Source organism: Lacisediminimonas sp. (assembly GCF_030645335.1).
GTDB lineage: Bacteria > Pseudomonadota > Gammaproteobacteria > Burkholderiales > Burkholderiaceae_D > Lacisediminimonas.
Genome location: NZ_JAUSNH010000044.1, coordinates 1 through 44072, shown reverse-complemented (window position 1 = coordinate 44072; position 44072 = coordinate 1). Strand labels below are relative to the sequence as shown.

At 61.3% G+C, this 44072-nt stretch carries 41 protein-coding genes; 26 read left to right on the top strand and 15 right to left on the bottom strand.

Going from position 1 to position 44072, the window contains the following annotated elements; translation table 11 throughout:
• From Q7T64_RS03570 to Q7T64_RS03560, 3 genes are all read left to right on the top strand, one after another.
• Positions 1-913 (top strand): ShlB/FhaC/HecB family hemolysin secretion/activation protein (locus tag Q7T64_RS03570; RefSeq protein ID WP_304791275.1); only part of this gene is annotated, 913 nt, incomplete at its 5' end.
• Between the two features lie 74 nt (positions 914-987).
• Complete coding sequence (locus Q7T64_RS03565; RefSeq protein ID WP_304791272.1) at positions 988-3885, top strand: filamentous hemagglutinin N-terminal domain-containing protein; 2898 nt, start codon at positions 988-990, stop codon at positions 3883-3885.
• A 101-nt stretch (positions 3886-3986) separates the two neighbouring features.
• Complete coding sequence (locus Q7T64_RS03560) at positions 3987-4745, top strand: hypothetical protein (RefSeq protein ID WP_304791269.1); 759 nt, start codon at positions 3987-3989, stop codon at positions 4743-4745.
• Positions 4746-4804: 59 nt separating this feature from the next.
• Here Q7T64_RS03560 and Q7T64_RS03555 read toward each other — a convergent pair whose 3' ends face one another.
• Positions 4805-5488: an RraA family protein gene (locus Q7T64_RS03555; protein WP_304791267.1), complete on the bottom strand. Its 684-nt coding sequence runs from the start codon at positions 5486-5488 to the stop codon at positions 4805-4807.
• A gap of 331 nt (positions 5489-5819) precedes the next feature.
• Between Q7T64_RS03555 and Q7T64_RS03550 the strand changes: the two genes are divergently transcribed.
• Positions 5820-6776 carry a LysR substrate-binding domain-containing protein gene (locus tag Q7T64_RS03550; RefSeq protein WP_304791263.1) on the top strand — a complete coding sequence of 319 codons (957 nt, stop codon included), beginning with the start codon at positions 5820-5822 and terminating at the stop codon, positions 6774-6776.
• Here the strand turns inward: Q7T64_RS03550 and Q7T64_RS03545 are convergent.
• From Q7T64_RS03545 to panB, 9 genes are all read right to left on the bottom strand, one after another.
• Positions 6724-8004, bottom strand: coding sequence for an MFS transporter (locus Q7T64_RS03545; protein ID WP_304791260.1), 1281 nt, complete (start codon positions 8002-8004; stop codon positions 6724-6726). The two genes, Q7T64_RS03550 and Q7T64_RS03545, sit on opposite strands and share 53 nt — an antisense overlap.
• A 123-nt stretch (positions 8005-8127) precedes the next feature.
• On the bottom strand, positions 8128-8535 hold the full coding sequence (locus Q7T64_RS03540; protein ID WP_304791257.1) for a dihydroneopterin aldolase: 408 nt from the start codon (positions 8533-8535) through the stop codon (positions 8128-8130).
• A 17-nt stretch (positions 8536-8552) separates the two neighbouring features.
• Complete coding sequence (locus tag Q7T64_RS03535; RefSeq protein ID WP_304791255.1) at positions 8553-9032, bottom strand: hypothetical protein; 480 nt, start codon at positions 9030-9032, stop codon at positions 8553-8555.
• A gap of 11 nt (positions 9033-9043) precedes the next feature.
• Complete coding sequence (locus Q7T64_RS03530; protein WP_304791253.1) at positions 9044-9520, bottom strand: hypothetical protein; 477 nt, start codon at positions 9518-9520, stop codon at positions 9044-9046.
• A gap of 15 nt (positions 9521-9535) precedes the next feature.
• Entirely contained in the window at positions 9536-11017 is a 1482-nt protein-coding gene (locus tag Q7T64_RS03525) for an aldehyde dehydrogenase family protein (protein ID WP_304791250.1), read from the bottom strand.
• 75 nt (positions 11018-11092) lie between these two features.
• Positions 11093-11386: a EutN/CcmL family microcompartment protein gene (locus Q7T64_RS03520; RefSeq protein ID WP_304791246.1), complete on the bottom strand. Its 294-nt coding sequence runs from the start codon at positions 11384-11386 to the stop codon at positions 11093-11095.
• Positions 11387-11455: 69 nt separating this feature from the next.
• On the bottom strand, positions 11456-12094 hold the full coding sequence (locus Q7T64_RS03515; RefSeq protein WP_304791242.1) for a hypothetical protein: 639 nt from the start codon (positions 12092-12094) through the stop codon (positions 11456-11458).
• Between the two features lie 7 nt (positions 12095-12101).
• Positions 12102-12413, bottom strand: coding sequence for an ethanolamine utilization microcompartment protein EutM (gene eutM / locus Q7T64_RS03510; RefSeq protein ID WP_304791239.1), 312 nt, complete (start codon positions 12411-12413; stop codon positions 12102-12104).
• A 132-nt stretch (positions 12414-12545) separates the two neighbouring features.
• Positions 12546-13436 (bottom strand): 3-methyl-2-oxobutanoate hydroxymethyltransferase, encoded by an 891-nt coding sequence (gene panB, locus Q7T64_RS03505; RefSeq protein WP_304791236.1) that lies wholly within the window; start codon positions 13434-13436, stop codon positions 12546-12548.
• A 298-nt stretch (positions 13437-13734) separates the two neighbouring features.
• Between panB and Q7T64_RS03500 the strand changes: the two genes are divergently transcribed.
• The 3 genes from Q7T64_RS03500 to Q7T64_RS03490 are packed head-to-tail and all read left to right on the top strand — an operon-like array spanning position 13735 to position 17208.
• Entirely contained in the window at positions 13735-14592 is an 858-nt protein-coding gene (locus Q7T64_RS03500) for a 3-methyl-2-oxobutanoate hydroxymethyltransferase (RefSeq protein WP_304791233.1), read from the top strand.
• A gap of 41 nt (positions 14593-14633) precedes the next feature.
• Positions 14634-15500 carry a 3-methyl-2-oxobutanoate hydroxymethyltransferase gene (locus Q7T64_RS03495; RefSeq protein ID WP_304791230.1) on the top strand — a complete coding sequence of 289 codons (867 nt, stop codon included), beginning with the start codon at positions 14634-14636 and terminating at the stop codon, positions 15498-15500.
• 22 nt (positions 15501-15522) lie between these two features.
• Positions 15523-17208, top strand: coding sequence for a methylenetetrahydrofolate reductase C-terminal domain-containing protein (locus tag Q7T64_RS03490; protein ID WP_304791228.1), 1686 nt, complete (start codon positions 15523-15525; stop codon positions 17206-17208).
• Positions 17209-17225: 17 nt separating this feature from the next.
• Here the strand turns inward: Q7T64_RS03490 and Q7T64_RS03485 are convergent, their stop codons facing one another.
• Entirely contained in the window at positions 17226-18167 is a 942-nt protein-coding gene (locus tag Q7T64_RS03485; RefSeq protein ID WP_304791225.1) for a LysR family transcriptional regulator, read from the bottom strand.
• A 121-nt stretch (positions 18168-18288) separates the two neighbouring features.
• Here Q7T64_RS03485 and Q7T64_RS03480 point away from each other — a divergent pair, with 121 nt between their 5' ends.
• The 4 genes from Q7T64_RS03480 (at position 18289) to Q7T64_RS03465 (ending at position 22149) form a co-directional block, all read left to right on the top strand.
• A complete protein-coding gene (locus Q7T64_RS03480; protein ID WP_304791221.1) occupies positions 18289-19176 on the top strand; it encodes an ABC transporter ATP-binding protein in 888 nt (295 codons plus the stop codon).
• On the top strand, positions 19176-19988 hold the full coding sequence (locus Q7T64_RS03475; RefSeq protein ID WP_304791218.1) for a thymidylate synthase: 813 nt from the start codon (positions 19176-19178) through the stop codon (positions 19986-19988). Before Q7T64_RS03480 ends, Q7T64_RS03475 begins: the two co-directional genes overlap by 1 nt.
• Before the next feature lie 239 nt (positions 19989-20227).
• Complete coding sequence (locus Q7T64_RS03470; protein ID WP_304791215.1) at positions 20228-21274, top strand: ABC transporter substrate-binding protein; 1047 nt, start codon at positions 20228-20230, stop codon at positions 21272-21274.
• A gap of 89 nt (positions 21275-21363) precedes the next feature.
• Positions 21364-22149, top strand: a complete 786-nt coding sequence (locus Q7T64_RS03465) for an ABC transporter permease (protein WP_304791212.1) — start codon at positions 21364-21366, stop codon at positions 22147-22149.
• Between the two features lie 134 nt (positions 22150-22283).
• Here Q7T64_RS03465 and Q7T64_RS03460 read toward each other — a convergent pair whose 3' ends face one another.
• Positions 22284-23255, bottom strand: coding sequence for a tripartite tricarboxylate transporter substrate binding protein (locus Q7T64_RS03460; protein WP_304791209.1), 972 nt, complete (start codon positions 23253-23255; stop codon positions 22284-22286).
• A 236-nt stretch (positions 23256-23491) separates the two neighbouring features.
• On the bottom strand, positions 23492-24643 hold the full coding sequence (locus Q7T64_RS03455) for a glyceraldehyde 3-phosphate dehydrogenase NAD-binding domain-containing protein (RefSeq protein WP_304791206.1): 1152 nt from the start codon (positions 24641-24643) through the stop codon (positions 23492-23494).
• Between the two features lie 348 nt (positions 24644-24991).
• Between Q7T64_RS03455 and Q7T64_RS03450 the strand changes: the two genes are divergently transcribed.
• Positions 24992-26665, top strand: a complete 1674-nt coding sequence (locus tag Q7T64_RS03450; RefSeq protein WP_304791203.1) for a GMC family oxidoreductase — start codon at positions 24992-24994, stop codon at positions 26663-26665.
• 49 nt (positions 26666-26714) lie between these two features.
• Here the strand turns inward: Q7T64_RS03450 and Q7T64_RS03445 are convergent, their stop codons facing one another.
• A complete protein-coding gene (locus Q7T64_RS03445) occupies positions 26715-27620 on the bottom strand; it encodes a LysR family transcriptional regulator (protein WP_304791200.1) in 906 nt (301 codons plus the stop codon).
• A 58-nt stretch (positions 27621-27678) separates the two neighbouring features.
• The gene (locus Q7T64_RS03440; RefSeq protein WP_304791196.1) at positions 27679-28725 is read right to left on the bottom strand and encodes a LacI family DNA-binding transcriptional regulator; all 1047 of its coding nucleotides are present in this window, start codon (positions 28723-28725) and stop codon (positions 27679-27681) included.
• 437 nt (positions 28726-29162) lie between these two features.
• Between Q7T64_RS03440 and Q7T64_RS03435 the strand changes: the two genes are divergently transcribed.
• The 14 genes from Q7T64_RS03435 to hisD form a co-directional block, all read left to right on the top strand.
• Complete coding sequence (locus Q7T64_RS03435; protein ID WP_304791193.1) at positions 29163-29930, top strand: ABC transporter permease; 768 nt, start codon at positions 29163-29165, stop codon at positions 29928-29930.
• Entirely contained in the window at positions 29927-30733 is an 807-nt protein-coding gene (locus Q7T64_RS03430) for an ABC transporter ATP-binding protein (RefSeq protein WP_304791190.1), read from the top strand. Before Q7T64_RS03435 ends, Q7T64_RS03430 begins: the two co-directional genes overlap by 4 nt.
• 28 nt (positions 30734-30761) lie before the next feature.
• Positions 30762-31784: an ABC transporter substrate-binding protein gene (locus Q7T64_RS03425; RefSeq protein WP_304791187.1), complete on the top strand. Its 1023-nt coding sequence runs from the start codon at positions 30762-30764 to the stop codon at positions 31782-31784.
• A 61-nt stretch (positions 31785-31845) separates the two neighbouring features.
• On the top strand, positions 31846-32613 hold the full coding sequence (locus tag Q7T64_RS03420; RefSeq protein ID WP_304791184.1) for an SDR family NAD(P)-dependent oxidoreductase: 768 nt from the start codon (positions 31846-31848) through the stop codon (positions 32611-32613).
• Positions 32614-32722: 109 nt separating this feature from the next.
• Entirely contained in the window at positions 32723-33520 is a 798-nt protein-coding gene (locus Q7T64_RS03415) for an SDR family NAD(P)-dependent oxidoreductase (protein ID WP_304791181.1), read from the top strand.
• 135 nt (positions 33521-33655) lie between these two features.
• A complete protein-coding gene (accB, locus tag Q7T64_RS03410) occupies positions 33656-34156 on the top strand; it encodes an acetyl-CoA carboxylase biotin carboxyl carrier protein (protein WP_304791178.1) in 501 nt (166 codons plus the stop codon).
• A gap of 3 nt (positions 34157-34159) precedes the next feature.
• Complete coding sequence (gene accC / locus Q7T64_RS03405; RefSeq protein WP_370653247.1) at positions 34160-35542, top strand: acetyl-CoA carboxylase biotin carboxylase subunit; 1383 nt, start codon at positions 34160-34162, stop codon at positions 35540-35542.
• A 58-nt stretch (positions 35543-35600) separates the two neighbouring features.
• A complete protein-coding gene (locus Q7T64_RS03400; RefSeq protein ID WP_304791175.1) occupies positions 35601-37082 on the top strand; it encodes a pyruvate carboxylase subunit B in 1482 nt (493 codons plus the stop codon).
• A gap of 38 nt (positions 37083-37120) precedes the next feature.
• Positions 37121-39373 (top strand): arylsulfatase, encoded by a 2253-nt coding sequence (locus tag Q7T64_RS03395; RefSeq protein WP_304791172.1) that lies wholly within the window; start codon positions 37121-37123, stop codon positions 39371-39373.
• Positions 39373-40101: an SDR family NAD(P)-dependent oxidoreductase gene (locus tag Q7T64_RS03390; RefSeq protein WP_304791169.1), complete on the top strand. Its 729-nt coding sequence runs from the start codon at positions 39373-39375 to the stop codon at positions 40099-40101. The genes Q7T64_RS03395 and Q7T64_RS03390 overlap by 1 nt, the downstream gene beginning before the upstream one ends.
• 84 nt (positions 40102-40185) lie before the next feature.
• Entirely contained in the window at positions 40186-41034 is an 849-nt protein-coding gene (locus tag Q7T64_RS03385) for an ABC transporter permease (RefSeq protein ID WP_304791166.1), read from the top strand.
• Positions 41035-41096: 62 nt separating this feature from the next.
• Positions 41097-41867, top strand: a complete 771-nt coding sequence (locus Q7T64_RS03380; RefSeq protein WP_304791164.1) for an ABC transporter ATP-binding protein — start codon at positions 41097-41099, stop codon at positions 41865-41867.
• A gap of 95 nt (positions 41868-41962) precedes the next feature.
• Complete coding sequence (locus Q7T64_RS03375) at positions 41963-42982, top strand: ABC transporter substrate-binding protein (RefSeq protein ID WP_304791161.1); 1020 nt, start codon at positions 41963-41965, stop codon at positions 42980-42982.
• 148 nt (positions 42983-43130) lie between these two features.
• On the top strand, positions 43131-44072 hold a 942-nt coding region (hisD, locus tag Q7T64_RS03370), incomplete at its 3' end, for a histidinol dehydrogenase (protein ID WP_304791157.1).

Below are 44072 nucleotides of genomic sequence, written 5' to 3'. Positions count from 1 at the left end.
GCGCGTGCTGACTTCCGGCGAAGGGCTGCAGTATGCGCGCGCCTCCTATCAGCTACAGGTGGGCAAAGGCCGGGCCGGCGTGGCCTACAGCCATCTCGGCTACAAGCTCGGCGAAGAATTCGCCGGCCTGCAAGCGCATGGCACGGCAAAAATTGCCAGCGTGTTCGGCACTTATCCGCTGATTCGCTCACGCAATACCAATCTGTATGCGCAGCTCGCGTTTGACGACCGCACCTATCAGGACAAGGTCGATTCAACTTTCTCGGTGACCGACAAGAAAGCCCGTGTACTGATGGCCAGCCTGTATGGCGACCACCGCGACCGCTTCTTCGGTGGCGGCCAAACCGGTTACTCGGTCACGCTGGCGGCCGGCAACCTCGACATCATCACACCGGGCGTGGCGGCAATGGATGCGGCCAGCGCGCAGAGCAATGGCCATTACAACAAGCTGAGCTTTGGCGTCACGCGCGCCCAGGCGCTGGTGCCGACGGTGTCGCTGCATGTCGCCCTGAGCGGCCAGCTGGCCTCGAAAAACCTGGACTCGTCCGAAAAAATGGGTCTGGGCGGCATGTACGGCGTGCGCGCCTATCCGACCGGCGAAGCCTATGCCGACGAGGGTTACCTGTTGAACCTGGAGTTGCGCAAGCGCGTGACGACGGCAGCGCAAAAGCTGCCCGGTCAACTGGACCTGATCGCCTTCGTCGATGCCGGCATGGTCTCCACCAACAAGAGCCCATGGACCACGGGCGACAACACCAGGACGCTCTCCGGCGCGGGCGTTGGCGTCAACTGGGCTGGCAACAACAACCTGATCGTGAAGGCTTTTTACGCCCGCAAGCTGGGCAACGAGACCGCGATCTCCGCACCGGACAAGTCGGGTCGGTTCTGGATCCAGGCGATCAAGTTCTTCTGATCCCGGCACCAGCGCACACCCCGGGCTTCTCCAAGCCCGCCTAAAAAATTCAGGCATTCCCTCAGGAGCAACACATGAACCACATTTACCGTTCGATCTGGAACGCAAAATCCGGCAACTTCATCGCCGTGTCGGAAAACGCCAGGAGCGCCGGCAAGAAAACATCGCCCGCTTCTGCCGCACCGGCCAATCACCTCGCCTTCGCGCTGAAAGCGCTGGCAGGCTCGGTGTTGCTGGCGTTCGGTGCGCAAGTCTATGCATTGCCGGTTGGCGGCGTTGTTGCCGCAGGCAGCGCAACGATTGCCAGCACCACTGGCAGCACCACCATTACCCAGACCAGCGCCAACACGGTCATCAACTGGCAGACTTTCAATATCAGCCAGGGCCAGTCGGTGCAGTTCGTGCAGCCCTCAGCCAGTTCGGTCGCGCTTAACCGCGTGCTCGACGCCAATCCGTCCAGCATCCTGGGCAACCTGTCGGCCAACGGCCGCGTTTTCCTGGTCAATCCGAACGGCATCCTGTTCGGCCAGGGCGCATCGGTCAACGTCGGCGGGCTGGTCGCTTCCACGCTGGACATCACGGACAGCAACCTGATGGCCGGCAAACATATATTTTCCGGCGCCAGCACGGCGTCGATCCTGAACCAGGGCAGCATCACCGCCGCCGATGGCGGCCATGTCGCGCTGCTGGGCGCCAATGTCAGCAACACCGGCCTGATCCAGGCCAACCTCGGCACTGTGGTGCTGGCGGCCGGCAATGCCATGACGCTGGACCTGGCCGGCGACGGACTGTTGAATGTCACCGTCAACGAAGGCGCAGTCAATGCGCTGGTCAGTAACGGCGGCATGTTGCGCGCCAATGGCGGCGAAGTGGTGATGACGGCGCGCGCAGCGGCCGGTTTGCTCACCAGCGCTGTCAACAATACGGGCGTTGTCGAAGCGACGACGCTGTCCAATCGCAATGGCCACATCCGGCTTGAGGGCGACCAGCAAGGCGGCACGGTGCTGGTTAGCGGAACGCTGGATGCGTCCGGCGCCGGCGCTGGCCAGACCGGCGGCAAGATCGAGATCCTCGGTCAGTCGATCACGCTGGCAGGCGCTACCGTAGATGCTTCTGGCGATGCCGGCGGCGGCACGATCCTCATCGGCGGTAACTTCCTCGGCGCCGGTCCGCAGCAGAATTCGCAGAGCACCACGCTCGACAGCGCTACGCTGGTGACTGCCGACGCCACCGGCGCCGGTAACGGCGGACGCATCGCCGTCTGGTCCGACGGCACCACCGCCACGGCAGCGCGCCTGTCTGTTCGCGGCGGCGCAATTTCGGGTGATGGCGGCTTCGTTGAAACCTCGGCGCCACACGTCGTGATCGGCGCGGGTTCCACCGTGGACGCGCGCGCGCCCAACGGCAAAACCGGCCAGTGGTTGCTCGATCCGGTCAACTGGACTGTCGCCACCCTGGGCGGCGATGAAACGCCGGCCAACGTCACGCTCAGCCTGGCATTGGCAAATCGCCTGATCGACGCCACCAATGACATTACCATTGCAAACGACATCACCTGGACCTCGGCGCAAAGACTGACGCTGGACGCCGGACACGACGTTTTGCTCAACGCCACCCTGACCGGCAGCACCGCCGGTTCCAGCATCGTGATCAACGCCGGCAATGATGTGAAGCTGGCAGCCTTGCAGGCGATCACGGCCAGCGGTAACGGCTCGATCGTCCGGATCAATGCGGTCCAGGATATCTTGTTGCTGGGCACCGTCACCGCCAGTGAATTGAATACCCTGGTCGACATGACGGCGGGACGCACCCTCAACGTTGCGACCGTGACCGCCAACGCCGGCGGCAGCATCAATCTGCGCGCCGGCACTGACGTCGTGATCAATAACGCCATTACGGCCGACACCGGCGTAGTGACCTTGCGGGCAGACAATGACGGCACCGGCCCCGGCGCTGCCGCCGGCACGGTGAGCTTTCTCGGCGCCGGCTCTGTCAGCGCACCGACCACCGTGATCCGCTTCAACCCGGCCACCTATGCAGGGACTGCCGTCGAGATCGCCGGCTACACAGCAAAAGTGGTCGGCGCGCTCGACGCCAAGGCATGGGTCTTTGCGCAAGGCAATAACAAGGTCTACGACGGACTGACCGCCGCAACGCTCGCCTTCCGCGGCAATCCGACTTCGGGCGGCGACGTCACGCTCAACGGCGGCACGGCGACTTTCAACACCAAGGACGTGGGCAATGGCAAGCCGATCAACTACACCGGCTATACGCTGGCCGGCGCTGATATGGCCCGGTTTGCATTGTTCGCGCCTGTGGGCGGCGTGGTCGGGGACGGCACCACCACCGGCAATATCACCCAGGCGCCGCTGACCATTACCGCCAACAACGCCACCAAGGTATTCGGCACAGTGGCGACGTTTGCCGCAACGGCATTCACCTCCACTGGCCTGGTCAATGGCGAGACAGTGGGCGGCGTGACCGAGACCAGTCCTGGCACGGTGGCTACTGCACCGCCCGGACCGACCTACCCGATCACGCCGAGCAACGCCACCGGCGGCACCTTCGCGTCGTCCAATTACGCCATCAACTATGTCAACGGCACGCTGTCGGTGACGCCGGTGGTGGGCGGAACGCCGCCGGGATCAACGCCACCGGGCTCGACACCGCCGGATGCAACGCCGCCGGACCTGCCGACCGAGACCCTGCCGGGCACCACCAGCCCGAGCACGACCAGCCCGGGCGACTCCGACACGGGATCCGGACGTTCGGCCTTGTTTGACACGTCGGATGGCGGGCTCAACGTACCGAGGTCACAACTGGCACAGCTGACGCCACCGGCGCCGGTGCGCCTGGCAGAGCCGGCTCCGGTTCCGACACCGATCCCGGCCCCGATTTTTGTTCCGGCGCCAGCAGCACAACCTGAAGTCGTCGCGCCTTTACGCCGTGTGCCGAAACAGGATCGCAATTAAGCGAACGTTTGCAAGGGCCGCGCTGGGAACTCCCGGCGGCCCGTTGCAGCAAACAGATCCGGCCTTGAAAGCCTAAAGCATGATCCAACCCATTCCATTTGATGAGCAGAGCCGAATTATTTGACGTGTCGATGATGGTGGCGCTGACATCGCTGGCAAACCGCGTTGGTCGCGGCTTGCTGCTGTGCGCGGCGCTGCTGGCGGCCGGGATCGGCCTGCCGGCCATGGCCGCCGAATTACCACCCACGTCCGGGCTGCAGGTCGTCAATGCCGAGGTCTGGTCGGACGCCGCCGGCGCATCAACCGAAGTCCGGAATATGGCTGATTGGGTGCTTGACTCCAACGACCACCAGGGCTTGCCGTTCATTGTCATCGACAAGGCGCATGCAAAGGTTTTCGTGTTTGCCGGCGATGGCCGCTTGCGTGGCACTGCCGCTGCCTTGCTGGGCATGGCCAAGGGCGACGATGCCACGCCCGGCATTGGCAATCGCCCGCTCTCCACCATACGTCCTGAAGAACGCACCACGCAGGCGGGCCGCTTCGTGGCGGCGCTCGACCGCAACCTGCACGGGGTCGAAATCCTGTGGATCGACTATGACACAGCGCTGTCGCTGCATCGCGTCGTCAAGGGCACCGCGCGCGAGCAACGCGCGCAGCGACTGGCCACACCGTCACCGCAAGACAACCGCATATCCTATGGTTGCATCAATGTGCCGGTGAATTTTTATACGGATGTCGTCAATCCGGCATTCAAGGGCACCAACGGGATCGTCTATATCCTGCCTGAGACCCGTTCGCTGGCGGCGACTTTTGCCAAGTATTATCCGCCGAGCGCCGGCGCTCGCTCATTTGCGCGCTGAGCGCAGGCCGGCCCGGAATCCGGCGAACCCGTCAGCACGCGTTCCGGCAAGGCCTTGCTTCAGACGTGACCGAATTTTTCGAGCGCCTGCGCCAGCGTCAAGCCGTTCTGCAATTCAACGCGGATCTGACGTTCGATCACGGTCAGGCGTTCTGCCTCTACCAGAACCTGTTCAGCCAGCGCTTGCGGGATCACGATCACGCCGTCCTCGTCACCGAGGATGAAATCGCCCGGATTGACCAGCACATAAGTCGTGGTCGCGCCGCGCATGAAAACCGGTATCTGGCTGCCCGTCACTTTCCAGCGGCCGATTGACTGTACCGGGGTGCGGTAGCGTGCATAGACCGGGAAATCCTGTTCACCGATCCAGCGGATGTCGCGGATGCCGCCGTCGATCAGGGATCCGGTACAGCCGCGCTCTTTCATGCCGATGGCGATCAGCTCGCCGAAATAGCAGATGCCTTCGCCGTCGCCGCTCCAGACACTGACCTCGCCGGGCGACAGGCCCTGGCAGGCTTTCATCTTGTCGGCATCGCCACCCATCGGATAGGGCGACATCTGGCCGCGTATGGTGTACGCCCAACCGGCCAGGCGGCCAGCGGTTTGCGGATACGGCACGAATTCACTGGCCAGCCCCTGGTTCAGGTAGCCCAGGGTATCGAGCACGTCGGCAACGTTGGCCGTATCGACGGCGAGATAGCGCTCGCGGATTTCATCGCGGGAGGGGGGAGTAGCGGTAGTCATGTCGGGTGATGTCCTGGTTGGTGCTCAAATGGCAATGGTCATTGACTGCGGTGGTCGCCCGGCGTGGCTTGCATCGGGCGGGGCAATGGTGTGTTTCCGGTCGTCATGGGCGAGGATGCGGCGCCCGCACCAGTCCTGGCAAGCGGGCATCGTCAATGGCCTGCGGAGCGCCGACTATAGGTTTTGGGCCTGCGCGCGACAAGCGATTTATTCGACCGCCATACATGAAATATAGTAAAGTGTTCTGGCTCCCGCCGCTGCGCCACGCCCTCCAGTTGATCGCCTGATTTACACGTCCAGTCCCTTCCTTTAACGCATCCAATCAACCCGCATGAGTCGTTCACTGCCGTCACTCACCGCATTGCGCGTCTTTGACGTCGCCGGAAGACTGCAAAGCTTCTCCGGCGCCGCGGTTGAACTCAATATCACGCAGGGCGCAGTCAGCCGCCAGATCCGGGCGCTGGAGGACGAACTGCAAGTGCCGCTGTTCACGCGCCTCACCCGACAAGTCCAGCTGACCGACGAGGGAAAAGCCTACCTCGCCGAGGTGCGCTCCGCGCTGAACCAGATCGAGCAGGCGACGTTGCGCATCCGCAGCGGCCAGAACCGGGCCGTACTTACCATCAGCGTGCTGCCATCGGTGGGGTCGTTCTGGCTGATGCCGCGCCTGGCGCGCTTCAGCCAGCGCCATCCTGATATCGAAACCCGCATCATCAGCACGATCGGGCCAGTCAACCTGCATGCGCGCGACGCCGACGTCGCCATCCGCGTGGGCGCCCTGCCCGGCCGGCGCTACGACCCGCTGGTGCCGCGCGTGGACTTGTCGATGGTGGTGGACTGGCGCGGCGTGCTGGCCGACGAGCTGGCGCCCGATACGCTGGTGCCGGTAATGCTGCCTTCGCTGGTGACCGACGAACGCGTGTGGACCGAACCGGCGCTGCTGCGCGAGCTGCCGCTGATCCACACCGCAAGCCGGCCCAATGCCTGGCCCGACTGGATGCGCGCCTACAAGCTGCCGCCGCTCAAATCGGCGCGCAAGCTGGAGTACGGTCATTTCTTCATGTCGCTGGAAGCCTGCCGCGAAGGCGAGGGCGTGGCGATCGTGCCCGACCTGCTGCTGGCGAGTTCAGCCGTTGCCGGCTTGCGGGCGGCGTCGGCCTGCAAGGTGCGCAGCGCCGGCGAATATTACCTGCTCTCGCTCAACGAGCGCACGCATGAACCTGCGATCCAGGCATTCAGGGAATGGGTGCAGGACGAGATGCGCACGACGGCGGTGCTGACCGGGTAAGTTGCCAACACAACAATAGCAGTAGCAATCCTGCGGCCGACGCAGCGCCGGCAAAGGCAAAACTCATCGCATAGTTGCCGGTGACGTCATGCAGCCAGCCACCGAGCATGCTGCCGCTGCCGGCCGACAGGAAGCTGAAAAAATATATCTGCCCGATGCGCCGACCGGATTGGTTGGCCGGGTATGATTCCCGCACTAGCAGCGCATACCCGGGAACATAGCCGCCAAAACCCAGGCCGAGCAATACGGCCGCAATCACCGCATGGTGATAACTGGTCGAAAACGCCAGCCAGAGCGAGCCCGCAACGTGAATGGCGGACATGGCCACCAGCACCCGCCAGACGCCGAAACGCGCCGCCAGGAAGCCGAACGACAGCCGCGACACCAACACAACGCCAAGCATGGCTGGCAACAGCGAAGCGACGATCAGGATGTCAAAGCCCTGCTCCTCGCCAAACGCGGTGAGGTGCGCAATGGCAATGAACGAGGCGGCGTTGGAAAGGGTGAAGCAGCCGGCCAGCATCAAGAACCGCCGCAGTGGCATGCCAGCGGCGAGCGTCGATGGCGCTACGGTTGCCGCAGCCGGCATTGCTGCGCTGCCGATTTGGATCGGCACCGGTGGTTTGCGGCGGAACACGAGGGCACCAGCCAACAAGCTTGCGCCGCCCAACAGCGCATACCAGGCAAACACCGTGCGCCAGCCAAACTGTTCCGCGCTCAGTCGCAATAACGGCGACAGCAGCAAGCCCCCCACCGCCTGGCCGCTGGTCCCCAATGCAATAGCCAGGGCGCGATGACGATCAAACCAATGGGCGAGGTTGGCCGTCAGCGGACTGAAAAACGTGCCCTGGCCAATGCCGCCAACCAGTATCCCGAACGACAGGCACAGCAGTGGCAAGCTGGTGGTGACCGAGGCGAACAACAGCCCGGCCGCTGTGGCGCACGAACCGATCAGCGCGATGCCAAAAAAACCATATCGATCCAGCAGCCGCCCCAACACCAGGCTACCAATGCCGGCCCCGGCCATGGCGCTGGCATGCACCAGCGACAAGCTACCAACGCCCACTTCCAGGCTACGCGCAATGGGCAGCAGCAGAATTGATGAGGACGTCACCGCACCAAAACTGATCGAAGAAATCAACACCGTGACGGCAGCGACCCACCAGCTATAGGCGGTCTCGATTGTCGGTGAGGGTGGCGCGGACGATGCCAAAGTGGCGCGGCTCATGTTGCGCGCTCCCTGCGTATCCATGGCGCAGGGAGCGGTGGCGTGGGCGCTGCCTCGATGCGCAGCAGCCCCGCCAGCGCAGCCGGTCCTCGGCTTGCTAGTACGGGCTGCTGCGCCATGCGATCAGGAATCCATAGCGGCCGGCATCGGTTTCAGATGCCGTTCCGCCTCTTGCCGATTGGCTGGAAAGCGTTCGATGGAAACGCCGACAAAGCGCGCGTTCGGTATCACGTCGACCTTGCCAACGCGAATGCGCACCCACGGTGCACGGAACCGGCCGGTGATCAGAGCCGCCACCCAATCGGCAAAATGCTCGACCAGGTTGTAGTGGCGTTCGATGCCCATTGCAGTCACTGCCAGCACGACGTCGGCATAGTCGATCGTGTCGTCAATGTCATCTGACTGGAACATTTGATTGTCCCGCAAGCCGATTTCGAGATCCAGCGATACGGTCTGGGTCCGGCCCTGTTCAGATGCGTAAATGCCGATATACACCGGTATCCGCAAATCTTGTATCAGGATGCATTCCATGTTCTCTCCTTGCTGTTTCAGTGCGAGCGACTGCCCTTGCCATGCAGCGCCGCCAGGACTTGCGCGGCAACCCGCCTGACGACCTCTTCGGTCGGCGTCGCCTTCATGCTTGCCAGAACAGCAACGATCGCATCGATCAATTCCGGGCTGACCGAACTACGGTTTGGCGCAGTATAAGTGGTGCTGCCCGAACCTACCGAGACCGGGGCGCTCACCGCCGCCGCGGCATTGACAGGCGGTGCTGTCGATTCAGGTGGACCAGACGATGCAGGCAAAGCGGCCGCCCTGACCACGACGGCAGCGGCGTTTCTTTGCGCAGCAGTTGACACATTGATGTGCAGTTGCTGGGCGCGTTCGCGCGCTTCATCTGTAATGGTGCTGCGCTCGGCCAGGCACAAGACCGTGTCGCCGCGCGCATGCAATTCGTCGATGTCGGAGCGGGTAATCACCTTGCGCGCAGGCAAGCTGCGTGCCGGGCGTTGAAAATGAATGGTCATGGCTTTCCTGGTCAAGTCAGCAACTGGCGCTGACGGGGTTTGCTCGGCTGCCAGGTTGCCTGCACCGCGCGCACCAGTTCCTGTACCAGCGGCTGGGTGTTGCTGCTGGCAGCAGGCGCACTTTTTAACGGCATGGGCACGACCGATGAAGCACCCTGCATGGCCGGGCGGGCCGGTGCCGGAGCTGGCGCAGACGCCAACACCGAAGTCGATGCTGCGCTGGTCTGTCCCGCCACGCGGTGCACCGGCAGGTTTGCCGGTGCGGGCGTAGTGGCTAGCGCTGCGGCACTGGCGCGCTTCTGGTCGCGCTCGTGGATGATCGTGATATTCAGGCTGCTTGCTGCTTCGCGCGCCGCATCGGTAATCACCAGGTCGGGCGTGTGGATGACCTGCAGCACGCCGGACGCGGCCATGTCTTCCAGGTTACGCACGGTGAGGAAGCGCTTGCCGGTGCGAGCCTTGTCGGCCGAGGGTCGAAAATACGCCATGGTGTGTTGTTTCCTTTATCGCGCAAAGGCCTTGTCGCCGCTTTGCCGCAGCCGCGCCAGCACCTGGCTGACGACGTCGTCGATGTCCGGCGCGGACTCGGCATCGGCATTCGGTGTGGTTTGCACGGCCGGCAACCAAGGCGAAATTTCCCAACCCACGCGCTTGCGGTTGATCAGGTGTGTCGCGGTAATGTTGTCGCCGCTGATGGCCCCGCCAATGCCGCCGGTGCCAAGAGTAAATGATGGCGAAAATCCGCAGGTGCGCCCGACACTGCCCAAGGTGGACATGGAGTTGACGACGATACGAAACGCCGGCAACAGCGCCGCCATGTTCTCGACCTGTTCTTCATTGCGGCTGTGCAGCACTGCAGTGTGGCCGTCACCGCCGAATTTCAGGATGGCCTGGCACAATGCCAGCCCCTCGGCCGGTGTCGATGCAGTAATAAATCCAAGCACCGTGGTGAGCTTTTCGCGCGACAGCGCATGGACACGGCCAATGCCGGCCAATGGCGCAACCAAAACTTTGGTCGTGTCTGCGACTCGCATATCGATGGCCTGCGCAAGCACGCGTGCGCTCTTGCCAACCCAAGCTGTATTCATGGCGCCATCGGGATGGAACAACAGCGCGCCCATGCGGGCCACTTCCTGTTCGTTGAGCCAATGCGCACCTTCTGCTTCCATCAAGCGGCGCAACTCAGGCGCGATCTGGGCGTCAGCGACGACGGACTGTTCCGTTGCACAGATCAGGCTGCAGTCGAACGATTTACTGGCCACCAAATCTTGCGCCGCCTTGCGCAGGTCTGCCGAGCGATCGACCCATGCCGGCACATTGCCCGGCCCCACGCCGTAGGCCGGCTTGCCCACGCTGTGCGCAGCGCGCACCATCGGTCCGCCACCGGTGGCCAAAATCAGGTTGACGCCGTAATGACGGATCAATTCCTGTGTGCCGGCCAGCGACACTTCTTCCATGCATGACACCAGCCCGGCCGGCGCACCGGCGCATTCCGCCGCGGCGCTGATGATGCGCACGGCTTCAGCGGTGCATTTGGCCGCCGACGGATGCGGCGATATCACGATGCTGTTGCGCCCCTTGACTGCAATCATTGCCTTGTAAATGGCGGTCGAGGTCGGATTGGTGGTCGGAGTCAATGCGGCAATCACGCCAACCGGCTCGGCCATAGTGACCATCTTGCGTGTCGCGTCGCGTTCGATGATGCCCACCGTAGGCATCTCGCGGATCGATTCCCAGACCCCGCGCGAGGCGTGCTGGTTCTTGATCGTCTTGTGTTCGGCATTGCCGTAGCCGGTTTCTTCATGCGCCATCACGGCCAGGCTGGCAGCAGCCTGGTAGGCTGCCTCTGCCATCGCCTCGCAGACGGCATCCACCTTCGCCGCGCTTGCGCTGGCGAACTCCCGCTGAGCAATGCGCGAGCGCTCCACCAGGCGGCGGGCATCCTGCATGGACCTCAAGTCTTTATCGAACTGGTCTTGTGACACGACACGTCCCTCTCATTGGCAAACAAGGTTTTGTAACGGTGGATTCAAGGCAACAGTTACCGGCCTCCATGCGCACTAGCCGGTCTTCCTGAAAATAGCGCCACCGGATTGCGCGACGGAATCGATGATGCCGATGATGGCCGCGTCCACCGGCGCCTCGCGCGTCTTGGCGACCTGGCGGGCGGCGCTGCCCGTCGCCACCATCACAAGCTCCCCTTCTCCCGCGCCCACGGTGTCGGCTGCGATGAACGGCTCGCCCGACTGCGCGCCGCTGGCGTCAGCGCGTTGCACCAGCAGCAGCGTGCTGCCGCGCAGGCTGTCTTGCTTGACGGTGGAAACTACCGTCCCGACGATTCGGCATATCAGCATTGGAAAATCCTTTCGCCTGCGCTATTGGCCAGGCCTTGCCTGGTGCACTGCTCGCTTGGTTGTTGCACGCTATTTGTCGACACCGTTAAGGCTTTCAATCGCATCGATGGAGGCCAGTTGCGCTGCCCGTACATCCGACTCGGTTCCGGCCATGAAAAGCCTGCCGAAACGGCCCACGTCCTGCAGGCGGATCAGCCGCACATCGGCCGATTTTTCTGCTTCGTTGGCTGCCAGGTCGATATAGGCCGCGGGCGTGACTTCCAGCACGTACAGCGCCTCACCCGGCACCAGCATGTGGCCGCGCCGCGAGCGGTTGATCAGTTGCGCCTGGTAGGGCGAGACATTGGTGATCAACTGCACCGATGCGACTTTCGGCCGGATCCGGTCCTCCTCCTTCATGCCGAGTCGCTCAAGGATGACGCGACCGGCTTCCCGCACCGACTCCTGCGATTCGGAGTGGACTTCGAGCATGCCGAATTCACGCTCCACGATTTGCACGCCAGGACGCACATCGGTTGCCTTCAACGCCATGTCGACAATACGGAACACTTCATTGCCGGGGGCAAGCTCGACATACAACTGCGCCATGCCGGCCACCGGAATGTCACCGCTGGTGGTGGTGCCGAAATAGGCAGCGTACTGGGGCTGCATCCGGTCGATATAGAAGAAGGCCCGAAGCTGGATATTCGATGCGCCAGGGTTACTCATGGCACACTCACTTGCCGCGGCCGGTGGTTTCTGCCGGACGCGATGGCAGGATGAAATCGAGGTCGCCATGCGGACGCGGGATTACGTGCACGGAGACCAGTTCGCCGACGCGCTGGGCTGCTGCTGCACCGGCATCGGTTGCGGCCTTTACTGCACCAACGTCGCCGCGCACCATGATCGTGACGTAGCCGCCGCCGATCTGCTCTTTACCGATCAATACGACGTTGGCCGCCTTGACCATGGCGTCTGCAGCTTCGATCGATCCGACCAGGCCCCTGGTTTCTACCAGGCCCAATGCAATGTGTCCGTCATTTGCCATTTTCTACTCCATCTTGGTTTGAGTGCTTTGATTAAGAGCGCGGATCTCCCGTGCTGCGTTACTGCGGTGTTGCGGCGTTGCTGGTGCTGCTGGTGTTGCCTGACACTTTTAGTTGGCGCTTGCTGCCTTCGCCTATCCGTTTGAAACGTTGACGTCCCGGTGCCGCAGTCTCTGCAACATTTCCAACAGCACCTCATCTGCCACCGCCGTGGTGTGCGCCGTGCCGGGAAATTGTCGTTGCGCTACGTGGTCCTTGAAAGCCATGAAGGCATCCGTCGCTGCAAGGCCGAGCTGGGCGAATTGCTGCACGAAGCGCGGCAAGAATTTGTCAAACAGGCCAAGCATGTCTTGCGAAACCAGGCCCTGGCCATCACACCATGGGCCCGCGCCAATGCCGATCGTCGGCTGCGGCACCAACTGCGTGACCACGGCCGCAATCCGGTCGGGAACACATTCGAGCAGCAATGCGAACGGGCCGGCTTCTGACAGCGCCAGCGCATCTTCAATCACGGTCAGCGCCGAATCGGCGTCCAGCCCCTGAGTGCGATAGCTGCCTGTACGACCCGCAATCTTCTTGGTCAGCCCGACGTGCGCCATTACGGCAATACCGGCGTCGGTGAGCGCATGTACGGTCGGCGCCAGGTCCGCGCAACCTTCTATTTCCACCGCACAGGCGCCACCCTCCTTAATCAACCGACTGGCGTTGGCAATCGCCTCGCGTGGCGTGGTGTAAGACAGGTGGGGCAGTGACGCCAGCACCATACTGTTGCCTGCGCCGGCACGCACGGCCTTGGTGTGATAGACCATTTCGTCCACCGTCACGGACTGCGTGCCGGAGCGGCCCAGGCCGACACTGGCCAGCGCGTCACTGACAAAAATTATGTCGATGCCCGCTTCGTCTGCAAAGCGCGCGAACGGATAGTCATAGGCAGACACCATCGTCACCGGCGCCGATCCGTTCTTGCGGCTGCGGATCGCATTCGGTGTAACGGGCTTCCTGCTGTTCACGCTGTTGTCGGCCATTCGAAATACTTCCTGTTCGTTTGATATCGGTGTCTTCTGCTGCCGGATCGCTTACTTGCATCAGAGTCTGCCTGTGTGCACTTTTCGAAGGCCAGAGTAGCAGCGGCATTGCGCCACGGCCAATGCAATCTGCTGGGCAAGTCAATGCAAGAAGCGCATTGCAAGCCACATCGCCGCGCTCTTTGCGCGCACTGCATGGAAACACTCAATACATTGCATTGGAGCTTGCGAAAGCCCGGTGCTAGTCTGCACTTCGGGTTGTAAGTCCGAATACGCACTCACTGTTGGAGAAAACAAAATGAGCGAAACCAAACGCAAGAAAGTCACGATCAAGCAGTTACTGCAAAAGAAGCAAAACAAGGAAATGATTGTCGCCATTGGCGTCTATGATTCACCGATGGCAGCGATCGCCGACGAAATCGGATTCGACCTGCTGATCAACGGCAATGCCGGACCCATGTCGCTATTGGGACACCCGACGCCGCTGACGGTGCGTTATGAAGAGCAGCTCATCCTGACCCAGGCCGTAAGCCGGGTTGCCAAGTACGGCATGGTGATCGGCCATATGCCTTACATGACCTATAACGGCACGGCAGAAGAAGCGATTCGCAATGCGGCGCGGTTCATCAGCGAAGGCGGCGCCGATGCTGTTAAGTGCGAAGGCAACAAACACACTGCAGTCAACGTTGCTGAAATCGTGCGCGCAGGTGTGCCTGTGATGGGACATATGGGCATGCAGGCGTCGCGCAAGCTGGAACAAAGCGGCTTTGGCTTCAAAGGTCGCAGCGCAGACGAGGCCGCGAAAATCGTGGAAGATGCACGCGCCTTCGTCGACGCCGGCATCTTTGCCATGATTTTGGAATATGTACCGGTCGAGATCACCGAATACCTGGCGCGCACGCTGCCGGTGCCGGTCATCAGCGTCGGTGCAGGGCCGTCACCGGACGGCATCTACCTGATCAGCGGTGACGCCGTCGGCTACAGCGCCTTCCCGCGCCCGAAAAATGAAGCCTCGTTCGTGGATGTTCGTCCGCTGATCCAGCAAGGTCTGTCCGATTACAAGAAGCAGGTGCTCGACCGCAGCTACCCGAACGAGCACTTCACCCAACACATGACGGAAGTGGAGCACGAAAAGTTCTTGACCCTAGTCCGCTAGACCCGGCTGCAATGTCAACGACCAGACATGGAGGGGATGACATGACACCAATACCCAAGCGCCGCAAGACGACGGTCCGTGACATCCTCGCCAAGAAGCAGCGCGGCGAGCCGGTGGTCTGCATCGCCGCCTATGACTCGCCGCTGGCTGCCATTGCCGACGAAATCGGATTCGACTTCCTGATCAACGGCAACGCCGGGCCGATGTCGCTGCTCGGTCATGCCACGCCGATGACGGTGTGTTTTGACGAACAGTTGATCCTCACCCAGGCGGTTAGCCGCGTAGCGAAGTACGGCATGATCATTGCTCACATGCCGTACATGACTTACCACTACAGCACCGCGGATGCGGTGCGCAACGCAGGGCGACTGATCAGCGAAGGCGGCGCCGACGCCGTCAAGTGCGAAGGCAACCGGCATACGGCAAAACATGTCGCTGCCATTGTTGCGGCCGGCATTCCCGTGGTCGGACACATGGGTATGCAGGCCTCGCGCAAACTGGAGCAAAGCGGTTACGGCACCAAGGGAAGGACCGCCGTGGAAGCAGCGAGGATCGTGGACGACACGCGCGCATTCGTTGACGCTGGCGCATTTGCCATCATCCTCGAATACGTGCCAGTGGAGATCACACACTTCCTCGCCAGCACGCTGCCGGTCCCGATCATCAGCGTGAGCGCCGGACCGTCGCCGGATGGCATCTATATCGGCACCGGGGATGCGATTGGCTACAGCGCGTTTCCGCGTCCACCGCATGCCAAGGTCTTCGTCGATATCCGGCCCGTGATTGCCGACGGTTTGCGCACCTATAAAGAACAGGTGCTGTCGCGCCAATACCCGGGACCTGAGTTCACGCAACACATGGCCGAGGCGGAGCACACACGCTTCCTGCAACTGGTCGAAGCCCATTAACAGCAACCTGGCGGACAAGTCTATGTCTCATCAAAACGGAATCCGGCAAGCGCTGGAGATCGGAGAGTTCCTCTATACGCTGGAGCACGTTCCTGCCCTGCAGAGCGAAGGCCCGAGCGCGCTGCTGGCGCTGGTGCGCAATGCGGAACTTGTTGGTCGCGACCCGCGCATTCGCGGCATCAATATCGGCGACCGGGTAAAGGGCCGCGATTGCGTGGACACCGTGGAATGCGGCCGCATCGTGCTTGAAGCCAGCGGGAAGATTCCCTTGCTGCACCTGGCCGGCAAAGGCCGCGACCCGGCCCAGGCCAATGCGGTGTACCGCCGCGCGCTGGATGCGGGTTTGACCAACATGCTGTTGGTGAGCGGCGACCGCTTGCCGGATGAGGCCCGACCCGACCGCATCCGGTATCACGATTCAGTGGTGGCGGTGTCAGATGTGCGACATATGGAACCCGGCGCGCTGATTGCGGCTGCAGTGTCGCCATTCAAATATCGGGAAGAGGAGTTGGCCAACCAGTACCTGAAAATGGCCAAGAAAATCAACGCCGGCGCCAGTTACCTGATCACCAACTGCGGCTGGGACATGCGTAAGTTCGAGGAACTGGCCTGGTATTGCAATGCGCGGGGATTCACCATACCCTTGGTCGCGAACCTGTTGCTGCCTTCCATGGGTTGGGCGCGCGGCATACATGGGCGTCGCCTGCCTGGCGTGCACATGAGCGATGATTTGTTTAATAAGATCAGCGAGGAACATGCGCTGGGCAAGCCACTGGCGCAACAGCATTATTTCCACCGCCTGGCACTGCAGGTAATCGGCGTGAAACTGATGGGATACGCCGGCGTGCAACTAAGTGGCGTGGACGAATATGAGACGCTTTGCCAAGTAATCGAACTGGTCGACGACCTCGAAAAAACCGTCCGCAGCCGGCTCGACTGGAACGACGCATGGCGCGACGCACACCGTTTGCAGGACGGCCGCGAAGTGATTTTTTCACCCCCGGGCGGAATCTATCTGTTCGGCACGACGCGCCCTTCGCCCGGCAGCCTGGATGCGCTCCCCCGGATCGGCGATGCACAGCCGGGTGAAGAGGAGATGCGGCAGTACAGGAAGATGTCTACCGTGCACGACCTGGCATTCAAGAAGGGTTCGACCGGCGCTGCAGTCATGAAGCCCCTGATGCGCGTCATGGGCACCAGCAAGCTCGGGCATGCCATCACGCTCAAGCTGGAGCACAGCATCAAGGCGCCGCTGCTGGGATGCGAGAGTTGTGGCTTTTGCCGGATTGAATACCTGATGTACAAGTGCCCCGAAACCTGCCCGAAAGGCCTGGCCAACGGACCGTGCAGTGGCACCGATGACAACGTCTGCGAGTTCAAGGATCGCGAATGCATCCACAACGGCAAGTACCGCATCGCCAAAGCACTCGGCAAGCTGGCTGAGCTGGAAGAAGTACTGGTGCCGGCGGTCCAAGGCACGCGCAACACGTCATCATGGATCAACGAATTCAGTGGTGCCGTGCCGCTGGTGCGGCGGGTAAAGACGACGGCCGCAAAGAAAAGCGCAAGTACCAGCGCAACGACACCGGTAACGACGGGCGCGACAAGCACGCCCCCGTTGGCGAAGGCAATTGAAGACGTTGGCGTGGCCCACGCAAATGTCGACCCATCGATTCGCGCGGTGCAGCGCATGCGCAATTCCGGGTAACGCAGGATGCCGCCCGCTCAAGCCTTGCGCGCACTGCCCTTATTCAGCGGGCTCATGCCGGATTCCAGTTGTTCGACGGCATATTGCAGGAACAATTCGGCCGCTGGAGACTGCATGCGGTCGCGCAATGTGACGATGCCAAAGTGGGTGCGCACGCCAAGTGGCTGGTCCAGCGTCAACTCGACCAGGCTCTTGTCTTTTTTCTGCGCACGCAAAGCTTGCTCGGGACCGAGGGTGATGACATCACTGGTGGAGGCGATATGCGCCAGCACCAGCAAGTTGTCGCATTCCACAGTCCACAGCAAACGCGGATCGCCGGTATATCCCAGCGATGTGATGAGCTCGACGATCGATTGGTCAGGGAAGCGGAACGACGCCAGCGGAAATTTCAGCAAGTCATGGGCCGTTACCACCGGTTGCGACAACAGGGGATGGTCGACCCGGCAGAAACAGCTCAGGCCCAGTTTGGGCAAGGGCACAATATCGAGGCGGTCGCCGGCATTAAGTTCACGGATGTCGGCGATGAAGAAATCGAGTGCTTCGGCATTGAGTAGTTTGAGCAGGTTGCGCGAGTGCGTGATCTCGACCTTGGTATGGATTTGCGGATGTTGTTTTGCCAGGCGCGAGATGACCGGGATCAGCAATACGGCTGCCGGGATCGGCCCCATGCCAACCAATACTTCGCCGAATTCGTGCGCTTTCATCAAGTCGACGTCGCGCTTCAAGCCATTGACTTCCTGCAGGATCTTCTCAGCGCGCGCGATGACAATTTTTCCATACGGCGTTGGCTGGACCTTGCGGCTGCCGCGCACGAAGAGCGGCACGCCGTATTCGTCTTCAATCGACTGGATGCTGCGACTGAATGCCGGTTGGCTGAGATGTACGGAGTCCGCGGCGAGCGCGAAAGAACCGAATTTGCCAAGTGCAACGACGTGGCGAAGCCTTCTGATATTTGCCATTTTTTCTGTAGTTTTTTTGTCCCCTTCGGACATAATGAATCAAATTCTGCTCGCGTAGTTCAATAAATCGGGAGACACCGATTGAGCAAGCAAAAACCTATAAAGAATTGGAGGAGCGCAGATGAGTGCAATTAGTAGCCATAGCGGCGTGGTACCGATGCGTGCAGTGCCGTTGTCGGGCCAGAGCGCAGATAAAGTCGTATTTTCGGGCGTTTCAAAGACCTATGGCAGCAAGGCTGCGAGCATGGTGGCGGTGGAGTCGTTCGATGTCACCATCAAGGCCGCAGAAATCGTCAGCATCCTTGGCCCCACCGGCTGCGGCAAATCCACTGCGATGAACATGATCGCCGGGTTTGAATTCCCCAGTACCGGGGCGGTGCTGCTGGACGGCAAGCCGGTCACCGGTCCCGGCCCGGAGCGGGCGGTCGTGTTCCAGCAGGCTGCATTGTTTCCATGGTTGAGCTGTCTGGAAAATATCGTACTTGGCGTAAAAAGCCGCGGCATGCCACGAGATGAATACCTGCGCCGCGCTGAACAATTAATTGCAGCAGTGCGGCTGACCGGCTTCGAGAATCACTACCCTTACCAGTTGTCAGGTGGCATGCAACAGCGCGTGCAGATCGCGCGCGCGCTGATTTCCGGACCCGAGGTGCTGCTGATGGACGAGCCTTTCGGTGCACTCGATTCGCAGACCCGGCTGATGATGCAGGAGCTGGTGCTGCAGCTATGGCAAGAATACAAACCCACCATCATTTTCATTACGCATGATGTCGCTGAGGCTGTGTTCGTTTCTGACCGCGTGCTGCTGATGAGCCGTCGCCCCGGCCGGGTCAAGTTGTCAGTCGAGATTGACGAGAAAAAGCCGCGCACGCAGGACTTTATCAGTAGTCCGCGCTTCGTCGAACTGCAAAAGCAGCTGCTCACCGCGCTGCGCGCCGAGGTCGGGGAGCTGGGCGGCCCCGGACAAGTCAGCCTGAACAAGGCCACTGCCAAAACTGCGGATCACTGATGAGCCCTAATCCTGCCGAGCAACAATACCTGGATCAATTGGCACACGTACTGCATAACGGCGCACGCAAAATGGATCGCACCGGCACCGGCACCTTGTCCACGTTCGGCATGCAGATGCGCTTTCCTCTGACGTCGGCCTTTCCGCTGCTGACCACCAAGAAGCTGCACCTGAAGTCGATCATCGTTGAACTGCTCTGGTTTTTGCGCGGCGATACCAACGTCAAGTGGCTGCAAGAGCGGGGCGTGAGCATTTGGGACGAATGGGCTGCCCCCGACGGCGAGCTTGGTCCGGTCTATGGCAAGCAATGGCGCCGATGGGTTGGCCCGGACGGACGGGAAATCGACCAGATTGCCGGCCTGGTGGAGTCGTTGCGCAAGGATCCGGATTCACGGCGCCATATCGTGGTTGCTTGGAACCCAGCGGAAATCGCTGGCATGGCGCTGCCGCCCTGCCATGCATTGTTCCAGTTCTATGTCGCGCATGGCCGCTTGTCGTGCCAGCTCTACCAGCGTAGCGGCGACATGTTCCTAGGGGTGCCATTCAATATCGCTTGCTATGCCTTGTTCACGCTGATGCTGGCGCAAGTCAGCGGATTGATGCCGGGCGAGTTCATCCATGCCTTGGGCGACGCGCATATCTATTTAAATCATGTCGATCAAGTCAAGGAGCAGTTACAGCGACAGCCGCGCCCGTTCCCGACCATGATGCTCAATCGGGACGTCGACGACCTGTTCGCTTTCCAGTATGAAGATTTCACCCTGGTCGATTACGACCCGCACCCCGGCATCAAGGCCCCTGTCGCAGTCTGAGGCGATCCGGAAGCTGGTGTGACGATTGCAGCCACTGCATGGATGCGCCGCGAATTATGCATTGGCATGTCGGCTGTGATGCCACTAGTCTTTGGAGTACTGGTGAAGGCTCGGACATGCATCGATCTCAAGAAGAAATCAGGCGCAAACGGGTGCAAGCAACACCGAAGGATGGCGGGCGACAGATCCGGAAAATGGACACCGCCCGGCGTGAGTGAATACGCAAATTGGAGGATGACATGGGTTTTCAAAAAGTACTGGCCGTTGCAATGAGCGCGCTGTTGATCAGCGCTGGCGCAGCACAAACGGCGACGGCACAGTCCGCCGCCAAAAAAGACCTGATCAAGATAAATATTGGCGGTCCCAGTGCCGGCTACTGGAACACCTACCTGGCAAATGACCTGGGCATTTACCAGAAGCATGGGCTGGATCCATCCTTTCACTGGTTCACCAGTGGCGCGCCGTTGCTGGCGGCATTGAAGAGCGGCAGCATCGACCAGGTCGTCACCGGCCTGGCGATCGTGTTTGCCATTGGCCAGAACATTCCGCTGAAGGTCGTGTCGTGGGAGCTTGACAATGCCCAGGGCGAAGGCTTGATGGTCACGTCCAAGAGCGGCATACGCGACTACAAGGACATCATCAAGGCGAAGGCCATTGCTGCTGCCAACGGTACCTGCTCGCAAGTGTCGCTGCGCCTGATCGCCAAAGCAGCCGGCGTGGATTATGCCAAGCTTAACGTCATCAACCTGGCGCCACCATTGTTTGCTAACGCCTTTACTGGCGGTTCGATCGACGCCGCCGTTGGCTGGGCGCCCTGGACCATGGTGCAGCCAGCCGGCGTGAAAGTCGTCAGCTGGGATGCTGACTACGGCAGTGTATGCCCGAGCTTGAACGCGTTTCGTCCGGCCTATCTGGAAAAAAATCCGGATGCAGCGATCCGATTGCTGCAGGTACAGGCCGAGACCATGGAGATGGTCCGGAAAAACCCGAAGCTGGCCATCGATGCGCTACAAAAGTACATGAAGCTCAGCGAGCCCGTGGCCAAGCAGTTCTATGAGCGTCACTGCTGCGACAAGCTGCCGACCTTCGAGCAACAGCTCGATCCGAACAGCCGGTTCTCGCTAACCTCCAAAGAAGGCGGCCTAGCCCAGCAACTGCATACTGCTTCACAGATGTTGCACGAAGGCGGCACCATTCCCGCACCGCTGTCGTTCGCCGATATCCATAAAGCGATCGATTCCAGTTACCTGCGCAAGTACGTCGACGCCAAGAGCGCGACGAAGTAGTAGCGGCAACGACAGGCAACGGCAACAAAGCATGGCGTCTGCGCAAGCAGGCGCCATTTGGTTGATTCAACAGCAAAGAGAAACTCGCGATGACGAACAACAAGGGTCTGTCCGACGTGCCCAAGATCTGGATTTCAATCTCCGCAGTGGTGATGCTGCTGGTGATCTGGACGCTGGTAACCAACATGGGCATGGTCAGTCCGACTTACCTGCCCTCACCCCAATCGCTGTTCAACGTGGCGGGGGACCTGATCGTTAATGGCTACCAAAGGTCGTCGATCCAGGCCCATATCGGCATCAGCCTGTTCCGCGCACTCACCGGCTTCCTGCTCGGTGTGCTGCTGGGTATACCGACAGGCCTAATCAGCGGCTATAACCGCGTCGTCGATGCCTCGGTATCGCCGATCATGGCATTTGTCCGGCCAATCCCGCCGATTGCCTTCATTCCAATGGCAGTGCTGTATTTCGGCCTGGGCGAAGTCGGCAAAGTCGTCCTGATTTTCTTCACGGCGTTCAACTACGCGCATGTCAATGCGCATGCCGGCGCCAGCCATGTGCCGATCGCTTATATCAGGGCGGCAAAGTCGCTGGGACTATCGTCGTGGCAGCAGTTCTACAAGATCGTCATGCCCGCCGCACTGCCGCAAATCTTCACCGGACTGAAGGTGGCGATGGCGCTTAGCTGGGCCGTGGTGGTAGCAGCCGAACTGGTCGGCGCACAAAAAGGCCTGGGCTTCATGATTTCCGACGCGGCACAGTTATTCCAGATCCCGGTCGTTTTCATCGGCATCGGCTTGATTGGTTTGATTGGACTGATATTGAACTGGAGCTTGTCTGCAATGGAGACGGCGGTGGTGCACTGGAAGGGACGCTAGGCGTGCTCGCCACCCCGGATCAGACCCGGGGCGGCCCCAGTAGTACGATCACATGGTAATCCGTACACATGGTGAACCCGTTAATGACGTCGTAGTCCCGACCAGAGAACGACGACACCATCGCGCCCCGACCATCAATCCTGGGCCAGCTTGTTGCGCTCGATCACCGCCGCCCACCTTGGCAGTTCCGTATTGATCCGGTCAGTCAGGTCCTGCGGCGTGCCGCCAACGAGCTCGCCGCCACCGGCTGCCACGCGCGCCCTGATCTCGGGATTCTTGATGGAGTCATTGAGGATCTGGTTCATGCGCTGGATGATCGGCTGCGGCGTTCCCTTGGGTGCCAGCAGCGCCATCCAGGAACCCATGTCAACGCCGTCATACCCTTCTTCGGCAACGGTCGGCACGTCCGGCAACTGGCTCGACCGGTTCTTGGTGGTGATGGCAAGCGCGCGCAACTGGCCGGACTTGACCAGCGCCGCCGTGGTCGGCACGACGTCGAGCATGACGTCGACCCGACCGCCCAGCATGTCCTGCAATGCCGGCGGGCTTCCCTTGTACGGAATGTGGGTCCATTTCACGCCCACCCGCTCCTGGAAAAACTCCCCCATCAGGTGCAGTACGCTGCCGCTGCCCGCCGACGCCATGTTGAGCGTGGTGGTCTTGGACAGTGCGACCAGCTCCTTGATGTTGTTCGCCTTCAGGTCCTTTCGCACCACCAGGATGCCGGGCGTATTGACGAACCAGATGATCGGATCGAGCGACACGCGCGGATCGAATCCGCGCGATTTGAAGATGCTGGGGCTCACAGTAAGCGGGCCGGCCGAGCCGACCAGCAGGGTGTAGCCATCCGGTGCGCCGCGCGCGGCTTCCTGGGCGGCGAGCATGCCGCCGACACCGGGACGGTTGTCGACGACGAAGGACTGTCCATAGGCCTTTTGCAGTTCTGCGGCCATGATGCGGGCAGCGCCATCGACAGCACCACCGGCCGGGAAGCCGACCAGCACCCGGACCGGCCGGTTGGGATAATCAGTTTGGGCCTGGGCGACAGGAGCACTTGCCAGGGTGCCCAGAATTGCGTAACGCAGCAGCTTGAAGAACGAAATCAAGGGAATCTCCTTAAATGAATCAGAAATGAATCAAAAGGGAAAACCATGCACCCGGCAAAAGGACTTGCCGGGGGATTCGACTACACGAACAAGCTCGTATTCTTCAGATTCTGTGCTGCGGCGCATCGGCCAGCAGGTCCGCAAATTGTTGCGGATGCGGCCCGGACGGTGGTGAACAAATTACAGAACAAGCTGCATGGTGTCCAGTGCATTATCAGCTCGCACGATGCAGCGACTCAGATGCCGACGCCGCGCATATGAGTGGCCAGGTCCACCAGGCGACAGGCGTAGCCCATTTCATTGCCGTGCCAGGCGAAGACCTTGAGCAGCGTGCCATCCGTCACCAGGGTCGCAGGCCCGTCGATGATGCAACTGCGGGTATCGCGCGCGTATTCGCCACCGGGCCGCGAACCCGGTTGGTAGTCGAGTATGCCTGGCAGCGCGCTGCGTGCCGCTTGCGCAAACAGTACGTTGACCTCCTCGGCCGAGCTGACACGCCGCAATTCGAATGTGCAATCGGTCAGCGCCGCATGCAGCACGGGCACCTGCACCGCACGGCCGCTGATCTTGCCCCTGAGTTCGGGGTAGACCAGCGCGATGGACGTTTCATTGTCGTTCGCGACCTGCGCCTGTCCCCGGGCCGCTGCCGGGGACAGGCGCAGGTCGGCATCCGGCACGGCCACTGTGTTGCCACTGGCAGCCAGGTGGCCCGCCCCGCTGTCGTTGGTCGCCCCGCGCAGGCTCGATAAAACAGAGCGGGCCGGAGCGTGTTCGCCATCCTGCGTCGCCATACCAAGGCTGGCATGGGTCGGATCATGAATGGTGATGATCTGGCCATGGCGTATGCCGATGGCCTCATGTACGACCTTGATGATCGGCGCCAGACAATTGGTGACGCTGCACCCTGCCGCCACCACGGCATGCCGCGCCGGGTCGTAACATTGCTCGTTAATTCCCATCATCAGGTTGACCACGCCGCAGGCGTCGATGCCCGCAGCGACAATCACCCGCTTGACGCCGCGGTACAGGTGCCCCTGGACGGCGCCAGCGGCCAGGAACTTGCCGGAGCATTCAATCACCAGCTCCACGCCAAGCTCATGCCAGGGAATGTCAGCCGGCGCCGCATTGGATGTGAAGCGCAGCAGGCGATCGCCAATGCGGAGTTGGCTGTTGTCGATCGCCTCGACATCCGCTGACCAGGCGCCGTGGATGCTGTCGGACTTCAATCGCTGCGCCAGCGTCGCCGTATTGCCCCTGAAGTCGTTCAAATGCACGATATCCAGGCGATTGTCACGTCGCGGGTCATCTGCAGCTCGCTGCACAGCACCCATTGCGGCGCGTAGTACCGTTTGGCCAAGGCGCCCCATGCCATTGATACCTACTTTCATGATCATGCTCCCGAATAAGTTAGTATTTTAACAATTTTGGTAGCATTTTAGACAAGTGTGACGAGGCGATTCTTGGGTGCGTTACAAATTCAAGCGGCGACGGGCAGGAGGCCCCGGTGACCCGGTACAGGACCGAACCACCGGCTCCTGCGCGCAAGACCAGGCCCCCTGAGCGGCTGGCTTGTTTGCTGACTTCCCGGTATCTTGAAATCGCAATTCTGCTTTATCAGGATTGCCTGTTCCTTATCCCCGACGGTTTGCAGATAATCGGTGCGACAAATGACACACCGGGGCGCCGTCGCATGGCAAGCCTGGCGGAAAATAACTAATACAACAGAGGAGCATGCCGTGAGTGCAAGCTATGATTACGTTATCGTGGGCGCGGGTTCGGCCGGTTGCGTACTGGCCAACCGGCTGAGCGAAGACGGCAAATTCTCGGTGTTGTTGCTGGAAGCCGGCCCGCCCGACAGCTACTTCTGGATCCACATACCGATCGGTTATGCCAAGACCATGTTCCATCCGGTCTACAACTGGCAATTCCATACCGAGCCGGAAGCCCAGATGCAGGGCCGGAAAATGTACTGGCCACGCGGCCGCGTGCTAGGCGGTTCGAGTTCGATCAATGGCTTGGTCTTCATCCGCGGCCAAGCCGAGGATTATGACGCCTGGGCCAGGCTGGGTAACACTGGCTGGAGCAACAAGGATGTGCTGCCCTATTTCATCAAATCGGAAAACAACCAGCGCGGCGCTGATCCATGGCATGGCGACAAGGGCCCCCTGCGCATCTCCAGCATTACCACCAAAAATCCGTTGGTCGAGGCGTTCATCGATGCCGGTCTCACGCTGGGTATTCCGCGCAATCAGGACTTCAACGGCGCGACGCAAGAAGGCAGCGGCTATTTCCAGGTCACCACGCACCGCGGATTGCGCACCTCGACGGCCAGTACCTACCTGAGACAGGCACGGGGCCGCAAAAATTTGAAGATCGAAACCGAGGCGCAGGCAAGTCGGATCCTGTTCGAAGGCACGCGCGCCGTCGGCGTCGAGTATGGCCAGCGTGGACAGGTGGTGACGGTCAGGGCCAGGCGCGAAGTCTTGCTGTGCGCCGGCGCCGTGCAATCGCCGCAATTGCTGCAACTATCGGGCGTCGGTGAACGCAGCCTGTTGGCCAAACATGGAATTGCGCAGGTGGTACAGTCGCCTGGCGTTGGCGAAAATCTGCAGGACCATCTGCAAATCCGACTGATCTACAAATGCACCCAGCCGGTGACGACCAATGACGCCCTGCGCACGCTTTGGGGGCGCATGAAGATGGGCCTGGATTGGCTGTTGTTCCAGCGCGGCCCGGTTGCCGCCGGCATTCAGTTGTGCGGCATGTTCACGCGCGCATTACCGAGTTCGGCGACACCTGACATACAGTTCCACTTCGGCACCGTCAGTGCGGATGTCGCCGCCGGCAAGCCTCACGATTTTTCCGGCTTTACCGTGTCGATGTGCCAGCTCAGGCCAAAGAGCCGCGGACATGTGCGCATCAAGTCCGGCGATCCGGCGCAAGCGCCGGCGATTACAGCAAACTACCTGAGCGAGCAGCATGACCGCGACGTCATGCTCGCCGGGGCCAAGCTGACGCGACAGCTGATGAGAGCCGCGCCGATGGCCAAATGGGTCGCGGAGGAATACCGGCCCGGTTCTGGGGTGCAGTCCGATGAACAGTTGCTCGACTTCGTGCGCGCCAACGGGCAGACCATCTTCCACCCGGTCGGAACTTGTTCGATGGGGCCCGGTGAAAACGATGTCGTCGATGTGCGTCTGCGCGTATACGGCACCACCGGCCTGCGGGTGGTGGATGCGTCGATCATGCCTTTGCTAATCTCGGGCAATACCAATGCCACCACCATCATGATCGCCGAGAAAGCCGCCGACATGATCCGCGAGGATGCAAAATTGGCGGCGCCGGCTCTGGCGCAGCGGCAGCCGGCAGGGTGCGACCAGGCACCGTCGGCGCAGCCAATCCCTGCCTGACACTGCGCAGCAGCGCCGAACGCACGGGTGGCGCAAACCTCCCCGCGTGCTATGCCAGGTGTGCCTTCAGCGCGTCCTTGACCACCGTTGGCAACATGCGCAGGATCGCCCGCGCCGCGACCGACAGTGCATGACTCTTGTTGGTCGAAAGGAACAGGGTCTGCGGTAACGTCGGATTGGTAATGGGGACCGCCACCACGATGCCGCGCTTTACTTCCTGGATGATCAGGTGCAAAGGCATCACGCTGTAGAGTCCGCTGTGGATGATGGCCGATTTCAGCGCCACGGATGAACTGACTTCCAGGTGTGGCTTTATCGACATGCCGATCTGTTTTGCGGCATCGTCGAGCGCGCCGCGCAATGCGTTGGGCCGGATCGGCAAGACTAGCGGCAACCGGACCACGCTTTCAAACTTCAGCGAGCTCCAGGTGGCCAGCGGATCGCCGGCCGGAGCCACCAGCAGCAGCTTGCTTTCGAACAGGGGATTGTCGAGCCGGCCGCCGGTTCGGTAGATATTCGAGATGCCAATATCAATCTTGCCGGATGCCAGCCATTCATTGATATCGCCGCTGTAAGCGTCATGTATGCGCAACTGGATCGCCGGAAACTGCTGCTGCACCTGGTTGAACAAGCGCCCCACCAATGCCTCGGATACGGACGGAACCAGTCCGATGTTGACGATGCCGCGCGGCGCGCTCATCAACGCCTGTGCGTCGTCGACCAGTCCCCGCGCCCCGCCCAGCACAAGGCGCGCCTTGGGCAGTAATTCTTCGCCCAGCTCCGTCAGGCTCATGCCACGCCCGGTGCGGTAAAAAAGCCGCCCGCTCAATTCACTCTCCAGTGCGGACACATTCCTGCTCATTGCAGATTGCGCGATGCCCAGCGCCGCCGCTGCACGCGAAAGGCTGCCCAGTTCCGCGGCCAGTACAAAGAACGCCAACTGTTTCAGATCCATGATGATGCGGGACGTCTGGGGGCGGGTCGGACCATGGGCGGCGGTAGTGGTGGCCTGCTTATCGCAGTGGCGCTTTCCCAGTCGTCCCGCGCTGGATCAGCTGGATCGGTAGGACGTCCATTGACGCCGGCGTGAAATTCCTGTCGCGGATCAGTTCGAGCAGCCGTCGCGCCGCCGTGCGCGCCATCACAGCGACCGGCTGCCGGATGGTGGTGAGCGACACCAACGGCGACCCGGCCAGCGGAATGTCGTCGAAACTGATCACGGACAAGCGCTCCGGCACCGCAATCCCGCTGCGCTTTGCTGCGCTCAAAACGCCCAGCGCGATCGTGTCATTGCCGGCAATGATGGCAGTTAGCCGCTTTGACTGCGACAGCAGCGAAAGCGTATTGGAATAGCCGCTTTCAGTCGTGTAGTCGCCAAAAATAATCGGCACGTCGCTGCGCGGGATACCATTTTCTTCCAGCCAGGCCAGTGCGCCGGCACTGCGGTCGCGCGTGGTCGATGTATTGCGCGGCCCCATCACCATGCCGATGTCGCGGTGGCCCAATTCATAAAGGTGGCGCGCCGCCTCGACGGCGGCGTGCTTGTTGTCGACCACGACGGTATCGACCCCCGATTCATCGACCGAACGAACCACCAGCACCAATGGAATGCCGCGCTTTTTGATCTCGGCGACCACCGGCGAATCCAGGTTGGCAGTGGCAAAGATGAGTCCGTCCAGGAAACCGTCGATCAGCGGGCGCAGCGTTTGCAGGCTGCTCGACTCGCTCATCGAGTCGATGATCAGCGTGATGTGGTAACCCGATTCGCGAAAGGCATTGTGCAAGTGCTCAAGCAGCGTGGGCATGAACCAGTTATCGAGCCCGCCAACCACCACCCCGACAATCTTGGTGGCCGACTTGCGCGCCCGGGCGCCTTGTATGCGCAGCCGGTATCCCACCTGGCGGGCGGCCGCCTCGACGGCTTCGCGCGTTTCCAGGCTGATGGCCGTATTGCCGGACAGTGCGCGCGACGCGGTCGACGCCGAGACGCCTGCGGCAATGGCCACATCGCCGAGCGTCGCGGCGCGGGCGCCGGTTTTCTTGCGGTGAGCAGAAGGCATGCGCTACCTCGTGAGCTTTGGAATTTTATTGCATAGATATTGCATGAATATGCACGGCAACCTGCATGCAATGTACGCTATTGCACCCTCGCAAGATAGTAAAAAATAGGAAGCGGGAAGAAAAAAACGGGCAGCCTGACTGTCATTTGAACGGCGTCACGCCCATTCTGGAACCGGGATCAAGCGGAGCAGTCGCCAGACCAGGCTTGCGAATGCGTCGCTTGCATAAACTTTTCATGAAATATTCTGCAACAAGCAGGAAATCTGCTTTATTGTTCGTTCACAACAGAGCCCGCTTTCAGAACAAGCACAGCAAAAACAAAGCGGGGACATAGAAAGAGGGAGACATCTCTTCGCCCAAATTTTCTTGACAGTACCTTTCGACGGCGCCGGCAATTGGCGCATCCGTTCAACACACTGTGTCAGGCCGTGAGGATATGAAGAGATTCGGATTAAAAGTGCTCTACCTGCTGTTCCCCTGGACATTGATCCTGACGGTCTGGTACCTGATACCGCTGACCGGCCTGGTCAATGAAGCCCTGGTCCCCTTGCCCCATGTCGTGGCAAAGAAATTCGTGGTGCTGATGACGGTCAATGACCTCTGGATCGACATGCTGGTGTCTTGCCGCAGGGTGCTTTCCGGCCTGGCGCTTGGCATCACGGCGGCAGTCCCGGCGGCGTTCCTGCTCGGCTGGTACAAACCGGCGCGCCGCCTGGTCGATCCGATGATCAACTTCTTCCGCTCGCTGCCGCCCATTGCCCTGATCCCGCTGATCATCGTGTACTTCGGCATCGATGAACTGGCCAAGACCGTGATGTTGTTCTACGCGGCGTTTTTCGCCAGCGTGATCGTGATGTATGAAGGGATCGTGCAGACCAACCCGGTATTCATCCGGGTTGCCCGCACCCTTGGCGCCAGCGACTTCGAAATTTTCTGGCGCGTGATCGTGCCGCTTTCGGTGCCGCACATCCTGACCGCGTTGCGGGTGGCGCTCGGCGTTTCCTGGGCGACGCTGGTGGCGTCGGAACTGGTTGCAGCCCAACGGGGCCTGGGTGCGGTAATCCAGAACGCCTCCAATTATTTTCAGATCGACACCGTCTATGTCGGGATCATCAGCATTGGCGCGATTGCCGTCTTCATGGACGCGATTTTGAGAATGGTGACGGCCCGTGCCGTCCGCTGGCAAGACAGGATGACATCATGAACGGCAAGCCACGCATCGTCATCGAGCACCTGAACAAGACCTTCAAGACCGATCACGGACCCCTGACGGTACTGAGCGATGTGTCGCTGACAGTCCATGACGGCGAATTCATTTCCATCATCGGACCCTCGGGTTGCGGCAAGACGACACTGCTCAATATCGTCGCCGGCTTCCAGCACCAGGATCAGGGCACGGTGACGCTGGATGGACGTTCCATCACCGGCCCGGATGCGGAACGCGGCGTGATCTTCCAGGACTACGGTGTTTTCCCGTGGCTGACGGTGGAAGAAAACATTGCGTTCGGCCTGACGCTCAAGAGAAAGCGCCTGCCGTCGGACGAGCGCGCAAAACTGGTCGCGCACTACATCAATATGATGGGACTCAAGGGCTTTGAGAAGGCTTATCCGAAGACCCTCTCCGGCGGCATGAAGCAGCGCGTTGCCTTAGCGCGCAGCTATGCGGTCAAGCCGGAATTCCTGTTGATGGATGAGCCCTTCGGCGCGCTCGATGCGCAGACCCGCAGCGCGATGCATGACCTGCTGTTGCATGCGCTGGAAACAGAAGGCAAGACCGTGATGCTGATTACGCACTCGGTCGAGGAAGCCCTGTACCTGTCGTCGCGCATCGTGGTGGCCACGGCCAGGCCCACGCGTATCCAGCGCATCATCGAAGTCCCCTTCCCGTATCCTCGGCGCCCGGAATTGCTCAGGACTCCCGAGTTCGTGAACCTGCAGCAGGAAATCCATGAACTGGTAATGCAGCAGTACGCAGCACAGCAGAAGTTGCAATCCGTAGGCGTGTAGGGCCAAAAAACCATATGAGGAGACCGTCATGAACAAGATCAATATCAATCGCCGCAAATTCAACGCCGCACTAGGTTCCGCCGTCGCATTCGGCGGCCTGGCGCCTGGCCTGGTGATCGCCCAGCCAAAGACCAAGATCCGCATCGGCTACCTGCACGTACTGAGCGTGGACGGCCATATGTGGATCGCCAAGCATCTGGGCGCCTTCGAGAAAGAAGGGCTTGAGGTCGAGCTGCGTGAATTCAATTCGGGCGTGGAGATTTTCCAGGCAATGATCGGCGGCAGCCTCGACGTGCTGACGACCGGTGGCGTACTGTCGAACTTCCCTGCACGCAACCAGGGCAAGGTCTTCCTGCTCAATAATATTGAGCAGTCTGTCGGCCAGGTCTGGGTCAACGGCGGCGCCGGCATCAACACCATCGCCGACCTCAAGGGCAAGAAGGTCGTCACCACCCGCGGCACCACCGCGCACCTGTGCCTGCATGAAGGCCTGAAGACGGTAGGACTGGATTCCGCCAAGGACGTGGAGATCATCAACCAACGCATGGGCGACGCCGTCACGTCCTTCATCGCCGGGGCAGCGCCGGCCGTCGCCACATGGGTACCGTTCAACACCGCGATCAAGGCAAAAATGCCGACCGCCAAAAAGCTGTTCGACGCCGGCAAGATGCCGCAAGCCTGGATCGTCGACGGCTGGGCCGCTCGCAATGATTTCCATGACAAGAACAAGGACGCGCTGCGCCGCGTGATTTCGGCCTGGACCATCGCCAACGACTACATCATGGCCAAGCCGCAAGAAGCGCTGGATATCCTGCACAAGTCCTACTACGCCAACCTCAAGCGGGATGACGTCGACGAAATGTACAACGCGGCGAAATTCTATTCGACGCAAGAATGGGCAAAGCTGTACGCCGACGGCACCGCCGCCAAGTGGCTCAACCAGGTCACGCAGTTCAACGTCAATATCGGCGCAATCGAGAAGGCCATTTATGCAGACAAGTATTTCGATACCAGCCTGTACGCCGACGTCATGAAGAAACGCAAAGCCTGACGCCAGGCAGCAGCGGCCAGGCGCATCGCGCCTGGCCTGAAGCTTAACCTTCGGAGAAAACATGAAAGACAAGGATGCATCCCTGGCGGGAGGACGGGTCGCGATCGTAACCGGCGGCGCAACGGGAGTCGGCCTGGCCATTTGCACCAGGCTGGCCCAGGACGGGATCGACGTCGTGGTCGCCGACCGCGACCTGAATGCAGCGCAGGCTGCGGCAACGATGCTGGGTGCGATGGGCGTGCAGACGCTGGCGCTGGGCACGGATGTCGGCAGCGACGCCGCGCTGGAGCAAATGGTGGCGGCGACCATGGAGCGCTTCGGCCGCATCGATTACCTGGTCAACAACGCCGGCGTGCTGGGCCCGATCAAGCCCTTGTGGGAGCTGACGTCGGAAGAAGTGGCCATGGTGTACGACCTCAACGTCAAGGCGGTGTTCACCGCCACCCGGCTGGTGGTGCGTCACATGCTGGAGCGCAAGTCCGGCTCGATCGTGTCGCTGGCCTCGGTCGCCGGCAAGGACGGGCCGAAGAACATGTCAATTTATGCATCGTCCAAAGCGGCCGTGATTGGGTTCACGAAATCATGGGCGAAGGAACTAGCGCCGCTGGGAATCCGGGTCAATTGCGTGTCGCCTTCATTGATCAGTTCAACCGGCATGCAGAACGCGATGCCCGCCTGGTTCGTGGAGGACTCCATCAGCCGCATTCCGATGGGCCGCGCCGCCAGTGCCGACGAGGTCGCCAATGTCATCAACTTCCTGCTGTCGGACCAGGCCGCGTTCGTGACCGGCGCCTGTTACGACGTCAGCGGCGGGCGGGCGGTTTATTGACGCCGACACCGATGCCGGCCGGGGGCCGGGCAAGTCCGGCAAAGAGGCCAGCCAGCAAACCCTGTAATCAAGAACCAGCAAGCAAACCCAACCAGACCAAGTGAAACAGATGAGCGATTCTTTGACAATGCTACCCCCCGCCAACGAGGTCCGGCAACTACACGACCTGTCGGGCAAAGTGGCCATGGTGACCGGCGCCGGCTCCGGTTTGGGCCGGGCAATGGCCTGGGGCATGGCATGCAATGGCGCCGATATCGTGATCGTCGACCAGGACGCCGCCAAAGCCCGCGCCTGCGCCGACGAAATCGCCGCTGGCAGCGGCCGCAAGACCATGAGCCTGGGCGGCGATGTCAGCGCCGAGGACGATGTGCGCGCCGCGGTGATGGCGGCGCTGGCCGGTTTCGGCCGTGTCGATATCCTGGTCAACAATGCCGGCCACAACATCCGCAAGCCGGTCAGCCAGTTCAGCGTCGACGAATTCGACTCGCTGCATAACGTCCATGTACGCGGCACCTTCCTGTTCTGCAAGCATCTGTCCGAACACATGCAGCAACGCGGCAGCGGATCGATCATCAACATTTCGTCGATGCTGGGACTGATTGCCGCACCCGGGGTCGCGCCCTACGCGGCCGCCAAGGCGGCGATCGCCGCATTCAGTCGCGTGTTCGCGCTGGAGATGGCGCCGCATGGCGTACGTGTGAACGCCATTGCGCCGGGCTACATCGACACACCGCTTACCCGCACCCATCCGGACGAGGTGCGTGCACGCATCATCAACGTCACGCCCATGGGCCGTTTCGGCCTGCCGCGCGAGCTGATCGGACCGATGCTGTTCCTGGCGTCGGAGGCATCGAGTTTCGTGACCGGCACCACGCTGCTGGTGGATGGCGGCTGGACCGCGCAATGACACGCTCACGATGAAACGAAAAGGCAATACCGCACCTGATTGGAGTTTGCGCCCGGCGCACCGCCAGTAGCAGGTGTCCCAAACGGATTTCAACCGCTTCAAGCAACGCAGCCACCAGGATTAGGAGAACACGACATGGATCTGACACATAGCGACGTACAAAAAATTGTTGAAATACTCAACAGCGCCGACCAGCTCGAAGAAGTGGAGCTGGTGTTTGCCGGCTTGCGGCTGCATGTGCGCAAGGGCCGCAGCGCTGCGGCAGCAGCCCCGTTTGCAGCTGCACCGATCGCCGCCCCCGTTACAGCGCCGGTCCGGATCGCAGCCCCGGCAGCAGCCGTACCAGCACCGGCACCCGCGGACGGTGCAAGCGCCGCACTGGCCCCCGGCCAGGTCGGCGTGTACTCGCCGATGCTGGGTACTTTCTATCACGCGCCTTCACCGGGCGAAAAACCGTTCGTTGAAGTCGGCCAGCGCGTCAAGGCCGACGACAACGTCGGCGTCATCGAAGTCATGAAACTGTTCAATACGATCCGGGCCGGCGTCGCCGGCACGGTGGTACGCATAGAGGCCGGCAACGCCTGCCTGGTGGAGTTCAACCAGGTGCTGATCGTCATCGATACCAACGGGGGCTAAGCCGTGACTGCCCCTGCCCTGTTCAACCGGATTTATATCGCCAACCGCGGCGAGATTGCGGTGCGCATCATCCGCGCATGCAAGTCGCTGGGTATTGAAACCGTGGTCGGTGTGTCTGAAGCCGACCGCGGCAGCCTGGCTGCACAGCTCGCCACGCGCAGTGTGTGCATCGGGCCTGCGCCCTCGCGCGACAGCTACCTGCGTCCGGAAATCCTGATCACCGCAGCCCTGGCAACGGGCTGCCAGGCGGTGCATCCGGGCTATGGATTCCTGTCGGAGCGCGCGCATTTTTCACGCTTGTGCGCCGAGAATGGGCTGGTCTTCATCGGACCATCGCCGGAGGCTATCGAGTCGATGGGCGACAAGCTGACCGCGGTGCGGCTGGCCGATGCCGCCGGTGTCGCCCGCGTGCCAGGTTCGGACAAGGTCACCGATGTCGACGTGGCGCGCCGGGATGCGCAGCGTATCGGCTACCCGTTTCTGTTCAAGGCCAGCGCCGGCGGCGGTGGTCGCGGCATGCGCCTGGTGCGTACCGCGCCGGAACTGGCCGACGCCATGGAGTCGGCTTCTGCCGAAGCCCTGGCCGCTTTTGGCGATGCCACCGTATATATGGAAAAGTATATCGAGCGGGCGCGCCATATCGAAATACAAGTGCTGGGCGATTCGCACGGCAACGTGGTGCATCTGGGTGAGCGCGACTGCTCGACCCAGCGCCGCCACCAAAAACTGATCGAAGAAGCGCCCTCGCCTTTCATACCGGATTCGGTGCGCCGCAAACTGGCGGACGACGCCGTGCGCCTGGCCCGGCAAGTCAATTACCAGGGCGCGGGCACGGTTGAGTTCGTCTATGACGAAGACACGCAGCAAGCCTATTTCCTGGAGATGAACACCCGCATCCAGGTCGAACATCCGGTCACTGAAATGATCACCGGCCAGGACCTGGTCGCCGAGCAGATCCGGATTGCCGCCGGCCAGCCGATTTCATTTACCCAAGAGCAAATGCAGATCACCGGGCATGCGATCGAGTGCCGCATCAACGCTGAAGATGCGCAACGCAATTTCTCGCCGTCGCCCGGGCGTATCGGCCAATGGCAATTGCCCGCCGGTGAAGGCGTGCGGGTCGACACCCATTGCTTCGAGGGCTATATGGTGCCGCCGTACTACGACTCGCTGCTGGGCAAGCTGATCGTGCTGGGAACGGACAGGACGGATGCGATTCGACGGTTGCAGGTCGCACTCGACGCCTTCGTCGTGACCGGCGTGTCCACCACGGTGGACTTCCACCGCGCGGTGATCGGGCATGCCGATTTTGCCGAGGGCCGGGTCAATACACGCTGGGTGGAAGAAACTTTCCTGTCGAGCCGCACCGAGGCGGCGACAGCGTGAGCGCGCAAGCGCGCCGCACCAGCAACACAGCACAACAGGATAGAAAACGGAGGATGTCTTGAACAACGCGCAACAGCAGGCAGGCAGCAGCGACGCAACAGCGACGCACGGCAAGGGAAAGAGTATCGGCGTGGTGGACACCACGCTGCGCGATGCGCACCAGTGCCTGTGGGCCACCCGGATGACCACGGCGCACATGCTGCCGGTGGCCGACATGATGGACAACATCGGATTCGAGCGGATCGACCTGGCCGGCACCATCCAGTTCGATGTTTGCGTGCGCTACCTGAAAGAAAATCCGTGGGAGCGAGTGCGCCTGATGCGCGACCGCCTGCAAAAGACACCGATGAGTTCGTTCACCCGCTCCAAGAGCATCATGAGCTTCGATTTCATTCCGGACGACATTGTCGAACTCTGGGTGGAGCGGCTGGTGGCCAATGGTTTTCGCGAGATCGGCACCTTCGACGGCTTGAATGACGTCGACAACATGCTGGTCACGATCAACGCCGCCCGCAAGCTCGGGGTGCGCGCCATCGGTGCGGTGTCGTATGGCCTGTCGCCGGTCCATACCGACGAGGTCTACGTCAAGACCGTGACCGACCTGGTCAAGCGCGGAAAGGTCGATGCGATCTGGATCAAGGACGCCGGCGGCTTGCTGACGGTGGACCGGATCCGCACGCTGGTGCCGGCCCTGAAACAGGTGATGGGCAATATTCCGCTTGAATTGCATAGCCACTGCATGACCGGCATTGCGCCGCTGATGTACCTGGAAGGCATACAGGCCGGCGCCGACGCCGTGCACACTTCGATTGCGCCGCTGGCAAACGGCAATGCCCAGCCATCCATACAGAACATAGCCAGCAATTTGCGGGCGCTGGGCTACAAGGTCGATCTCGACGACGCACTGATCGGGCGCGTCGGAGAACACTTCCGCCGCGTCGCCGAGCAGGAAGGCAAGCCCTTGGGCCAGGTACAGGAATACGACGCCTTCCATTACGAGCACCAGCTGCCGGGCGGCATGATGGCCAACTTCCGGGTTCAGTTGCAGGAGCTGGGCATGTCGCACAAGTACCAGGAAGTTCTGGAGGAATGCGCACGGGTGCGCAAGGAACTCGGCTATCCGATCCTGATCACGCCCTTCGCACAGTTCGTCGGCACCCAAGCGGTGATGAATGTGCTGCACGGCGAGCGCTACAAGATCGTGCCGGACGAGGTGAAGAAATATGCGCTGGGCTATTACGGCAAACTATTGTCGCCGGTCGATCCGGCGGTGATGGACAAAATTGTCGAGAACGGTTCACAACGCATTGCGCTCAAATCCGAACCGCTGGCGCCGGCGCTGCACAAGCTGCGCGCCCAGCATCCCAACATGAGCGACGACGAGCGCGTGCTGCGCTTCATGTACGCCGGCAACCAGGTCGGCGAGATGCTGGCCGCCGGCCCGATGAAAACCACCTATGAGTTCGAAGCGCCGCTGGTGCGGCTGATGCGCGAACTGGCGGAGCGCCGCTACAGCAAGATCTGGCTCGGCGGGGCATGACCCGCAAGACCGATTCAATTATCCGGAGAGGAAACCAGATGGCCAGTCGCAAAGACGGATTCAAGGGAAGTATCGGCAAGACCTACAAGGATTCGGTGCCGTCGTGGCCGGACAAGCCGGCCGCGCCGGAGAACGCGCCGAATATCGTTTTCATCGTGCTTGACGATGTCGGCTTTTCCGACATCGGTTGCTACGGTTCCGAGATCGCGACGCCGCGCATGGATGCGCTGGCCGCCAAGGGCGCGCAGTACACCAACTTCAATGTGACGTCGATGTGTTCGCCAACGCGGGCCTGCCTGCTGACGGGCCGCAATTCGCATTCGGTGGGGGTGGGCATTATCGCGGAGTGGTCGAGCGGCTTTCCCGGCTACAGCGGCCAATTGTCGAGCCGGGCGGCGACCGTGCCGGAAGTACTGGCGCCGCATGCCTACTCCAGCTACGCGATCGGCAAGTGGCACCTGACCAATATCGCCGACTACGGCGCTGCCGGACCGCATGACAACTGGCCGATCGGCAAGGGCTTCAATCGCTGGTATGGCTTCCATGGTGCGCTGACAGACCAGTGGAACCCGGAACTGTGCCAGGACAACCGGCCGATCCAGCTGCAAAAGCCCGAGCAATACCATCTCAGCACCGATCTGGTGGACCATGCGCTGTCGGACGTGCGGGATCATGTTTCGTCGGCGCATGGCAGGCCGTTTTTCGTCTATCTCGCTTTTGGCGCCTGCCATTGGCCGCATCACGTGCCGCAGGAATATATCGACCGCTACAAGGGCCGTTATGACGGCGGCTGGGACGGTATCCGCGCCGAGCGCCTGAAGAAGCAGCTCCTGCTGGGCGTGGTGCCGCCCAATACCACGCTGGCGCCGCTCAACCCCGGCGTCGAGCCGTGGGAAGCGCTGCCCGGGGATCACAAGAAACTGTTCGCGCGGTTGCAGGAAACCTATGCCGGCTTCCTGGAGCACACCGACCATGAAATCGGCCGGCTGGTCGACCATCTGGACACCATCGGCCAGCTCGACAATACCCTGATCGTACTGCTGTCGGACAACGGCGCCAGTGCGGAAGGCGGGCCCACCGGCGCGATCAACCTGCGCAAGCACATGGTGTACGAGAAGGAAGATCCGTCGGTCGGGCTGGCGCGGCTGGACCAGATCGGCAGCGAGATGGCGTACAACCACTATCCGACCGGCTGGGCGCAAGTCTCGAACACACCATTGAAGTGGTACAAGAAAGGCGCCCACGGCGGCGGCGTGCGCGCACCGCTGATCATGAACTGGCCGGGACAAATCGCAACGCCAGGCGCGCTGCGCCATCAGTACCACCATGTCACGGACATTGCACCGACGCTGTACGACATCCTCGACATCCAGGCGCCTGCTGAATTCCGCGGCGTCGCGCAATTGCCGATACACGGCACCAGCATGGCCTACACGCTGGCGCAATCGGACGCGCCCACGACCAAACATACCCAATTGTTCGAATTGCTCGGCGACCGCGCCATCTGGCATCGCGGCTGGAAAGCGGTGGCGCGCCATCCGAAAGGCAATGATTTCGAAAGCGATGAGTGGGAGCTGTACCACCTCGAACAAGACTATGCCGAGATTGTCGACCTGTCGGCCAAGGAGCCGGCCAAGTTACGGGAACTGGTCGACTTGTGGTGGCAGCAAGCGCGCGAAATGGATGTATTGCCGCTCGACGACCGCGACTGGGAGCGGGCGGCGGAACGGCTCAAGGAAGGGCCGACCCGACATTACGAATTCCACGGCGACATGTCGCGCATCGATCGGCTGGCCTCACCGGATATTACCGACCGCAGCTACACGGTGCAGGCCGAGTTCGAGGTAGCGCGGGGCGTGCAGCCGGAGGGCGTGCTGCTGGCCTGGGGCAGCCACTTCGGCGGCTTCGTGCTGTACCTGAAGAACGGCAAGGTTCGCTACGAATACGTGTATTCCGAATCGCTCAAGCACGAGCTGGCGCTGGACTTCACACCTGGCCCTGGCAAGCACACCGTCACGCTGCGTTTCGAGCGCAGCGGCAAGAACGCCGGCCAGGTCTGGCTCACTGCGGGGTCGAGCCAGGCCGGACCATTGGCGATACCACGCACCTGGCCCACGCATGGCACGACGGCGGGCCTGAATTGCGGTCTCGACGCCGGTGCGCCAGTCAGTTTTTCTTATGAGCGGCCGTTCTGCTTTACCGGATCGTCGCTACGGGTTTCAGTGGACCTGGAGCTCGAATCGGATGCGCCGACCGGCGCCGCCTACGCAACCGTGCTCAAGGAGCAATGATGGACAAGCCATTGCAGGGCCAGGTAGCGGTGATCACGGGCGGCGGACGCGGAATCGGGCGCGCGATTGCGCTGGGCTATGCCGCGGCAGGGGCCGCGGTTTGCTGCTCGTCGCGTTCGTCCACACAGCTTGACGAAACCGTTGCACTGATCATCGCTGCCGGTGGCCGCGCCATCGGCATACCCGCCGATGTGACCGACACCGCCAGCATGGCCCAGTTATTCGCAGAAACCGACAAGGCATTCGGACGGGTCGATATCGTGGTCGCCTGTGCCGGCGACGCGGCCGAAAACAAGTTGGTAGCCGAGTCCGATCCGATGAAGTGGAAGCAAATCATCGAAACCAACCTGATCGGCGCTTTCCAGACCGCGCATGCCGCCATTCCGCTGCTGCGCCGCGCCGGGGCCGGCAAGATGATTTTCATTGGCTCGGGCATGGGTCACCGCAGCGGTCCGACCCGCTCTGCCTATGCTTCCTCCAAGGCCGGCCTGTGGATGCTGGTGCGCATCCTGTCGCAAGAGCTGGTGGCCGACAACATTGCCGTGAACGAGTTGATACCCGGGCCGGTCATGACCGACTTCATCAAGGGCCGGGAAGGCACGCTCGGCGCTGGCAGCGAATGGCTGAAGCAGCCGGAAGACGTGGTGCCAATGGCACTATTCATGGCGACCCAGCCCGCTACCGGGCCCACCGGACAGACCTTCAGCCTGGCCCGCCGTGAACTGTAATCAGCCAGCAGGCCCCGCCCCCGCCAGGTCGGCGCCAGGGCGAATTCGCATTGCAAGGATCGGAGATCTTTCATGGATGTGAAAATGAATCAAGCCGTAGCGCAGGCCAGCCCGCTGTCCACCAGCGGTGCGGCAAAGGCCCGGGCAAAGAGCGCCTTCCTGCTGGCAAGCAAGCCCGTGTTCTACAACCTGGTCTCCGTTGCCGGCGCGCTGGTCGCCTGGCACCTGCTTTCGTTGATGGTTGCGTCGCCGTTCTTTCCGTCACCGGACAAGATCCTGACGGCGTTCATCCATCTCGCCGCCGAAGGCGACACCAGCGGCAACTCGCTGTGGACGCATAGCTGGAGCAGCCTGTACCGGGTCATGGTGGGTTTCAGCTTTGCCGTCATCCTGGGGGTGCCGGTGGGTCTGTTGATGGGCTTGAACCGGCCGCTGTACGTTTCTACCCGCGCCATCGTCGAGCCCTTTCGCTTCATTCCGCCGATTGCCTGGATTCCGCTGGCGATCATTTTCTTTGCCGGCACGACGCGCTTTGCGTTCCTGATTTTCCTCGGTGCGTTCTTTCCGATCTATACGGCCACGCATGTCGGTGTGTCGCGGGTGGAGCCGATCCACCGCAAAGTCTTCATGGTGCATGGCGCCAGCAAGTTCCAGATCCTGGCGCATGTGGTGATTCCCACCGTATTGCCCGATGTGCTGGGCGGCATGCGGGTGGCAATGGGCGCGGCGTGGCTGACCATCGTCGCCGCCGAGCTGACCGGCGGCACCGGCGTCGGACTCGGCCGGATGATGGTCGACTATGCCGAGCTGCTGAAGATTCCGGAAGTCATCGTCGGCATGCTGCTGATTGGCGCAATCGGATTCGCTCTCAACGAAATATTGCTGCTGCTTGAAAAGCGCCTGTTCCGCTGGCGTTGGCAGGTGACGCTGTGATGCCGGGCGGCATAGCGCGGGACGATGCATCGATCAGCACAACACGGACATCCGGAGGGGAAATGAAGCAAGAACGAGCGATCAAGGTACGGGTGAATGAATCGCATCGCTATGGCGACTTGCTGGTGCATGACGGCGTGGAATTCGATGTACTGGAAAACGAGTTCCTGTGCGTCTGCGGCCAGAGCGGATGCGGCAAAACCACGCTGCTCGACATCCTGTCCGGACTGATGAAGCCATCGCAGGGCCATGTCCTGATCGACGGCGTGCCGGCCGATCCGAAGAAGCAGAATATTTCCTTTGTTTTCCAGGAGCCGTCGAACCTGCCGTGGCTGACCGTGCGCGACAACGTGGCGACCGGGCTGAACATCAAGAAAACGCCGAAGAATGAGGTCAGGGACATCGTCGACGACATCATCCGGATGGTCGGCCTGCAGGGTTTTGAAAACTACTATCCGCACCAGATCTCGGGCGGCATGAAGCAGCGGGTGGCCATCGCACGCGCATTCGCCACCGATGCCGACCTGATCCTGATGGACGAGCCCTTCGTCAGCCTGGACCAGCACACGCGGGAAAAAATGCAGCAGGAAATCCTCGACATCTGGCAGCACCGCAAGCGCACGGTGATTTTCGTGACCCACAACCTGGAAGAGGCGGTGTTCCTGGGCGATCGCGTGATCATCCTGACCAACAAGCCGGCGCGGGTCAGGGAGGCGGTGCCGATCAGCCTGCCGCGCCCGAGGAATGTGCTCAGCCCCGAATTCAACCTGGTGCGCACGTACTGCGCCGAGTCTCTCAATATGACGCGCGCGCCGCAGGGCGAAGCGGCCTGACAGCGCAAGCAACCGGCAAGAATTTTCCAGAAGCAGATCAACCAGCACGGACAGGCGCAGTACAACCGAAATAACAAATAAACCAGGAGATGACAATGACGACAATATTCAAGAAGGATTGGCTGGTGACGGGCGCGCTCAGCATGTTGTTGGCGGTGTCGGCGACGGCAATCGCCTTGCCGGCCCACGCGCAGGCCGGCAAGCCGCTGCAAGTAATCCGCCTGGCGGACCAACCGTCCGCGGAGGTGAGCTACACGGTGGTGTGGGTGGCCGAAGCGATGGGCTACTTTGCCGATGAAGGCATCCGGATCGAGCGCAAGACCTATGCCAATGGGCCGGCCGCCTTGCTTGAATTCGCCAACGGTTCGCTCGACGCGGTGATGGCCGCCGTTGCACCGTTCATGCAATTTGCCGCGCGTGGCGGCGACTTCAAGATGGTGGTCTCGCTGACCAAGGGCAATTCCGCGCTGGTGGGCTTGAAGAAATACAAGTCCTATGCCGATCTGAACGGCAAGAAAGTCGGCGTGCCCGGCCTGGGCACCACGCATGATGCCGTGCTCTCTTACGCCGAGCAAAGCCAGAACCTGAAATTCCAGCGGGTGTTCGGCAAGATCACTGACATCGCGGTGATGGTGGAAAAGGGCGAGGTCGATGCCTACATCGGCTGGGAGCCGGCCTCTGCAATGGCGATCGCACAGAACCCCAAGCTGCATTACATCGCGCAACTGCCGCCGATCAAAAATGTGGAGAGCCTGGAAATGATCGTGCAGACCAAGCTCGCCAAGGAAAACCCGGAGCTGGTCTATGGCTTCGTGCGCGCCATCCGCCGGGGCATCGAGTACACCAAGAACAATCCAAAGGAAAAAATCGCCGAGATCATCGTCAAGAAGATGGGCGACCCCAAAGCCACGCCGGTCATCATGAGCGCGCTCGACTCCGTGATCCTGAACGATCCGCGGGTCGACATGCCCTCATTTCGCATCCTGATGAACACCATCGCCAAGCAGGGCAAGATTCCGGCGGAACTGGTCAAGGATACGGATGGCTGGATCGGCAAATACCTTGATTACAGTTTCCTCGACCGGGCCGAGCGTTCGCTGGGCCTGGCGAAATAAGGGTTTATGGGCACGGTCCTGCCCGGCGCGTCCGGGCAGGAGATACAAGTCTTGTGCGGCAATGCAGTTTGCCAGCGCGTGAGCGAGCGCCGGCAAAACGGGATGAACGGGTAAAGCAGGATCTTCGAGTTATTGGAAAGGAGCCGACATGGCAATCTGGTTGAAAAAAGGCGGCGAAGCCGCAGTAGCAAAAAAGGTCGCAAAAGACGTGCGGGATACGGTCGAAACTATCCTGGCGGACATCGAGGCGCGCGGGGACACCGCTGTGCGCGAACTCTCCCGCAAGTTCGACAAGGTCGACCGCGACGACTACCGGCTGAGCAAGGCAGAGATCGATGATTGCCTGTCCCAGTTGTCGGACAAGAATTTGCAGGATATTGAATTCGCGCAGACCCAGGTCCGCAATTTTGCCCGCCACCAGCGCGCATGCATCCAGGATCTGGAAATAGAAACCCTGCCGGGCGTGATCCTCGGGCACAAGAATATCCCGATCAATGCGGCCGGTTGCTATGTCCCGGGCGGCAAATATCCGCTGCTGGCCAGCGCCCACATGTCGGTGATCACCGCCAAGGTGGCCGGCGTGCCGCGAATCATCACCTGCGCGCCACCCTTCCTGGGCAAGCCGGCGCCAGCGGTGGTGGCGGCGCAGCACATGGCCGGCGCCGACGAGATCTATTGCCTGGGCGGCATCCAGGCGGTGGCGGCGATGGCAATTGGTACTGCCAGCATCAAGCCGGTGGATATCCTGGTGGGACCGGGCAATGCCTTTGTGGCCGAGGCCAAGCGCCAGCTGTTCGGGCGCGTGGGCATCGACCTGTTCGCCGGTCCGACGGAGACGCTGGTGATCGCCGACGACACGGTGGACGGTGAAATGTGCGCCACCGATCTGCTCGGCCAGGCCGAACATGGCCCGGATTCGCCGGCGGTGTTGCTGACGACCTCGGAAAAACTGGCCCGGGAGACTATCCGCGAAGTCGAGCGCCTTCTGCAAATTCTGCCGACCCGCGAGATCGCTTCGGTTTCATGGGCCAAGTTCGGTGAAGTGATCGTCGCAGAAAGCAAACAGGAAATGCTGGAAATCGCCAACCGC

What these genes read in the sequence shown, in the direction of transcription:
- Q7T64_RS03430 (WP_304791190.1), top strand. Translation starts at nt 29,927, where the DNA reads ATGAACGGCAAGCCACGCATCGTCATCGAGCACCTGAACAAGACCTTC.
- Q7T64_RS03550 (WP_304791263.1), top strand. Translation starts at nt 5,820, where the DNA reads ATGAGTCGTTCACTGCCGTCACTCACCGCATTGCGCGTCTTTGACGTC.
- Q7T64_RS03480 (WP_304791221.1), top strand. Translation starts at nt 18,289, where the DNA reads ATGAGTGCAATTAGTAGCCATAGCGGCGTGGTACCGATGCGTGCAGTG.
- Q7T64_RS03485 (WP_304791225.1), bottom strand. Translation starts at nt 18,167, where the DNA reads ATGGCAAATATCAGAAGGCTTCGCCACGTCGTTGCACTTGGCAAATTC.
- Q7T64_RS03565 (WP_304791272.1), top strand. Translation starts at nt 988, where the DNA reads ATGAACCACATTTACCGTTCGATCTGGAACGCAAAATCCGGCAACTTC.
- Q7T64_RS03425 (WP_304791187.1), top strand. Translation starts at nt 30,762, where the DNA reads ATGAACAAGATCAATATCAATCGCCGCAAATTCAACGCCGCACTAGGT.
- Q7T64_RS03465 (WP_304791212.1), top strand. Translation starts at nt 21,364, where the DNA reads ATGACGAACAACAAGGGTCTGTCCGACGTGCCCAAGATCTGGATTTCA.
- Q7T64_RS03375 (WP_304791161.1), top strand. Translation starts at nt 41,963, where the DNA reads ATGACGACAATATTCAAGAAGGATTGGCTGGTGACGGGCGCGCTCAGC.
- Q7T64_RS03545 (WP_304791260.1), bottom strand. Translation starts at nt 8,004, where the DNA reads ATGAGCCGCGCCACTTTGGCATCGTCCGCGCCACCCTCACCGACAATC.
- Q7T64_RS03385 (WP_304791166.1), top strand. Translation starts at nt 40,186, where the DNA reads ATGAATCAAGCCGTAGCGCAGGCCAGCCCGCTGTCCACCAGCGGTGCG.
- eutM (WP_304791239.1), bottom strand. Translation starts at nt 12,413, where the DNA reads ATGGCAAATGACGGACACATTGCATTGGGCCTGGTAGAAACCAGGGGC.
- Q7T64_RS03395 (WP_304791172.1), top strand. Translation starts at nt 37,121, where the DNA reads ATGGCCAGTCGCAAAGACGGATTCAAGGGAAGTATCGGCAAGACCTAC.
- Q7T64_RS03520 (WP_304791246.1), bottom strand. Translation starts at nt 11,386, where the DNA reads ATGCTGATATGCCGAATCGTCGGGACGGTAGTTTCCACCGTCAAGCAA.
- Q7T64_RS03475 (WP_304791218.1), top strand. Translation starts at nt 19,176, where the DNA reads ATGAGCCCTAATCCTGCCGAGCAACAATACCTGGATCAATTGGCACAC.
- Q7T64_RS03500 (WP_304791233.1), top strand. Translation starts at nt 13,735, where the DNA reads ATGAGCGAAACCAAACGCAAGAAAGTCACGATCAAGCAGTTACTGCAA.
- Q7T64_RS03380 (WP_304791164.1), top strand. Translation starts at nt 41,097, where the DNA reads ATGAAGCAAGAACGAGCGATCAAGGTACGGGTGAATGAATCGCATCGC.
- Q7T64_RS03530 (WP_304791253.1), bottom strand. Translation starts at nt 9,520, where the DNA reads ATGGCGTATTTTCGACCCTCGGCCGACAAGGCTCGCACCGGCAAGCGC.
- Q7T64_RS03435 (WP_304791193.1), top strand. Translation starts at nt 29,163, where the DNA reads ATGAAGAGATTCGGATTAAAAGTGCTCTACCTGCTGTTCCCCTGGACA.
- accB (WP_304791178.1), top strand. Translation starts at nt 33,656, where the DNA reads ATGGATCTGACACATAGCGACGTACAAAAAATTGTTGAAATACTCAAC.
- Q7T64_RS03490 (WP_304791228.1), top strand. Translation starts at nt 15,523, where the DNA reads ATGTCTCATCAAAACGGAATCCGGCAAGCGCTGGAGATCGGAGAGTTC.
- Q7T64_RS03495 (WP_304791230.1), top strand. Translation starts at nt 14,634, where the DNA reads ATGACACCAATACCCAAGCGCCGCAAGACGACGGTCCGTGACATCCTC.
- Q7T64_RS03420 (WP_304791184.1), top strand. Translation starts at nt 31,846, where the DNA reads ATGAAAGACAAGGATGCATCCCTGGCGGGAGGACGGGTCGCGATCGTA.
- Q7T64_RS03560 (WP_304791269.1), top strand. Translation starts at nt 3,987, where the DNA reads ATGAGCAGAGCCGAATTATTTGACGTGTCGATGATGGTGGCGCTGACA.
- Q7T64_RS03555 (WP_304791267.1), bottom strand. Translation starts at nt 5,488, where the DNA reads ATGACTACCGCTACTCCCCCCTCCCGCGATGAAATCCGCGAGCGCTAT.
- Q7T64_RS03540 (WP_304791257.1), bottom strand. Translation starts at nt 8,535, where the DNA reads ATGGAATGCATCCTGATACAAGATTTGCGGATACCGGTGTATATCGGC.
- Q7T64_RS03455 (WP_304791206.1), bottom strand. Translation starts at nt 24,643, where the DNA reads ATGAAAGTAGGTATCAATGGCATGGGGCGCCTTGGCCAAACGGTACTA.
- Q7T64_RS03415 (WP_304791181.1), top strand. Translation starts at nt 32,723, where the DNA reads ATGAGCGATTCTTTGACAATGCTACCCCCCGCCAACGAGGTCCGGCAA.
- Q7T64_RS03440 (WP_304791196.1), bottom strand. Translation starts at nt 28,725, where the DNA reads ATGCCTTCTGCTCACCGCAAGAAAACCGGCGCCCGCGCCGCGACGCTC.
- Q7T64_RS03470 (WP_304791215.1), top strand. Translation starts at nt 20,228, where the DNA reads ATGGGTTTTCAAAAAGTACTGGCCGTTGCAATGAGCGCGCTGTTGATC.
- Q7T64_RS03535 (WP_304791255.1), bottom strand. Translation starts at nt 9,032, where the DNA reads ATGACCATTCATTTTCAACGCCCGGCACGCAGCTTGCCTGCGCGCAAG.
- Q7T64_RS03390 (WP_304791169.1), top strand. Translation starts at nt 39,373, where the DNA reads ATGGACAAGCCATTGCAGGGCCAGGTAGCGGTGATCACGGGCGGCGGA.
- panB (WP_304791236.1), bottom strand. Translation starts at nt 13,436, where the DNA reads ATGGCCGACAACAGCGTGAACAGCAGGAAGCCCGTTACACCGAATGCG.
- Q7T64_RS03445 (WP_304791200.1), bottom strand. Translation starts at nt 27,620, where the DNA reads ATGGATCTGAAACAGTTGGCGTTCTTTGTACTGGCCGCGGAACTGGGC.
- Q7T64_RS03515 (WP_304791242.1), bottom strand. Translation starts at nt 12,094, where the DNA reads ATGAGTAACCCTGGCGCATCGAATATCCAGCTTCGGGCCTTCTTCTAT.